The organism is Photobacterium phosphoreum (genome assembly GCF_002954725.1).
GTDB lineage: Bacteria > Pseudomonadota > Gammaproteobacteria > Enterobacterales > Vibrionaceae > Photobacterium > Photobacterium phosphoreum.
Window position 1 is genome coordinate 762,542 of record NZ_MSCQ01000001.1, and the last position, 57,671, is coordinate 820,212.

Consider the following 57,671-nt stretch of genomic DNA (forward strand, 5'->3'; position numbering starts at 1 on the left):
TGCGGATTGTTGGCGATCATCGGTAGCAAGTAGTAGTAATCGATAGTTTGTCATCGCAATAATAGCTTCAGCAAAATAGCGTTTTTCTAATGCTGTTAATGCTTGAATCGATTTGGTTAATTGTGGATTATTTTTAGTGACCTGCTCAAGTTGATTGCGAGTTTGTTGAAAAACACGGGTTTGTTTTTCAAATTCAGTACTGTAGGTTGTCATTGCTTGAGGATCTTGGCTGGTTAGATAATCCTTGAAGATCTTATCTGCTACCAATAGTTGTACGCTGACATTATTTGAAACTGAAACTAGGGGTAAGGCATCAGCAGTAATTGATTTTAATTGGTTATGAATACGACTAACACCATCAAGCATAAACATAATGGTGATGACAAATAATGAGACTAAGATAGCGAAGCCTAAGTACATACGGCGTATGACTGAGGGTTGAGATTTTTTTTTCATAATATCCCTAATGACATAAAAGCTGAGAATGATGCACTTAATGATCGCAATATCCTTTACAACGATGATATGTAGTGCGAAATCAATCATTAATAGTGTTTGATTTCATTGCTATAATTGATATTTATAATGTTACGTTAGTTTGATTCATCTATCGGCGCGAACTTCAAACTCTTGACTGTTTGAGAGGATGATTGGTGAATATTTTGACAGTTGTTGCAAAAATAACGGAAAAAGATGAAATGAAGCGTGAAAAAAGTGTTTAAAACGGTGTCCAATATTGCCCTCTACATCTTGGTAGCGCATACTCAACTCAGAATACATTTAAGCTGATTATTTAATGGAGTCAGGTATGGCTGAAGAAACTATTTTTAGTAAGATCATTCGCAAAGAAATTCCAGCAGACGTTTTATATCAAGATGAGCTAGTAACGGCATTCCGCGATATTAATCCTCGAGCACCAAGCCATATTCTTATTATTCCAAATAAATTGCTGCCAACGGTTAATGACGTTGAAGCTGAAGACGAATTAATGATGGGGCGTATGTTTACCGTTGCACGTAAACTTGCAACAAGTGAAGGCATTGCTGAAGATGGTTACCGTTTGATTGTTAATTGCAATCCTTTTGGTGGCCAAGAAGTTTATCATATTCATATGCACTTATTAGGCGGTCGCCCATTAGGTCCAATGATTGTGAGTTAATCGCGATAAATTCTTAGCATAAAATTGCAAGAGAATGTACTGATCATAAAAGCTTGAGCATGGCATCGCTAATCTATAAATAATGATTAGAGGTTAGTCACTCAAGCTTTTTTCATTCTCTTGAGTAAACTTATATATTAATACTGATAAGTAACCCTATTGAAACTTAGGAGGCTACAGCCTCGCTGTACACGAATGTAGCATGAAGTATATATCTGCGTTGTCGATATTGTTGGTCGCACTAGTTACAGGTTGTAGTGGCATGACAATATCAGGGATTAGTCTTGAGAAGGGGAATCACCATGTTGTCATCGGTAATACCGTATTAGCCAGTCAGCTTGAGTTTAGTCATTCACAGGCTGAACTGCGTAATGGCTATTTAGATGCATCAGTTGAGGTCATGAATAAAACTGACGCAGCGATATCATTGGATTATCACTTTTATTGGTATGATGTGAATGGGTTAGAAATAAATCAGCCTACGACAACATGGCGCACACTGACCATTAATCCGGGTCAAGTGCTGTTATTGCAGGCGCTGGCACCAAGCACTGCCGCCACGCAATATCGTATTGCCGTGCGTGATGCAAATAATTGTTCGATAATAAATAGATAATATTGAAAGGTAAGTAAGATGAAAAAGAGTGTAATGGCCTTGTTAGCAGCAGCAACATTATTAGGCGGTTGTGCCCAACCTATTAATTATGGTGGTGGATTTGGTGGAATAGAAAAGGCAGTCACTAATTTTGGTTCCAGTGATTTAGAAACATTAACTTCATCAATGGTTGATAACATGCTTTCATCTGCCGCTATTCGTTCTATAACAGCAACAGGTGACCCGATTGTTGTGGTTGATAGTCTTAAAAATCAAACGCGTAAGCATATCGATACCAGTGCTTTAACCGCGATGATCAGTGAGCAATTACAAGACTCTGGTAAATTCCATTTTGCTGATCCTGCGCGCGTTAAAGCTGTTCGCCAACAATTAAATTTCCATGAAGATGATCGTTTTGTTAATCAAAGTACGGCAATCCAATTTGGTAACATGGTTGGCGCACAATATATGCTTTATGGCCACGTATCAACTGTAATGAAATCAACATCAAATGGTAAGCAAGCCTATTATAAAGTTACAATGCGGTTAATGGATTTGAAGTCTGGTGTTATTGAATGGTCTGACCAAGATCAAGTGATGCAATCGACATCAACCAATAGCGTTGCTTGGCAATAGTGAAATAGTGAAGTATTAGTATCAGGTGAAGGATTGCAATATGGGTTGTTATGAAAAGTTTGATAGTAATCTTTTACGTTCCTTACCTGATACTGAACTTATCTCAGCATCAATGTTAACGGGTGGACTCACTAATCGTTGTTGGAAATTAGTATTATTTCACCCTTTAACTGATCAAACTAAACACTATGTGTGGCGGCCATTATCGGTTGCTGCTCAAGCATTTGGTATTGAACGTCAACATGAATATCAGCTACTCACGATGATATCTGATACTGGTTTAGCCCCTAAACCGTTACAGTTACTTGTGGATACCGACTCACAAACAGATCAAGTGATAGGGTTGTTAGTTGAATGGCTTACTGGCATGGAAGCGACAGTCGATTTTTCCAATACTGCATTGTGCCAACTACAAGCAAAAGTACACCAATTGCCTGTACCTAGTTGGCGGTTAGACATTCAACAGCGAGGGCTGCATTATTGGCAATATATAAATGCCGCACATAAAACACCGCAATTGACTTCAATTCATTATTTCTTTCAACATCAACCGATACCTACAGCGTTTGATGATTGTTGCTGTCACTTTGATCTTGGTCGTTATAACGTCATTGTGCCATTTCCAGTCAATGGCTTAACGGAAGATGCCAAAATTATCGATTGGGAATATGCAGCGGCCGGTGATCCTAGTTTAGATTTGGCGATGACAATTATTGCCAATGAGTTAAATCTTGAATTGGCTGTGAGTGATTATTGTGATCATCGCCAGTTGCTTGAAAAGGGAACACAGTTTAATAAAAGTGATTGGCTGCAAGCTGTTCGTGGTTGGCAACCGTGGTGTCAATATTTGGCATTATTATGGTATTACGTGGGGTATCAGGTTTGGCATCAGCCACAATATCTACGCGATGCTTTGCAATTACAGCAACAACTTATTGAATACATTAATTGAGTTGTTATGACTATTATTTGAGTGAATATGTTTTTGTAGACGGGATCATGTTTTTTGTTTTAATTTTGTTAAACACTACTTTGATTATGGATTTAACGTTGCTATGTCGGTATAGATAGTACGTAAAATTATGACTAGATAGTGAGGGATAACAATGATTATTTATTTACATGGTTTTGACTCTACAAGCCCTGGTAATCATGAAAAAGTATTGCAATTACAATTTATTGATTCAGACGTTCGTTTTCTAAATTATAGTACGCTGCACCCTAAGCATGATATGCAACACCTACTGAAAGAAGTACATAAGTTACTTGAAGCCAGTGATGATTCCCAACCTTTAATTTGTGGTGTTGGTCTAGGTGGTTATTGGGCTGAACGGATTGGATTCCTTTCTGGTATAAAACAGGTGATGTTGAACCCTAATTTACACCCAGAGAGCAATATGGAGGGTAAAATAGACCGTCCAGAGGAATATGAAGACATTCTGACAAAATGTGTAACAAATTTTCGTAAAAAAAATACAGGAAATTGCCTCTGTATCCTTTCAACTAATGATGAAGTGTTAGATAATCAGCAAACAAAAGATGCGCTAGATCAATTTTACGACATTGTGTGGGATGACAATGAATCACATAAGTTTGCAAAAATCTCGCAGCATCTACAAAAAATAAAAGCGTTTAAAGCGCAGTAATAACGGAACCATTACCTCCTACATATCACAGACGGGTTGTAGATCCGTCTGCCTACCTACGTGAACTTAGATATATAGATACTTTTTCGCCTAGCGGTCTTGATGCTTGATTATTTACAATAAGCAGACTGCTATGCAATTCAGTCTTTGTCAGTTTTTAAAAATCATAAAATAGAGAGGAAGCTATCTTGACACGTATTATCGTTGTGGGTGGTGGTGCTGGTGGTTTGGAATTAGCCACTAAATTGGGTCGTACATTAGGCCGTAAACGCCGCGCTGAAGTTACATTGGTTGATCGTCGCGCAAGCCATCTATGGAAACCATTACTACATGAAGTAGCAACAGGTTCGTTAGATGCGGGTGTTGATGCGATTAGTTATCGAGCACATGCGAAAAACCATTCATTTGACTTCCAAATGGGGTCATTGCAAGGTATTGATCGCGATGCAAAAACGATCACATTAGCGGCATTATACGACAAGCAAAATGAACTATTAGTACCAGCACGTTCATTAGAGTACGATATTTTAGTCTTAGCGATTGGTTCTACATCGAATGATTTTAATACTCAGGGTGTACGTGATAATTGTATTTTCCTTGATAGCCCAGAACAGGCTCACCGTTTCCGTAGTGAAATGAATAACCAGTTCATGAAGTTACATGCCAACAAAGACCAAAAAACAGTTGATATTGCTATTGTTGGTGCAGGTGCAACGGGGGTAGAGCTTTCTGCTGAGTTACATAACGCGGTTCAAGAGTTACATAACTACGGTTTTGGTGATCTTGATAGTTCACGTTTAAACATTAACTTAGTAGAAGCGGGCGAGCGTATTTTACCTGCATTGCCACCGCGTATCTCACAAGCCGCACATAATGAACTAACAAAACTTGGTGTTAATGTTCGTACCGCAACAATGGTAACGAAAGCCGATGAAACAGGCTTAACAACCAAAGATGGTGAACATATTCCAGCACAAATTATGGTATGGGCTGCAGGTATTAAAGCACCTGATTTCATGAAAGATATCGCTGGTCTTGAAACTAACCGTATTAATCAGTTAGTGGTTAAACCAACGTTACAGACAACCCGTGATGATAATATTTATGTGATTGGTGATTTAGCATCATGTGTGCAAGAGGATGGTTCATTCGTACCACCACGCGCCCAAGCTGCACACCAGATGGCAAGTCGCTGTTTTGGTAATATTGTAGCTAAATTGACTGATCGTGAGCAAAAGCCATATATTTATAGCGATCATGGTTCACTCGTGTCATTAAGCCGTTTCTCAACGGTTGGTAGCCTAATGGGTAACTTATCAAAAGGCTCGATGATGGTTGAAGGCCGTATTGCACGTATGGTCTACATTTCACTGTATCGTATGCATCAGATGGCACTACATGGAATGTTTAAAACTGGTTTGATTATGCTAGTTGGGCGAATTAACCGTGTGTTACGTCCAAGTCTGAAATTGCACTAATCGCAAATTAGAGCAATAAAAAACGCCAGTATTGATGTAATCTACTTTTAGTAGAGCACGATACTGGCGTTTTTATTTGTACTGATAATTTAATTAATCTTAAATAACTCAACATCAAAGATTAGTACTGAGCCAGGAGGAATGCTACCTGCGCCATTGTTTCCGTAAGCAAGATCAGCCGGGATAAAGAAACGTACTTTTTCGCCAACAACCATATGTTGTAAGCCTTCCGTCCAACCTTTAATCACTCGATTTAGTGGGAATGAAATTTTTTCACCACGATCAACTGAACTATCAAAAACAGTACCATTAAGTAATGTACCATGGTAATGAACAGTCACTGTATCTGTTGCTTTTGGATGTACAGTGCCTGTGCCAGGTTGCAGCACTAAGTATTGCAAACCAGAAGCGGTAGTTTGCACGCCTTCTTTTAGTTTGTTTGCAGCTAGAAATTCCTGACCAATTTTAATGTTTTCTTGTGCTGCTTGTTTGTTGTTGTAAGAGCGATAAAGAAAAAAAGCAACTACTGCGGCGATAACCACTGCGATAATAATTTTTGGCACGAGTGTGTCCTTACTGAATTAAGTTGATTTATCTTACCATTACTCGTAATAGCGAACAGCAATCTCTTAAAATTATTTGTCTTTTAAATGAGGTGGGGTGATTTATTAATGGTGACAGATTTTATCTTGATTTGTGTGTAAGTTATCACCATCAAGTGTAATTTTATTACGAGAGACAAGAAAAGTGAGCAGTGCATCTAATGATAGATCATTCAGTTTACAGGTATGAAAACGAACATTTTCTCCCCAATGTTGTTCGACATATGAGTGTAATGTTTTGATTGTGAAAGGTATTGATGTATCCGCAATAAGGTTTAATACATCGTGACCATGGCGACTTTCTGTTGTGTGCATAATAAGTAACTATTTTATTAGATAAAGAGTTATTGATAATAAACCAAGTTGGAACGTTAAATATTGATGTATACCAACGCTAGAATGGTTAGCCGTGATTAATATAAATCTTGTGGTACGAGTGAATACACATAGCCATTCATTGGATTATTTCGATAAAAAATGCGGTTTCGCGCTTCACATTCAAAAATGGCATTACAAGCAAGGGCGGTTTTCTGGCTAGCATAATTATCAATGTGGGTAATTATTTCTAATCGAGTAAGCCCTAACATTTGAAACGCAAATTGAATAATAGCGATATTCGCTTCAGTTGCCATGCCTTGGCGATGATAATTATGATTGATCCAATAGCCAAGATTAGCAGAATTAAATAATGGTGTAATCGCACTGAGAGAAACCGTACCCACAAACTCATCGTTGAATCGATCAAAAATAGCCAATTCATAGCTGTAGTCATGTTGCCAACTTAAACGGCTTGCTGCGATCCATTCGTGAGCTTGCTGTTGATCAAAATCAGTATCACACCATTCTAACCACGGCTGTAGATATTCATTTGATTGGGTAACAGCTTCAACAAAAGCGTCTAAATCTGCGGTCTTAAAAGGGCGTAAAATAAGCCGAGGAGTGGTAAGTTCAAAGTCAAGTTTCATGATTGTTTTAGCCTATGAAGTGATTGTGGTGATAGTGACGAGCAATAAAAAAACCCCAGATATTATGTCTGGGGAAAATCAGAGTTAAATCATATTTTCTCGAAATTGATTAAGCAGATCTTCAATAAATTTAATTCTTTTTTTACGATCTGTTTCTCCAGCTACGATTTTTAATTTCGTTGGGCCTTCCATCCTGAAATTCTGGGGTTGTGTTTGCAGTAAACCAACCAAGAAATGAGGGTTAATGGCGGCATCTTGTTTAAATTCAAGGTAACCCCCTTTCTCATTACTCTCAACTTTCTTAACCCCAATGATAGCTGCTTTTAGTTTCAGACTATTAACAGTAATTAGGTTGATAGCGGCATCAGGTAAAAGACCAAAACGGTCGATTAACTCAACTTTAATCTCATTCAGTTCATTATCATCTGTTGCGCTGGCGATACGCTTATACAGTGATAAACGGGTGTTAATATCAGGAATATAATCGTCGGGTAGCAACGCTGGAATACGCATTTCAACTTCAGCTTGTTGTTTGAGTAAGTCATCAAGTGTTGGCTCTTTACCTTCACGTAATGACTCTACTGCTTGTTCTAGCATCTCCATAAAGAGGCTAAAACCAACCGATTGAATTTGCCCACTTTGCTCATCACCGAGGAGTTCACCTGCACCACGAATTTCTAAATCATGGGTAGCAAGCGTGAAGCCAGCACCAAGATCTTCAAGTGACGCAATGGCTTCTAAGCGTTTAACCGCATCTTTGGTCATACGTTTTGGGTGTGGCGTTAGTAAATACGCATAGGCTTGGTGGTGGGAGCGACCGACACGGCCACGTAATTGGTGTAATTGCGCTAAGCCAAGGTTATCTGCACGATCCATGATGATGGTATTTGCGGTTGGCACATCAATACCTGTTTCAATAATAGTGGTACAGACCAGCACGTTAAAACGTTGATGGTAAAAATCACCCATGATCCGTTCAAGTTCACGTTCGCGCATTTGACCATGAGCAAAGGTTACGCGCGCTTCTGGGATTAACTTGGCTAAATCTTCTGTGGTTTGTTCAATACTATCGACTTCATTATGCAGGAAGTAAACTTGGCCACCGCGGCTGATTTCACGCAATATTGCTTCACGAATAATATTTTCATCACCTTGACGAACAAAGGTTTTGATTGCTAAGCGACGTGCGGGTGGGGTAGCTATAATCGATAAATCACGCATGCCACTCATTGCCATATTAAGGGTTCGAGGGATTGGCGTTGCGGTTAGCGTTAGAATATCAACATCAGCACGAATAGCTTTGATTTTTTCTTTTTGACGCACTCCGAAACGGTGTTCTTCATCTACCACCAATAATCCAAGATCTTGGTAGTTAACGCTACTATTGAGCAGTTTGTGAGTACCAATAAGAATATCGATCTTACCTTCTTCAACATCAGCTAAAATTTGTTTCTGTTCTTTGGCTGTTTTAAAGCGTGATAACACTTCCACGCGAACGGGTGTATTGGCAAAACGGTCACGGAAATTTTCGAAATGCTGTTGTGCCAATAATGTCGTTGGTACTAATATTGTTACTTGTTTATTGTTATCAACCGCAACAAAGGCAGCGCGCATTGCGACTTCTGTTTTACCAAAGCCGACATCACCACAAACAAGACGATCCATGGCTTTCGGTTGGCACATATCAGACAAGACCGCATTAATTGCTAATGCCTGATCATAGGTTTCTTCATACGGGAAACTGGTGCAGAAATCTGCATAACTTTCACGATCAAGTTTGAATTTAAAGCCCGGTTTTAGCTCACGCATGGCGTAAACTTCAAGTAACTCGGCAGCTACATCACGGACTTTTTCTGCAGCTTTTCGGCGCGCTTTAACCCATGCCTCACCGCCTAATTTATGAATAGGGGCACTATCTTCTGCGCCACCTGAGTAACGGCTGATAAGATGTAGCGAAGCAACAGGAACATAAAGTTTTGCCCCGCCTTGATATTCAAGGGTGACATATTCGGTTTTAATTCCGCCAGCTTCTAGGGTTTGCAAACCTTGGTAGCGTCCAATACCGTGGTCGATATGAACGACGGGCTGACCGACTTGTAATTCGGCCAGGTTGCGAATAATGGTATCGGCATTGATGGTGGTTTTTTTATCATTGCGGCGGCGCTGTTGAATACGTTCGCCAAGTAAATCGCTTTCACAAATAAAAGCGACCGCAGGTTTTTCAAGAATAAAACCATTTTCTGCAGCACCAATAACCAGACAATGCTTGGCTTTATCAGCCATTGCTGCGTCAAGGTTATCAAATACTATTGGACGCATTTTTATACGAGCTAATAAATCAAATAATGCTTCACGGCGACCTTCAGAGGCGACTGAGAATATGATCTTGCCTTTAAACTGCTCAGTGAAGTGACGTAATTCCGCGAACGGCTCTTTAAGTTGATGGTTAATAGTTATCGCTGGAATAGGCGTTAAAGCAGGGTTATAGCGACCCACTTTTTCAGCGTCAATAGCTTCGCGTTGTATTCTTACGCGAGGCAGTTGTTTAAAGCCAGTAAACATCTCATCTTTAGTGAGCCACAATTCTTTAGGTGCGAGTAATGGCCGCAATGGATCGACACGGCGCTGGTCATAACGGTGCTCAGCATCGTGTAAGAATGTGTCTACAGCAGGTTCTAAATCACCTAATGTCACTAATAGCGTATTGGTCGGTAAATAATCGAATAAAGTCTCGGTATGATCAAAAAACAGCGGTTGCCAATATTCGATACCGGTCGGCCAGATTTTTTTACTGACTTGTTGATAGATAGATTCAGGTTCGCGACGGGCTTCAAATCGTTCCCGCCATCGCATGCGGAAGTTTTCTATTGCTAGCTCATCGGTTGGGAACTCATGCGCAGGCAGTAAATCAATGGTGGTGATTTCTGCTGTTGAACGCTGATTTTCAGGATCAAATTGACGAATAGAGTCGACTTCATCATCAAAAAAATCAATACGGTATGGTGCATTACTGCCCATAGGGAACAGATCGACCAATGAGCCTCGGCTAGCATATTCACCGTGTTCCATCACTTGATCAACATGGCGATAACCTGATGCTTCTAACTGTAATCGCAGTTTTTCTAGCGAGATACGATCATCTTTTTTGACAATTAGCGCATGTTTATGGATAAATTCTTGAGGCGTTAATCGCTGTAGTAGGGTGCTAATAGGGACTAAAATAATGCCATTTTTTTGGGTCGGCATCTTATATAAACGCGCTAGACGTTCAGAGATAATATCTTGATGAGGCGAGAAATTATCATAAGGCAATGTTTCCCAATCTGGAAAAACATGGACGTCAAGATCACAGAATTGAGTAATTTCAGGCTGTAATTTTAGTGCTGTTTGAGTATCAGCGACAACGGCAAGTACAGGACCATTATGTTTGGCCGCTATTTCTGCTAATGACAATGCCAACGCAGAACCAGATAAATTACCGATGTAACGATTATCCCCAGATTTTTTTGGTAAGGGGATTGAGAGTAATGTTTTATTCGTCATTGTTATTATTCATGTTTCGTTGTTGGGCCCGCTGACGTAAAAGCTTTTGTTGGCAATGCAGTGCGGCACGGATTAATAAATCACGATCGTCTTCCAACAATCGCGTGTAATGTAACTCGATCAAAAAACGATCATCTAAAGCTGAGCAATTAACTACCTCAGCATAACAATAAATTGCGGCGGCAGGGTGATCTAAAAATAGTTTAACGATGACATTTTGCCTAACAGTAAAATCATGTGGGCTATAAAAGCTCAATTTACTGGCACCAAAGGTCTCGGTAATATAACGATAATTAGCATTATCTTGTTGAGATAGCACGTAAGATAATAGTAGGTTTATTTTACTATTTTGAGCACTAAGATAAGTCACTAAAGCTTTACTGTCTTCTTTACCAAATCCAGCTAATAGGCGCTCTGCATTTTCTTCAAGAGTGTTACATTCGCTTGCTATACGAAATAGTGGTGGTATTTCAGTGCTAAAAGTCTCGAAATTAGGGAGTGACTTACCATTAGGTAATGGTTCGACATTGATTGTTAGTCCTAAGTGAACTGAAAAATATTCCTCTTGTCTCATTACTTACTCACTGCCAGTTAATTGTTAGCGATGGTGTCACTATTTAGGTTATGTAACCAAGACTAAGATCGGTAACATTTGTTTCAATTATTACTTAGAGCGTACTTACGAGCAAGTGATCTCAGTTAAGCGGTTATCTTTTACCCACTGTTTTTACATTACATTTACCTTGCTAGATGGTAAACAGTGCCGTTAACGCGTATTCTTGAGCCATCAAATAAAGGAGTGGTTTTTTAAGCCTATGTTTCATCCTGTATCTTTTTTTATTGGCTTACGTTATTTACGTGGGCGTTCGGGTGACCGTTTTAGTCGCTTCGTTTCTTACATGTCAACGGCTGGCATCACGGTCGGCGTGATGGCATTAATTACCGTCATGTCGGTTATGAATGGTTTTGAACAACAACTCAAAGACCGAATTTTAGGTGTTTTACCGCAAGCTGTTGTAACCAGTGCTGATGGACGAGTACCTCTTTCAGAGCAAATACCAACAGTATTAAAGCAGTTACCGCATGTGACAAAAGTAACAGCGATCACACGCGGCGAAACAATTATTCAAAGTGCTAACTCCTTAGCGGCTGGAATGATGATTGGTATTGAACCTAACCAATATGATCCTATTGCTGATCATTTAATGGTCGGCTCACTGAAAGATCTTCAACCGGGTAGTTTTAATGTCATTATTGGTCAAGCGCTGGCGGTTGAATTAGATATTCAGCCGGGTGATAAAATTCGCTTAATGGTCACCAGTGCCAGTCAATTTACACCATTAGGACGCTTACCTAGTCAGCGTAATTTTACTGTGTCAGGTATTTACGATACTGGTTCAGATGTTGATAAACAGTTAGTGTTTACTAATATTTCAGACGCTGGTCGTTTGCTTCATTATAAACTGGATCAAATGTCAGGTTGGCGCTTGTATCTTGATGATCCCTTTGCAGTTACAGAGCTCGCGAAAATACCGTTACCTCATGATTGGAAATGGTCTGATTGGCGTGAACAACGTGGTGAGTTATTTCAAGCAGTTAAAATGGAAAAAAACATGATGGGACTAATGCTCGGTCTGATCATAGGTGTTGCTGCATTTAATATTATTTCAGCGTTGATTATGGTGGTAATGGAGAAGCAAGCGGAAGTGGCTATCCTAAAAACACAAGGGATGACCCATCGACAAGTGTTGACATTATTTATGGTTCAAGGTTCAAGCAGTGGTGTGATTGGTGCGTTATTAGGCGGTGTTTTTGGCGTGATAGTATCTCATTATATCAATCCAATTATGGCCTTCTTTGGTGTAAACCTTGCTGCAATTGGTGGGTCTTTACCTGTCGATTTTGAACCAATGCAAATTCTAGCTGTTATTGTTGGCGCTATTGTCTTGAGCTTATTAGCGACTATTTTTCCTTCTTATCGTGCGGCTGCTGTCCGTCCTGCTGAGGCTCTTCGTTATGAATAATCCATTATTATCTTGTCAGCAATTATGTAAAACCTATCAAGAAGGTCAGTTACAAACTGAAGTATTGAAACAGGTATCGATTGAGATCGCTGATCATGAATTAGTGGCGATTGTTGGCTCTTCAGGTTCAGGTAAAAGTACCTTATTACATATTCTTGGGGCGTTAGATGAGCCGACTGACGGTGAAGTATTTTTTAAAGGTCAGCGTTTAGATACGTTAAGTTCCAATAAACAAGCAAAAATCCGTAATCAAGATATTGGTTTTGTGTATCAATTTCACCATTTGCTGGCAGACTTTACGGCGACTGAAAATGTGGCAATGCCGTTATTGATTGGCGGTGTTGCTGTGAGTGAAGCGCGTACTCGTGCTCAAGATATGTTAGCAATGGTTGGATTGGATCACCGTTTTGAGCATCGTCCGTCAGAATTAAGTGGTGGTGAACGTCAACGGGTTGCTATTGCACGTGCGTTGGTAAATAACCCCGCGATTGTATTAGCTGATGAGCCAACGGGTAACTTAGATCATCAAACCGCTTTAGATATTTATGATCTGATGCGTAAGCTCAATGCAGAATCAGGCACCGCATTTTTAGTAGTGACCCACGATACTCAGTTAGCAGCAAAACTTGATCGTTGTATGCATATGCAAGATGGTATCTTAGCCGAGGTTAAGGAGAAGTAATGTTTCGTCCTTTATCCCTTTATATAGGTAGCCGTTTCAATCGTTCTAAAAAACGTAATCATATGGTGTCATTTATCTCTTTGTCATCGATGCTTGGGATTGCTGTTGGTGTAGCAGTGATCATTATCGGTTTATCGGCGATGAATGGTTTTGAACGTGAATTACAAACGCGGGTGCTTTCGGTTATTCCTCAAGGTGAACTCCAAGCAGTAGAACCGCCGTTGAATAATTGGAAGCCATTATTAAAAAAGGTAGAACAGCACCCTCATATTACTGCTGCTGCACCATATGTTGAATTTACGGCATTACTTGAAAGAGGTGCCAAACTTAAAGCTGTCGCTGTGCGTGGTGTCGATCCGAAAGAACAGCTTAAAGTCAGTGAGTTGCCGCGTTATGTTAAGAATAACGCATGGGCTACGTTTACGGCGGGTAAGCGAGAGGTTATTTTAGGGCAAGGTGTCGCGACTAAACTCAAATTGAAGGTCGGAGATTGGATCACCGCAATGATCCCCAATACTGATCCTCAAATGAAGTTACGCGCTCCCAAACGAATTCGATTACAAGTTGTTGGTTTACTTGCTTTAGGTGGACAAATTGATCACAGCTTAGCGATTGTACCGTTACAAGATGCACAACAATATTTAGATATGGGAGAGGGTGTTTCTGGTATCGAAATGAGTGTTGATAATGTCCTTGATGCGCAACAAATCGTAAAAGAAGTTGGCGATACATTGCCTGTGTATGTTTACCTAAAAAGTTGGACTCAAAAATACGGCTATTTATACCGTGATATTCAAATGGTACGTACCATTATGTATTTAGTTATGGTTTTAGTCATAGGTGTTGCTTGTTTTAATATTGTTTCTACATTGATGATGGCGGTGAAAGATCGCGCCGCAGATATTGCGATATTACGTACAATGGGGGCAACGGATCGACTGATTAAATCTATCTTTGTGTGGCATGGTGTATTATCGGGTGTACTAGGCAGTATTATTGGTTCGTTATTTGGTTCATTAATTGCGGTTAACTTAACTCATATTGTACGAGTGATAGAGAAAATTGTAGGACATCGATTCTTATCTGGTGATATTTATTTTGTCGACTTTCTACCAACACAATTAGCTTGGCATGATGTGGTTATTGTTACCACGACAGCGATTGTATTGAGTTTGATTGCGACATGGTATCCAGCAACACGAGCTAGTCGACTACAACCTGCGCGAGTATTAAGCGCTAAGTAATAACGAACAGTGTTTACACCCACAGCATTAATTGAAAAAACGGAGTTTAATGCTCCGTTTTTTTAATGTGTTTTTCTTTAGTAACTTGTTAAGTTAATGGTAGGAAGCCTGACTAGCATAGTAAGATATTGCTTTTTGATTAGGGATTAATAATAAGTTCAGTTTCAATGGATAAATAAACATAAAAAAAAGATCATTTATTGTATTTCTTTGGTCGTAAACCACACAAAACGACTATTAGTTAATCTTAAATGTGATATTTCTGGTGTTACTGATATTCATTTTTTTTATTTTTAAAATTTTAATTTCATCTTTGAATACTATGGATTTATAAAAAATCAAACGCAGGCCAGCATAAATGCAGCCTGATGTCTGTCAAAAAATATCAACGATAAGTAATTTAGTAGATAAATTACGAACACTGTTCTTTTTTTGTGAATTTATATTTTTTCATTTAACAGCGACATTTTTACATGATAATTTGTCGGCACTTAAATGCAAACATGTTGTCGTTATTGGGAAGGGATTTATCCTGCATCGATATGACTGTTATTTTATAATAGCTGGCTGTTTGCTAATAAATAAAACAATTAGGATTTAACATGAAAAAGAATGCACTAGGTTTATTAGTAGCTTTTGCTGTAATGGCTCCTGTTGCAGCACAAGCTGCTGTTCAACTTCCAGCTGGTACACAAGAAATTGGTGTTCAGGGTAACGCTAAACTAGGCAGCGGTTGGGATCTAAATTTAAACGGTTCTTACGGTAAATTTATTAAAGACAACTGGGAGCTAGGTGGTACAGCTTCTGTTGCAGCTAAAGACGAAAATGATGCAATCAGCGGTAAGCTAGGTGTATTCACTGAGTACAACTTTGTTAACTCTACTAACTGGGTTCCTTATGTTGGTGCAGCAACTGAGCTTGCAGCTCTAAACTACAACAACAAAGATGGTGCTGATTCTGACTTTGGTCAAAGTGGCGATTCTTGGGCACTAAACCTTAAATTAGCGGCTGGTGTTAAGTACTTCATCAACCCTAACGTTGCACTAAGTGCAGAAGTTAACTACAACATCGCAACTGACGATATTGAGTTCTCAGGTGGCAAAGCGAAAGACAGCCTAACAAACATCGTATTCGGTACTCGCTTCTACTTCTAAGTTTTAGCCCGTATACAGATAATAAAAAACCCGCTAAATTTAGCGGGTTTTTTTATAGCTATTGGTTTTGTAAATTAATGTTATAAACAGAGGCTAAGCGATATTATTTTTTTTAATACGTTTTAACAACCAGCTGCTGAAAAGACTAATAATTGCGATAGCTAATGTAATAAATGGCGCCACCATTAATATCATGGTCGTTATACGAGCGATATTTTCAGGTAGTAATGTTAATAAATACCCTAATCCTGTGAGTAATAAGATCCAAGCGGTAGCACTTAGCCAAGCAAAGCGAAAGAAATGTGCTTGGTTCTTAATTCGAAATCCCATCATTAACGGTAATAATGGACGTACAACAGGAATAAATCGCGCAGCAAACAATGCCACAATACCATGCCTAATAAGTAGTTTATCTACAGTTTGCATTCGTTGAGGCGGAACCATATCAACCCATCGTTTTACCTTCGGTAAGTGATCAAGCCAACGTCCTTGCAAATAAGCCAACCAACTACCAATTGCAGAAGCTATTATCAATAATAATACAATTAGCTTGAAATCAATGATCCCCATTGCACCTAATGTGCCAGCTAAAATAACAATACTGTCACAAGGTAGGGGGGCTGCGGGTAAAAATGCACTTTCTAGCCAAATAACAAAGGTGACACAAAAATAGATCATTACAATACTTTCAGGGTTTTGTAATGCTGCAAAATCTTGGTGCCATAGCGCTGAAAAAATAGATACAAATGAATCAAGCATCTATGTAGTCCTTGTAGTCAGAGTCATAATTAAAGTAAATGTCGCGGAAATTGAGTAACAGTAACTGCCGACGACTATGGGTAAAACGGTATTGAAAGTTAGCAAGAATAAGAAGTGAATACCGTTGATGTTTTGAATAATGACTTGTTACTTGGTGCACTGGTCTAGCGACATTGTTATCACAATATATAACTGGAACAAAATTCTTATTATCTATTTTTGATAACTGTCGTGTTGTTTGATTATTATTCGATAAAATAATGACATTATCGTGCCAATTCTCTTGATTGGTTGTAATGCTGAATGCTGGGATTTGATGAACAGGGGATTGAGACAGTGTAGATGACACCGCCGTACTTGTTGCACTTATTAGTAAAGCGTTTAGCAGTAAGCTAAATAGAGTAAGATAACTCATCAACAGTATCGCCTAAGTATCAAAAATACACTTTTACTCAAAATCATAATCAAAGGCAATGTTTTTATAACACTTTGTAATGGAAATGTTTTTTTAATTCTATCTTTTTATCAGTTAGTTTATGATTTATAAAGAAAAAGCTTCAGTAGTTAGCTGAAGCTTTAATCATTATTCTTAACGGATAATATTTATTTAAGAAGGGCTTTTTTCATTTGTGAACCAATGAAAATAAAGCTAACGCCTTCAAATATTAATGAAACCCCAACAAAGATCCCTAATAGTGACATCGAGAATTGAGGGTTATGCATTAGATTAAAGAAATAAACACCAATAATTGTTGATAATAAACCACTGAAAACAATCCAACGCCAGCCTGCAAGGTGCTCTCGACTGCTAAAACCAAACATCATTCGTGTAATACCATTAAATACCATTGTGGCGATCATAAGAACGGTAATGGTAACTAAGCCAATGAATGGTTGTCCTAGAATGAATAAACCGCCAAGAAGATAAAATAACGCACTAATGACATACCAAATTTTGGTTTTCCATTGTGGGATACTAAAGGTGTGGTACACCTGTACTAAACCAATAACTAAAAAGATCACACCAATAATTGTCGTGATGGTCATGCCAGCCGCAACCGGTAAACTAATGGCGAAAATACCTGCAAGTGCAACGATGACACCCACGATCACAAACCATTTCCACCCTTTTGTGAGTAAGTTCTTTACTGGATTTTCCATCATATATCCCTTTAATTAAATTATTAATTGTTAGTAAGTTATTGCTATTTAAGGCTGTATTTTATTTTTCAATAGTAGCCTGAACAATAATAATTACTAGGTATAAAGTGCAACTAATTAGCAATATAAGTTTTTAATGGTATTACTCGAGGAGAAAGGAAGGATAAATGTGCGTTGAATCCGTTAATAATGAAAAAAGAAGGTTTGTCAGTAAGAATAGATGTCAGTGAACTCTCAAAAAAAAAGATGTTAACAATAAAACTCCAGACGAATGGAGTTTTATTGTTATAACTAAGCAACTGTTAGCGAGTTTTAGGTATTCGAAATTTACGGCGGTTCCAACTGCGTACAACTGAATAACGCCACAGCCACCGAATACCGAAGTAACCGATTAAGGCACTTAAAACACTACAGATAAAGCAGCCTAATAAGAATGGGGGGCCGATTTGGCTCATTTGATTTAAGAGGAAGTCCCATGTTAATTCAAAATGAAAGCCAACATCAGGGCTATGTAATACCCAAGCGCCAAGTCTATAGGCACCGTAAAATAATACCGGCATAGTCACAGGGTTACTCACCCATACCAATGCGACTGAAAGTGGTAGATTTACGCCAAACATAATAGCTAGACCAGCAGCCATCAACATTTGACTTGGAAGTGGAACAAAAGCCATGAACAACCCAACCGCAAACGCACCAGAGGCAGATCGTCGGTTTAGGCACCATAAGTTGGGGTTATAAAGTAAATTCCCAAATATTTTTAACGCTTTTTGGCGTTTAATGACTTCATGACTAGGCAGAAATTTTTTAATGAAATGTCTTGGCATAATGATTTTTTTTCAAACTGGCTAAGGCCATATGGTTCAAATATTTATAGCGAGTATAAGCGGTTTTCTGTCGTTACATTTTTTCAATATATTGCCACCGTATTGGTATTCATTGTTAATAATAATACCTGGTGTCATTATATTCATTATGTATCGAAACGTTATTATTATTTGCTTTTCGCTCGCTATATTATGGGCTGTTTTTGATGCTAATCAATATATTAACGATATAGATAACATTCAAAAAAACAGAACTAATATTATCATAGATGTAAGCATTAGTACGCTTTTTAATGAAAATATACCCACAGAGAATTTTGAGGTAAGGGTGCTTAATCGGTCCTCACCAAATGTTGATTTTGTATTCCCGCTACGATTAATGGTTTTGTGGGAAGATGCACCACCATTGAAGCAAGGGCAAATATGGCGTTTACCGGTTAGATTAAGCCGTATTGTTGGACGCGTTAATCAAGCTGGATTTGATGTCGAACAATATGCGTTGAGTCGTAGTATCCATGGTCGCGCAATTGTATTAACGGGAAATAGTGTATTGCCCACACGTTTATCTTCTTCTATTTCATTACGCCAACAATGGCTAGATAAAATTACTCCGTTACTTAAAAATACCCGTAATCAAAGCTATTTAACGGCTCTAACGTTTGGTCTTAGAGATGGGCTTGAGGCTCAGGATTGGATTTATTTACGTGATAGTGGGTTAGCGCATTTATTAGCCATTTCAGGGTTACATATTGGGCTGGCGATGTTAGTGGGGTGGTGGTTGGGTTATCTCTTACGATTATGTTTACCACAAACACAATATTGGTTATGGCTACCGTTATTATGCGGGTTAGTATTTGCTTTTGGTTATGCATGGCTTGCTGGATTTGGTCTACCGACAATCCGTGCACTATTAATGTGCTTAATCGTTGGGGTATTACGCCTAAGTGCAATTTATTGGCTATCTTGGCAAGTTTTATTGGTAACTTTAGGCTTATGTTTGTTATGGGATCCTTTTGTAAGCTATAGCGCAGGATTTTGGTTATCTTTTGGTGCGGTTATTATTTTTTTAGTCATGATCATGGCAGAGAATTCATCAACTTTGGTTGCTTTACCTTGGTATCAGCGTTGCTATCAACGACTAAAATATTTATGTAAGGTGCAGGGGTACTTACTGTTACTTATGTTACCGATCCAATGGTGGTGGTTTGGCGGGGTATCTTTAGCTGCACCATTGACGAATGTCGTTGCTGTTCCTTGGATCAGTATGATTACGGTTCCTCTCGTGTTAATAGGGGTTATAACGCCATGGTGGCCTTGGTTATCGTCATGGTGTTGGCTTATTGCTGATTTTTCTCTAATACCTGTTTTGAAAATTGCAGCTTGGAGTCAAGGGGCATGGATGATGTTACCGGCTTCGATAACGCCATGGTTGGGATTAATCGCGATGATTACTGTGTCGTGGCAATTCTTGCCGTTAGTGTATTTTCGTTGGTTTTATACCAGTATCGTTTTTCTGCTCTTTAGTTGGCGTTGGGACGGCCATAAATCACCACAGTGGACGCTTTCTGTGTTGGATGTAGGCCATGGGCTAGCAATACTCATAGAAAAGCAGCAACGAATATTTATCTATGATACGGGTAATGCGTGGGATGAGAACAGTATTGCCAAATCGGTTATAACGCCGATATTAGCTTATAAGGGAATATCGACTATTGATGGGTTAGTGTTGAGTCATGCTGACAGTGATCATGCTGGTGGAAGTGATTACCTTTTATTGCGTTATCAGCCTTTAGACAAATACAGTAGCGATCAACGGGAAGGTTTTTCTGAATGTGTAATGGGACAAAGATGGCAATGGCAAGGTCTTGAGTTTTCAGTTAAATGGCCACCTAAATCAACGCAACGAGCCACTAATTCAGACTCCTGCGTGATTCGTATTCAAGCCATAAATGGCAAAGGGCCGAGTGTTTTATTAACAGGGGATATCGATGCCAAGTCAGAATTAGTTATGCTAACGCAAGCACAAGATTGGCAAGCGGATATTTTAGTGGTGCCACATCATGGTAGCCGTACTTCTTCGACACAAACCTTACTTGATGCGATACAGCCTTCGTTAGCAATGGTATCAATTGGCTATTTTAATCCTTGGGGGTTGCCGTCAGCAGTGATTAAAAAACGTTATCAAGCTAATAATATTGATTGGTTCAGTACCCAAGACAGTGGCCAATTAACAGTAACAATTAACGCTAATGGCTATAATGTAAAACAACAACGATATGATTATTCTCGGGCATGGTTTCGACCACAATGGTTAGCAACGCAATGAAACAATAGTTATTAACAGTATTAACTGTTGTTTTTATGAGCATAAAAAGCCCTTTAATAAAAAAGGATTGTGGACAAATTTGGTTGATAGCAATGTTAAGGGTAGAATAGAGGTAATGTATTTCATCAAAATTGGCATTCATGACGCAATTAACAGAAAAATCAACCAAAGATACTTATAAAAGACTGTGGCCTTATATCAAGATCTATAAAGCTGGCATTATTGTGGCTGTTATTGCGCTAATCATTAATGCGGCGGGTGATACTTTGATGCTGTCGATGATCAAACCGTTACTTGATAAAAGTTTTGGTGGCTTTGATAGTATGGATTCTGGCTTTCTAACCATGATGCCTATCTATCTTGTTGGCTTAATGATCATGCGTGGCGCCAGTGGTTTTGTATCAACCTATTGTTTATCATGGGTTTCTGGCAATGTTGTAATGAACCTTCGCCGGAAACTATTTCAACATTTCATGAGAATGCCGGTTGCGTTCTTTGATAAAGAAGCCTCTGGTGCATTATTATCGCGCATTACTTATGACTCAGAACAAGTGGCTTCTGCAACCAGCAGTGCATTAGTTAGTATTGTTCGTGAGGGAGCATCGATCATTGGCTTAATGGTATTGATGTTTTGGAATAGTTGGCAGTTATCGGCTATTTTGATTGTGATTGCGCCAGTGGTTGCGATCAGCATTAGCATTGTATCTAAGCGTTTTCGTAAAATCTCACGCAGTATGCAAGACGCCATGGGTTCTGTTACCTCTTCAGCTGAGCAAATGCTAAAAGGCCATAAAGTCGTATTAAGTTATGGTGGTCAGCAGGTTGAGAAAGAACGTTTTGATGATGTAAGTAACTTAATGCGTCGTCAAACCATGAAATTAGTGTCTGCACAGGCGATTGCTAATCCCATTATTCAGCTTATTGCCTCTTCTGCATTGGTTGTGGTGCTGATTCTTGCTAATACACCGTCATTACGTGATTCACTAACGCCGGGTACTTTTGCGGTGGTTTTTGGTGCGATGTTTGGTTTAATGCGTCCATTAAAATCATTAACCAGTGTTACCTCTCAATTCCAACGTGGTATGGCAGCGTGTCATACCTTGTTTGATTTGATGGATTTAGAAACTGAAAAAGATCATGGTAAGCATGAAGTTAAGCGCGTTAAAGGTGATGTATCCGTAAAGGATGTTACTTTCACTTACCCAACCAAAGACACGCCAGCTTTACGTAACGTTAGCTTTGAACTCCCTGCGGGTAAAACCGTTGCCCTTGTTGGTCGTTCTGGCTCAGGTAAAAGTACCATAGCTAACTTATTAACCCGTTTTTATGATATTGATTCTGGTGCTTTGCTTTTAGATGGTGTTGAGTTACAAGATTACACCTTATTCAATTTGCGCTCTCAGGTGGCAGTAGTATCGCAAAACGTGCATTTATTTAATGATACGATTGCGAATAATATTGCCTATGCGAGCGGTAGTGAATATACCCGTGCTGATATTGAGCGTGTAGCTGAACTTGCTTATGCGATGGACTTTATTAAGGATATGCAGCATGGGCTTGATACCATTATTGGTGAAAATGGTGTGAGTTTATCCGGCGGTCAACGTCAACGTCTTGCGATTGCACGTGCATTGCTACGTAATGCGCCAGTGTTAGTGCTTGATGAAGCAACGTCTGCTTTGGATACTGAATCAGAACGTGCGATTCAACAGGCACTGGATGAACTGCAAAAAGACCGCACTGTGTTAGTGATTGCTCACCGTTTATCTACTATTGAAAATGCCGATCAGATCTTAGTGGTCGATGATGGTGAAATTATTGAGCGTGGCACACATGGTGAATTAATTAGCCATAATGGTGCTTATGCGCAACTTCATCGCATTCAATTTGGTGATTAATTGTGGCTGCGTTGATTGAAGCTATGTGGTATCACACAGCCATTAAGGGTAAAGCTCGGATTGTCTATTTACTGTTGTGGCCATTATTATGGCCACTCAGTCAGTTGTTTGGCGCTATTAGCCGTCGTAAACGGCGGCAATACGTTGACGGTAAAAAAATAGCCTATCGAGCGCCTGTTCCTGTTGTTATTGTTGGTAATATTACTGCTGGTGGTAACGGTAAAACCCCCGTCGTGGTGTGGTTAGTCGAGCAGTTATTAGCACAAGGACTAAAACCCGGTGTTGTCTCGCGTGGTTATGGTGGTAAAGCGCCGTATTATCCTTATTTTGTTGAGAGTGATACCCGTACCGATATTGCCGGCGATGAGCCGGTATTAATTCGTCGCCGTACAGGGGTTCCGGTTGCGGTTGCACCCGTACGAAGTGAGGCGGTAAAGCTACTATTGAAACATGATGTTGATGTCATTATTACTGATGATGGTTTACAGCATTATGCACTTGAACGTGATATTGAATTAGTAGTGATTGACGGCCAACGTCGGTTTGGTAATCAGCAGTTACTACCATTAGGACCACTGCGAGAATCATGTCAGCGTTTAAATGAGGTTGATTTTCTGATTTGTAATGGTGGTCAGGCACAGATTAACGAAGCTGCGATGTATTTAGCACCGTCAGAACTAATTAATATTAAAACTGGCGCTCGTTGTACAGCAACGTCTTTAACATCAGTGGTAGCGATGGCTGGTATTGGTCATCCGCCACGATTTTTTGCGACATTAGATGCGTTAGGAGTAAAGCCTGTTGTATGTCAGCCTTTTGCTGATCATCAAGCATTTACTCAACAAACATTGTTAGAGTTAGCCCAACAAGGGCAACATTTAGTAATGACTGAAAAAGATGCAGTAAAGTGTTACTCATTTGCTGAGGATAATTGGTGGTATCTGCCTGTTGATGCAGTTATCTCTGAGCCACAAGCATCAGCTATTATTAAACGGATTATAGAGGTTAAGGAAAAGTATGGATCACCGTCTGCTTGAAATCGTTGCTTGCCCTGTATGTAAAGGCAAGTTGAGTTTCGATAAAGAAAATAATGAATTAGTGTGTAAGTTTGATCGTCTTGCTTATCCTATCGATGACGGTATTCCAGTTTTACTTGATTCAGAAGCGCGCACATTAAGCTCTGACGAGGTTAAGTAATGGCATTTACCGTTATTATTCCAGCACGTTATCAATCAACGCGTTTACCGGGTAAGCCGTTAGCTGACATAGCGGGTAAGCCAATGGTGCAATGGGTATATGAACAAGCGTGTAAGTCTGGTGCTGATCAAGTTATTGTGGCAACGGATGATCAACGTATTGTTGATGTAGTACAAGGCTTTGGTGGTGAAGTGTGTTTAACACGTACTGATCATCAATCAGGCACTGAGCGGTTAGCTGAAGTGGTGGCTAAATATCAACTTGCAGATGATCATATCGTGGTTAATGTTCAAGGTGATGAGCCACTGATTCCTGATACAATTATTCGCCAAGTTGCTGATAACATCGCTAACTTCAATGCGCCAATGGCAACATTAGCAGTAGAGATTGATCACCATGATGAAATCTTTAACCCTAATGCAGTAAAAGTTGTAACGGATAAAGACGGCTATGCATTGTATTTTAGCCGTGCCGCTATTCCTTGGGATCGGGATAACTTTGCTCAGCAACCGCGCATTGTACATCATAATCTACTGCGCCATATTGGGATTTATGCTTACCGCGCAGGGTTTATTAATACCTACATTAATTGGCAGCCAAGTCCACTCGAACAGATTGAATCATTAGAGCAACTTCGTGTGCTTTGGTATGGTGAGAAAATTCATGTGGATGTCGCGATCGATGCGCCTCCGGCAGGGGTTGATACACCAGAAGATTTGGAAAAAGTGCGCCAGTTAGTCTGCTAAAAAAGACAAGATTAGCCTAATAAAAAACCGAGTAGGATTTACTCGGTTTTTTTGTCTTCAAATTAACCTTTAAAGGTTGATTATTCAGCGATTTTTACGCGGATACGACTTTTATCAACCAACATTTCATGAAGTGCTTTCATAGCGCGAGTTGCTTGCTCATCATCAGCCATTTCAACAAATGCAAATCCTTTTGATTTACCTGTTTTTTCGTCTAAAACAAGGTTACAAGCGCTGATTTTGCCGAATTCTTCAAACATCTTATGAATTTGAACTTCAGTTGTGCTGCGAGAAAGGTTACGGATTAAAAGTTTCATGCATTAAATTCTTTATTAAGTAGTAAGCCGCTATTTTACCATGAAATACAGGAAAGCATGCTGAGATTAGAATGAAATAATAAGATAAAAATCATTCTCGAACAGTATGAGTTTCATAGTTATGCAAATAGAACGCGATTAAAAAAAGCCAACAGCCGAATCATCGGGCTGCTGGCTTTAAATAAATTAACCAAAACATGACATTGAGAAACCTATAAAGTCTCAGGTTTTACTTTTTCAGCCTGTTGATGTTCAATTTTTGGGTTTAATAATTTGCTAGTAATACGTTGCCATAATTGCCCTAAACGTTCATGTTCAACAATTTCCATTTGAGTGAGATAAGTTGAATCTGGAATGAGACTGCGCATTTGATTACTGGCTTTAAAGTTCGTTGGCGCAGCAATTGGCTGTAATCCAGCTTGATGGAAATAATACAATGCACGTGACATTTGGCTAGCCGATGTTACCAATATCATATTTTTATCTTTAACGACATCTGCGGCTTGGAATGCTTCTTCTTTGGTGTCTTTAGTCGATTCAAATAATAAAATATCACGCTTATCGACACCTAATGCTATCGCTAAGTGGGCCATTAAACGGGCATGACTAATACCATGAGATGCCATGCCACCGTAGCCAGATAAAATCAGCTTGGCACCAGGGTACATACGGAAGATACGAATTCCTTCAACTAAACGCGTAATAGCGGTTGGAGATAACTCTGAGGTTATTGGGAATGTTTTATCTATCACTTGGCCGCTGCCAAGTACCATTACGTAACTGATAGGTTTAGTGGTACTGACAAAAGCTGCATTTTCTTGCTCTAATGGGCGTAGTAATGATGTTGTTAATGGCTGGAAAGAACAGAGAAAGATGCCAATTAAAGAGATACTAACCAAAATAGAGGCTAATTTTTTTCGGCGTGTAAACCACAGTACACACAAACCAATAACGCCCACTAATAATAGAAACGGTAGTGGCATCAACAGTGCGGAGATGATTTTTTTTAGTATAAACATAATATGTCGTCCGAAATTTCAGCAGTTGAGCAATAAAACCGATCACAAGCCTTTATTCCTTTACTGCTTGTGAGAAAATAAGTCACATTCTAGAGTCGCTATCATAACGTAAATGAGCCATGAAAAAAGACCGAAATTTTGACGATTTGGCGAAAAAGTTCGCTGAAAACATTTATGGCACAGCGAAAGGCCAAATACGACAAACTGTTGTTTGGCAAGATATTGAATATATATTGGATCAATTGAATGGTGCCTCCTCGTTGCAAGTTTTGGATGCGGGTGGCGGCATTGGGCAAATATCTCAAAAAATAGCGGCTCTTGGACATCAAGTGACGTTATGTGATCTTTCTAGCGAAATGTTAATACTAGCAGAACAAGAAATTGCTAAAAATGGTTTAGTTGAGCAATATCGGTTAGTGCATTCACCCATTCAAGAAATTAGTGAGCACATTGAAGCACCCGTTGATTTGATTCTTTTTCATGCAGTTATGGAGTGGCTAGTTGATCCTATTACGACATTAATGGGTCTATTAGAAAACGTGAAGCCGGGGGGTGTTATCTCGGTCATGTTTTATAACTATAATGGATTACTGTTTAAAAACCTGATTTGTGGCAATTTAACCCACATTGAGCAAGGTATGCCGTATCGAAAGCGGTTTAAGTTACAACCTCAGCAAGGAATCAAACCTGATGAGGTATATCAGTGTCTAACTGAGGCTGGTTTTGACATAATGGGTAAAACCGGCGTACGCACATTCCACGATTACATGCATCATGATCGTATGGGTGATTACAGTTTCGAACAAGTTCTTGATATGGAGCAAAAGCTTTGTCGTCAGGAACCTTTTTTGTCATTAGGTCGTTATATTCACGTGTATGCGCGTAAGCCACACACGGGGTTAACGTCAGCATTGGTGACAAATTTAAATAATAGCAATAAGGACAAGGGATGAGTGAAGTTACCCAGACTGTTCCTGAGTTAGTAAATTGGGTCAAAAATAATGAGTTTGCCCTTAATTTACCACCAGAACGGCTGGCGTTCTTGTTAGCGATTGCGGTATTAAGTGGCGATCGCTTTGATGAAGAATTAGGGGAAGGTGAGTTGGTTGATGCATTTCGCATTGTGAGCGATATGTTCGGCCAAACCAAGGAAACCCTGGCATTTCGCGCCAATAACGCCATAAATGAATTGGTAAGACAGCGGTTAATTTCACGCTTTACCAGTGAGGTTACTGATGGCGCTAGCATTTATCGACTAAGTCCGTTAGCGCTTGGTATTACTGATTATTACGTACGACAACGTGAGTTTTCAACGCTAAAACTATCCATTCAATTAGCAATGGTCGCGGATGAAATCAATAAAGCAGCGACAGCAGCACAAGAAGGTGGCAATGAAAAGCATTGGCGTCAAAATGTGCATGCAATATTAAAATACTCAGTAGCTGAAATATTTGACCGTATTGATTTAAACCAACGTGCAATGGATGAGCAGCAACAGCAAGTGAAGCTCGATATTGCCGAGTTATTAAATCAAGATTGGCAAGCGGCTATTAGTAGCTGTGAAGCATTACTTGATGAAACATCATCAACCTTGCGTGAATTACAAGATACGTTGCAAGCCGCTGGTGATCAGCTTCAGAGTCAGTTACTCGCGATTCAAGAAGCTATCCAAGGACGTGATGATCTCGACTTCGTTGATGGCATGGTTTATATCCTGCAAATGAAGCTCGATCGTATTATTAGTTGGGGTCAACAAACGATTGATTTATGGATTGGCTATGATCGCCATGTACATAAATTTATTCGTACCGCGATTGATATGGATAAAAACCGCGCCTTTAGTCAGCGACTTCGTCAATCTGTTACGGATTATTTTGATGCGCCGTGGTTGCTGACGTTTGCTGATGCTGAACGTTTACTTGATATGCGTGATGAAACCTTAATATTACGTGATGATGAAGTAACGGGTATCGTTCCTGGTGAAATGGAATTTGAAGAGCTTGATTTGGTTAACGATCAATTGGCTGAGAAAGTCGGTTTGATGTTACAAGCACACAAAGCAACAGGTGCACCCATTAATCTGAGTGTATTACTTAAAGATTATTTGTCACAACATCCGTATGCACAACATTTTGATTTAGCGCGGATTGTGATTGATCAGGCAGTAAGGATGGGTTATTCCGAAGCTGACTTCAATGCCATTCAGCCTGATTGGGAAGCAATTAACGAATACGGAGCCAAGGTACAAGCCCATGTCATTGACAAATATTGAAGAATTTATGCCGGAGAAGTTGGCAAAAGCGATTGCTAACCCACTTTTCCCAACGCTAGATAACGCTTTGCGATCTGGTCGCCATGTTTCAAGTGAAGATTTAGATAATCATTCTTTCTTGATTGAGTTTGAGAAAGAATTAGCGATGTTTTACCGTCGTTACAACGCTGAATTAGTGCGAGCACCTGAAGGTTTCTTATACTTACGTCCGCGTTCAACCTCATTGATTGGTCGTTCGGTATTATCTGAAATCGATATGTTAGTAGGTAAAGTACTTTGTTTTCTTTATCTTAGTCCTGAGCGTTTAGCGCACGAAGGTATTTTTACTAACCAAGAGTTATTTGATGAGCTATTAGTATTAGCCGATGAACAAAAGCTCATGAAGTTGGTTACTAACCGCGCCTCAGGTTCTGATCTTGATCGTGAAAAGCTGTTTGATAAAGTAAAAACCTCATTACGCCGTCTACGTCGCCTTGGAATGCTGATCCCTATTGGTGAGAATGGTAAGTTCCGTATCAGTGAATCTGTGTTCCGTTTTGGCGCAGATGTACGTACAGGCGATGATGTGCGAGAAGCACAACTACGATTGATTCGTGACGGTGAAGCAGTGGTGCACCAGCAAGCGTCAAGTCAGTCAAGTTTGCTTGATGATATTGATACCAACAATCAAGAAGTGATTGAAATACAACAAAATGTAGAGCAATCGGAACCAGAGGGTAGTATTTAATGGAACGCGGCAAGTATCAATCGCTCACCATGATTAACTGGAACGGCTTTTTTGCACGTACCTTTGATATTGATAATCTGGTGACAACGCTTTCTGGCGGTAACGGTGCAGGTAAATCTACCACGATGGCAGCGTTTATCACGACATTGATCCCAGACCAAAGCTTACTTCACTTTCGTAATACCACTGAAGCGGGCAGTTCAAATGCTTCTCGTGACAAAGGCCTGCACGGTAAATTAAAGCCAGGTGCCTGTTATGCGGCACTTGATGTGGTTAACTCAAAGCAGCAACGGATTATTTTTGCGGTTAAATTACAGCAAGTTGCTGGTCGTGATAAGAAAGTGGATATTAAACCATTTTTGATTCAAGGTTTACCGTCACATATCAAACCTGCTGAAATTTTAGTTGAAACGATTTCTGAAAACCAAGCCCGTGTTCGTCAGCTTAATGATGTCAAAGATCTTGTTAGCCAGCACGAAGGGGTGCAGTTTAAAACATTTAACTCGGTAACTGATTACCATGTGCAAATGTTTGAAATGGGCGTATTACCAAAGAAATTACGCAATAGCCAAGATCGTTCAAAGTTCTACCGTTTAATTGAGGCCTCTTTATATGGCGGTATCTCAAGTGCGATCACCCGTTCACTACGTGACTATTTATTACCGCATAATTCTGGGGTAAAAAAAGCTTTCCAAGATATGGAAGCAGCGTTACGTGAAAACCGCATGACGTTAGAAGCGATCAAATTAACCCAAACGGATCGTGACTTATTTAAGCATTTGATTTCTGAAGCAACTAATTATGTTGCTGCCGATTACATGCGTCATGCTAACGAACGTCAGCAGAAGCTAGAGCAAACCCTGCGTTTACGTGGTGAGCTTATGGGCTCTCGCCAAACACTGATTGATCAGCAATCATTGTTAAATAACATGCATGCAGAGCTGGGTGAATTGACCGAGCAAGAAGGCGCGTTAGAGCAAGATCATCAAGCCGCATCGGATCACTTGCAGCTAGTGCAAACTGCGGTTCGCCAAGCTGAAAAAATCGAGCGTTATAAAGAAGATCTTGAAGAGCTTACCGAGCGTCTTGAAGAGCAGGTAATAGTGGTTGAAGAAGCGGCAGAGCAACTTGCTATTGCCGAAGAACAATCACAGCTAACGGAAGAAGAAGTTGATAGCTTAAAAACCCAGTTAGCGGATTATCAACAAGCATTAGATATGCAGCAAACCCGTGCATTGCAGTACCAACAAGCGGTACAAGCATTAGAAAAAGCCCGTGATTTGTCTGGTGATCATCAAATGCTACCAGACCAAGCGCCCCCGTTTCTTGTCCAACTTAAACAGCAGCAAGATACCCAAACAACGGCGTTATTAGCATTAAAACACAAACTGGATATGTCATCGGCAGCGGCGCAGCAGTTTGAAAAAGGCTTAGCGATTGTTACCACTATTGCAGGTGTGGTTGATCGTACTCAAGCGAGTGATAAAGCCCGTGAGCTGATTGAGCATGGTCGTCAACTTCGTTCGGTTTCTGAACGTGGTGATCAGCTTAAAGCGCAATATCGTGACTTAGAACGTAGTGTGCGAAGTCAACGTCAAGCGATTGAACTTGCTGAAACGTATGCTAAAAAGTTTGCGACTGCCATTGATGGTGAATTGGCATTAGCGGAAGAACAAGCACGTCATGAAGCCACATTAGAAAGCCTAGAGCAAGATCAAGCCAGCCTCGTTGAGCAGCGTAATAATATGCGCCATAACGAGCAAGGATTGGCGACTCGTATTACGGCACTTGAAGCATCAGCACCGACGTGGATTGCGGCTTCAGATGCACTTGAAACGCTTGCCGATCAAGCGAATGCGGAATTAAGCAGCAGCCAAGCGGTTATGGATGCAATGCAAGCAACACTTGATAATGAACGTCAAGTGTCAGCAAAGCGTGATCAATTAGCGCAACAGAAGCAAACCTTAGAGCATGATATTGAACACTTGGCACAACCGGGTGGTAGTGACAATTTAGGTTTGCGTGCGTTAGCTGAGACGCTTGGTGGTACGATGTTATCTGAGATTTATGATGACATTACCCTTGCTGATGCACCTTATTTTAGTGCGATGTATGGCCCATCTCGTCATGCAATTATCGTCCCTGATTTAAGTGGCATTAAAGAAAAGCTGATTGCCCTTGATGATTGCCCAGATGATTTGTACATCATTGAAGGTGATGCAGATTCATTTGATGATAGTGGCTTTGATGTTGATGAACTTGAAAATGCCGTGTGTGTGCATCTTAATGATCGTCAGTTACGTTATTCTCGTTTCCCGAAAGTACCATTATTTGGTCGAGCAGCACGTGAACAACGGTTAGAGTTTTTACGTGATGAACGTGATCAAGTGGTAGAAGATCATGCAAAAGCAGCGTTTGATTCGCAAAAACTACAGCGTTTGTACCAAAGCTTTAATAGCTTTGTTGCAACGCATATGGCGATTGCATTTAACGCCGATCCTGAAGTTGAACTGAAACAAGCACGTGATCAACGTAATCAGATCATGCGTCAGTTAGCTGAATCACAGGCGCAAGAGCAACAACAGCGAAGCCAATTAATCGCAGCACGTGAAGGTTTAACCTTACTGGGTAAATTAAATCCAGTGGTGATGTTGCTTGAAGATGAAACCTTAACAGAACGTTTTGCGGAAGTTGACCAACAATTATCGCAAATGGATGAAGCACGTAATTATCTTGATCGCTATGGTAAAGCATTAACTGAACTTGAAGGGTTAGTATCAGCACTTGATGCCGATCCTGAGCAGTTTGATGCGCTACAAACAAATTATGAAACTGCCGATCAAAAACTGCAACAACTGAAAACGTTAATTTTTGCGGTTGCAGATTTAGCTGAGCGTCGTCATTACTTTAGTTATGCTGATTCAGTTGAGCTATTGAACAAGAGTTCAGAGCTTAATGAACAACTAAAACTAAAATTAGCCACAGCAGAACAACAACGTAATACTGCCCGTGCAGGTTTGAAGCAATCACGTGCGCAAGCGAACCAATATAACCAGTTGATGGCATCACTGAAAAGTTCACATCAAGCCAAAAATGAAACTGTGCTTGAGTTTGAACGTGAGCTGCAAGAGTTAGGTGTTCGTGCGGATGTTGAAGCTGAAGAGCGAGCATTGGTGCGTCGTAATGAGCTTAATGAACGTTTACACAGTTCACGTAATCGTCGCAGTACGTTAGAAAAATCAACAACGTCAATTGAGCTTGAAATGAAAGGCTTGATGAAACGTTTACGTAAAGTGGGTAAAGATTACCAAGATTTCCGTAAGTTGGTTGTCAATGCCAAAGCGGGCTGGTGTGCGGTATTACGTCTTGCGCGTGAGAATGATGTTGAGCGTCGTTTACACCGTCGTGAAATGGCATACATGTCGGCTGACGAACTACGTTCATTATCAGATAAAGCGCTAGGTGCATTACGCCTTGCTGTTTCTGATAATGAAAACTTGCGTGATGCACTGCGAGCTTCAGAAGATGTCGCGCGTCCTGAGCGTAAGGTATTGTTCTATATTGCGGTATATCAACATCTACGCGAACGTATTCGTCACGATATTATTCGCACTGATGATCCCGTTGAAGCTATCGAAGAAATGGAAGCTGAGCTGGGTCGTTTAACCGAAGAACTCACCGCACGTGAACAACGCTTAGCAATCAGTTCCGACTCGGTAGCAAATATTATTCGTAAGACGATTCAGCGTGAGCAAAACCGTATTCGTATGCTGAACCAAGGCCTACAACACGTTGGTTTTGGACAGGTATCTGGTGTGCGCCTTAACGTTAAAGTCCGTGAAACGCATGAATCATTACTGCTTGGATTACTTGACCAAAAAGATCAGCATAATGATCTATTTGGTAATAATCGTCTGACGTTCTCGGAAGCGATAGCGAAGTTATTCCAACGGTTAAATCCACATATTGATATGGGTCAGCGTTCACCACAAATTTTAGGTGAAGAGCTACTTGATTACCGTAACTATTTAGAGCTCAACATTGAAGTAAACCGTGGTACTGATGGTTGGCTGCAAGCTGAATCAGGTGCGTTATCAACAGGTGAAGCGATTGGTACGGGTCAAGCGATTCTATTGATGGTTATACAAAGCTGGGAAGAAGAATCTCGCCGTTTACGCGGTAAAGATATTATTCCTTGTCGTTTATTATTCCTCGATGAAGCAGCTCGTTTAGATGGTAAATCTATCGCGACTTTATTTGAGTTATGTGAACGTTTAGATATGCAATTATTAATTGCAGCACCTGAAAATATTAGCCCTGAAAAAGGCACGACCTATAAATTGGTACGTAAAATATTCAAGGATCGTGAACATGTGCATGTGGTGGGTTTACGTGGTTTTGGTAATAAACCCAAAGTAGAAATGCCAGTACAAGCATTATTAGATATTGCACCAGTGTAAATAATAGTTATATCAATAAGTTCTATTTAGAATGCCCATAAAGCCAGCAGAGATGCTGGCTTTTTTATAATTGTAATTTGTGAATATTACTTATCATTGACTATAATTTCACCAATCCATTTGTCATTCGATTAATGGTACACCGCTATCATAATGATTACAGAGAGGTCATCTATGACTAATACTGAAATTACTGAGCAGGAAAGAGGTCGCTATGAATGGCGGACATTTCTATTCATTATTGTTTTACTGTTTCCTATTTTATCTGTCATGTTTGTGAGCGGATACGGCTTCTTTATTTGGGCGCTGCAAGTATTTTTCCTTGGCCCTCCTGGGCATGGTTAAGCACTCGTCAACATTCAATAAAAACGGGTAGGTAAATGATGAAGTCATCCTTAAAAAAAGTTTGGATAACACTATGGCGTCCAGCAGCAAAAATAAGTCTTGGCGTACTTACATTAGGCGGTTTTGTTGCTGGGGTTATATTTTGGGGAGGATTTAATACAGCCCTTGAAATGACAAATACGGAAAAATTTTGTATCAGTTGTCATTCTATGAGAGATACGGTTTATCCTGAATTGAAAGGCACAATTCACTGGGAAAATAATGCAGGGATAAGGGCAACATGTCCTGATTGTCATGTTCCTCATAATTGGAGTGATAAAATTGCTCGTAAGATGCAAGCCAGTAAAGAAGTGTTTGGTTCGATCGTCGGGACTATCGATACCCCTGAAAAATTTGAAGCCAAACGGTTAGAGCTTGCTCAACATGAATGGAAACGGTTTGCGGCTAATAAATCGCTTGAATGTAAAAGTTGTCATAGCTATGACAGTATGAAGTGGGATGAAATGTCACCTCGTGCGCAAGCCCAAATGAAGCAAGCTGCGGTTAAAGATCAAAGTTGTATTGACTGCCATAAAGGTATCGCACACCACCTACCTGCAGATATGGCATCATCGGGTGGTATTGTGTCTGAACTTGTAGCCGCATCTCAAAGTACTGATTATTCTAAAGGTGATACTTACTACAGCGTACAGTTTTTACCGTTATATGAAGATGAAGCTAAAACGAAAGACGGTGGTTCTTTAGAACCTGCATCTGCGGTAAAAGTGGTGGGTATCAAAGATGATATGTTGCAGATTGAACTGAACGGTTGGCGTAAAGTAAAAGGTTTTGGCCGAGTTATTAACCAAGATTTCGGAATGAACATTCCCTCTGCGGCATTAAGTAAAAATGCCGCGCAAAGTGCTGATATCGTCAAAGGATTTGAGCAAAAAGAAGACGATGTCACAGGACTGAAATGGCAGCAAGTGACAGCAACGCTATGGGTTGAAAAAAAGAACTTTGTTAGCGATATCAGTACCGTTTGGACTGCTGCGAAATCAGCATACAACACCAATTGTAGTGTGTGTCATACCCAGCCAGCAGAAAACCATTTTGATGCAAACACTTGGCCTGGCATGTTTAACGGTATGCTTGCATTTGTGAATTTCGATACTGATAGTGAAGCTATTGTGTTGAAATATTTACAAAATCATTCGTCAGACTTTTCTAAAGCTGAACATTAATCAAACTAAAGGTTGCTTAACATACTGCATGTTGAGCAACCTTTTTTCGTTTTCATTGTGAGGAATTTTTTATGTCACTGAGTAGACGTAAATTTCTGCAAGGCTTAGCAACGACAAGTGCGGCTTCTGTTATTGGCCCCGGATTACTTATACAAGTTGCGAGGGCATCTGAAGCTGCAACTACACCTTCAGAGCCACCAGGTATCTGGAAGGTATCGGGTTCTCACTGGGGTGCATTTAGAGCCCGTATTTATAATGGTCAAGTCGCTGAAATTAAACCTTTAGAATTTGATAAAAATCCCACTGATATGCTAAATGGGATCAAAGGCTTAATTTATAGTCCTTCACGAGTGCGCTATCCAATGGTGCGTTTAGATTGGCTCAAGAAAAATAAATACAGTGCTGAAACCCGTGGTAATAATCGTTTTGTTCGAGTGACATGGGATGAAGCTTTAGATTTGTTTTATCAAGAGTTACAACGAATCCAGAAAGACTATGGCCCGTGGGCATTACATGCTGGCCAAACGGGGTGGCGAGAAACAGGACAATTTCAAAGTTGTACTTCTCACATGCAGCGCGCTGTGGGTATGCATGGCAATTTCATTAAGAAAGTCGGTGATTACTCTACAGGCGCTGGCCAAACCATTTTGCCTTATGTCTTAGGCTCAACCGAAGTTTATGCGCAAGCAACTACGTGGTCGACAATACTGAAAGATTGTAAGACATTGATATGGTGGTCAAATGATCCGATTAAAAACAGTCAGGTTGGCTGGCAGTGTGAGACTCATGGTTCTTATGAGTATTATGCGCAATTAAAGCAGAAGGTCGCAGATGGTGGGATCCGTATGATCTCGGTCGATCCTGTAGTGTCAAAATCGCAAAAATATTTTAACTGTGAGCACCAATACGTCAATCCTCAAACTGACGTTCCTTTCATGCTTGCTATTGCGCATACATTGTATAAAGAAGATCTGTACGATAAACAATTTCTGGAAACTTACACTTTAGGCTTCAATGAATTCTTGCCTTACTTATTGGGTACAGGCAAAGATAAAATAGCCAAAACGCCAGAATGGGCAGAGCCGATTTGTGGCGTTAAAGCAGAGGCTATTCGAGAATTTGCTCGCGGATTAGTTAAAAACCGTACGATGATAATGTTTGGTTGGGCTGTACAGCGTCAACAACACGGTGAGCAGCCTTATTGGATGGGAGCAGTGCTGGCTTCGATGTTAGGCCAAATAGGCTTACCTGGTGGAGGGATTTCCTATTCTCACTTTTACAGTGGCGTTGGGTTACCTTTCAGTACTGCAGCTGGGCCGGGGGGATTTCCGCGTAATGTTGATGAAGGCCAACAGCCGATTTGGAATAATAACGATTTTAAAGGCTACAGTTCGACAATTCCGGTCGCAAGATGGATTGATGCGATCATGGAACCAGGTAAAAAAATTCAATATAACGGCGCTAATGTGGTGTTGCCTGATATTAAGATGATGGTCTTTAGTGGTTGTAATCCGTGGAATCATCATCAACAACGTAATCGTATGAAACAAGCATTTAGAAAGCTGCAAACCGTGGTTAATATTGATTATACATGGACACCAACCTGTCGTTTTTCCGATATTGTATTACCTGCTTGTACCCAATTTGAGCGTAGTGATTTAGATCAATATGGTACTTATTCAACTAGCGGTATTTTAGCGATGCATAAGCTAATTGATCCGCTTTATCAATCAAAAACAGACTTTCAGATATTTACTGAATTAACCGAACGCTTTGGGAAAAGTAAACAATATACTCGTGGTATGACGGAAATACAGTGGATAGAACAACTGTATAATGATTGCCGTAAAGCCAATAACGGTAAGCATGAAATGCCAGAGTTCAAACAGTTTTGGCAGCAAGGGTTAGTTGAGTTTCCAACTGATCAAACCTATGTCAGTCATGCGGCTTTTAGAGAAGATCCTGAAATTAATGGACTCGGAACGCCTTCTGGATTCATTGAAATTTATAGTCGTAAAATAGCCCGTTATAACTATGAGCATTGCCAAGGCCATCCGATGTGGTTTGAAAAAGAAGAGCGATCACATGGCGGACCTAAATCGGAAAAATTCCCATTTTGGCTGCAATCATGCCACCCCAATAAACGGTTACACTCGCAAATGTGTGATTCAGAAGATTTCCGTAATACTTATGCGGTAAAAGGGCATGAGCCAGTCTATATCAACCCACAAGATGCTAACAAAAAGGGCATTAAAGATGGTGATATTGTACGGGTATTTAATGATCGTGGACAGTTGTTAGCCGGTGCTGTGCTGTCCGATAATTATCCAACAGGTGTGGTTCGTATCGAAGAAGGAGCATGGTTCGGGCCGTTGAATAATGATATTGGTGCTATTGATACTTATGGCGATCCTAATACATTAACCATTGATATCCCTACCTCTGAGCTTGCTCAAGCAACCAGTGCTAATACTGTTGTGGTCGATTTTGAGAAGTTCACCGGTAAAGTACCACCAGTGACATCATTTAGTGGGCCACTTTATGTTAGTTAATTAGAAATACGCGATAGAATGTGATCCGGCATCAATAATAAAGAGTCATTACGGTGGCTCTTTATTCATTTCTTATACAATTAATAAAGGGTGTTAATTAAGAGAATATTAAATGGCAGATAATAAAGAATTTCCTGAAGGTGATGATTTTTCAGGCGTAAAAAAGCGTAATGTGTCAGCGTTTGGACAAGGAAATAATGTCTTGGCTGCTGCTGGTGGTGAGGCTGGTGTACAACAGTTGGTCGCTGATTTTTATCATTGTATTGATAGCGAACCAGAAGCGGCAACAATACGTGCAATGCATAGTGATGATCTTACTGAATCACAACAGAAGTTAACCATCTTCTTGATTGGGTGGATGGGTGGAGAAGATCGTTATATTGAACGTTATGGGCGAATCAATCTTGCTAGTGCTCATCGTCATCTTGATATTGGTTTAGCTGAGAAAAAAGCATGGCTAATGTGTATGCAAAAAGCGCTAGATGCTCAACCCGATTATGATGAATTATTAAAACGCTTTATTATGGTGCGCTTATCTTTTCCTGCCGAGATGTGTCGCAATCGTAATTAACCTAAAGAGAAACTAATAGTCAGTTGAGCCGACGTATTATTAGCGTATTTTAATCGATTCCAAACCGGAATGGATTGCTATCCAAGCTTTCACTATTCGATGATGAAAATCACCGTTATTATTCTGCTATCAATAGAATAATTAATAAAGTGATAGTAAATGGAATTAGGTGTAGATGTACTTGCGATTTTATTCTGTGTGGCGTTAGCTGCGGGATTTATTGATGCAATCGCTGGTGGTGGCGGTATGCTTACTGTACCTGCGCTATTGTCGGTGGGTATCCCTCCGGCTCAAGCATTAGCGACCAATAAATTGCAAAGCTCATTTGGCAGTTTTTCAGCCTCTTGGTATTTTGTCCGTAATGGATTTGTTAACTTAAAACAAATGAGGCTAGCGATTGCTTGTACATTTGCAGGTTCAGCTATCGGAGCGATATTAGTTCAACATATTGATGCCAGTGTGCTGACAAGCCTTATTCCTATCTTACTCGTTTGTATTTCACTGTATTTTTTATTCTCGCCTAATATTGGTGCTGGTGGTGGCACACCTAAGTTATCAGAAGCCGCATTTGCATTTTCTGTTGGTACGAGTATCGGTTTTTATGATGGTTTTTTTGGTCCTGGTACGGGCTCATTTTTTACGATTTGTTTTGTTGTTATCGCACAATTAGGCTTAGTTGAAGCAACAGCGCGGACTAAGATTTTAAATTTTACATCCAATATTGCAGCGTTAATATTATTTATTCTCGCGGGATTACCGATTTGGAAGGTGGGCTTAATTATGGCCGCTGGTGGTTTTATTGGCGCACGATTAGGCGCACATATTGTGATAAGTAAAGGGCAGCGTTTTATTCGACCAATGGTCGTGGTGATGTCGATGGGAATGGCCATTAAATTGCTATGGCAACAGCATCCGCAATGGTTTCAATTATGGTTTTAACCCGTGGCGATGCGGCATTTTTTGCACGATAAATAACATGTACCGGACGAGTAAGTTGGTCTAAAAAATCAAAATGATGACAATAAATAGGATCTATTTTTAAGGCGCTGATAATGGATTCTGGTACTAATGCTGGTGCGACGCCACCAAGAGCGAGTTGTGCTGCGGCGGTATAGGAATCCATTTCCATTAATGGTGTGATCCCTGCTTTTTGTAAAATAGCAGCTTGATAAAGATTAGATGGATTTTTAAGATCATTAACTAATAAATATTCAGGTGGCGATTGGAGCGCGGTTGCTGCAACAATACGAAAGCGTTCATCTAATAAATGTTGATAATGCAACCCATGATGTGGCGCTAAATAACCAGCACAACAGCCAATAGTTGCTTGTCCTGAACGTACATTCTCAATAATGACAGGGGTATGGTGAGTGGTGATCGTGAAGTTTTTATCTTTCTGAATATAATGACCAAATGCTTCCCCTAAATAACCAGCAACAAGAGTTTCAGAACAATCTATTTTAATGATGCTGTGATCTTCAATGGTCTGTTGCTCAAAAATTAACCCACGAAGTTCACTGAAACTTGGACCTACGTTCTCAATTAAAGCGAGTGCGTCTGGTGTGAGTTTGATTAAACGTCCTGATGGGGATATCAGTTTTTTACCAAGAGTAGATTCAAGTTTAGCAATACGTTTACTGACGGCTGATTGACTAATATAGAGCCGATTGCCTGCACGGCTCATGGTACCTTCTTGTGCTAAAACTAATAATGTTTCAATGCCTTCCAATAGCATGATCTATTCCTTCTTTGATCGTGTTAACAAATTACCTATCAAATATGTATTACTATAAGTGAATGTCTGTTTTTCATTGATAAATAAGGATATTACAATGATAAAATCACCACAATCATTACTCAATATGATTTATACTCTGGATTCACTTTGTCAACAGTTAAGTGTTTTAAATGACGCTCAGAGTAAAAATGCGACTTCACAAGTTATTACTCAATTAGCGCTATCAGAACAAGAGCAAATTATATTAATACGGCTAAAAGTGGCGACAATTAAACAAGCATTAGAAAGTTCGTTATCTGCTGTTGAGTTACATGATGAGGAAGCGATTAAGCAAGCCTTATTTATCGCAATGTATGAGTTAAACCAGCAGACAGTCCCATCTTCATTGATAAAATATCAAGTCGATCCTGTACTCGCAGGATAGTTTTAGCGAGAAGGCGGTAAAACCGACAATAATGTCGGTTTTTAACGGCTTTTTTATTCGCTTTCGGTGCTCTCTGAATTCGGTTTTTCTTGTTTGGTAATGCTACCAACTTCAAGGATAGGAGCAACATCAAGGTGCTCAGCGTTCATCATGGTTGAAATACGCTGTACTGAAGAAAGCAGTAGTGATTGTTCCCAATCTTCTAAGTCTTGATATTGGGAGATAAAGCTGTCTTGTAATGGCATTGGAGCTTTATCCAGTAGAACAAGTCCAGCTTCTGTAAGATGCGCATGCACTTTGCGTTTATCAAGCACACTACGTTGGCGAACAACCAAGCCGCGTTTTTCTAACCGATCAAGAATCGTCGTGGCTGTTGCTTGACTCATATTAGTGTTGTTAGACAGTTGACGAATAGTAATCTCGCCTGATCCACGAATTGCACGCATTAATACCAATTGTGGACCTGTGAGACCTGCACTTTTATTCAATTTTCTAGAATGTAGATCAATTGCCCGAATAATTTGTCTTAGAGCAATAAGTACTTCTTCGTGCCTATCCATCTAACTCTCCCAATTAAATTTGTCCGTAATAACCATATAAAATCATCATGATATATAGGGTATTTTCATGCTGAGAGTATACAAGAATTATTACCTTTTCATTGGTGTTTATCAGTATCTAATTAATTTTTTATAGATAAATGTAATTATACGCCATTAAATTTATGCCGAAGTGTTTCAAAAATGTATTTATTATGTATCATGCTTGAATAGAAATAATTATCAGTTACATTATCGTTTTGATGGTTATCTGGAACAGTCATGTATTTACAAGGATGATACTTAATGAAAAATCGCCTCCCTCATTACACTATTGCTGCTGCAATAGCATCATTGCCGTTGATGGCACAAGCAACCACGAAAGCAGAGGTTGTCACCCATTATGCTGATCTTGCTCATAGTGTTTACAGTGATGCGTTAGTAACAGCACAAACATTAGATAAAACCATTGCAGCAATGATTGCTAACCCTTCACCGCAAACATTAACAGCTGCTCGCGTCGCATGGAAAGCGGCACGAGTGCCTTATCAGCAGTCAGAAGTCTTTCGGTTTGGTAATGGCGTTGTTGATGATTGGGAGGGACAATTAAATGCTTGGCCATTAGATGAAGGCTTAATTGATTATGTTGCAGGTGATTATCAACATGAACTCGGTAATGATGGTGCTAAGGCAAATATTATTGCAAGCAAGAAGCTTCAAGTAGGTAACAAAGAAATTGATGTGACCAAGATTACACCGCAATTGATTGCCGGACTTAATGAACTTGGTGGGTCTGAAGCGAATGTTGCATCGGGTTATCATGCCATTGAGTTTTTGCTGTGGGGACAAGATTTACAAGGTACAGCTGCAGGAGATGGTGATCGTCAGTTTACTGATTTCGTTAAAGGTACGGCATGTACCCATGGCAATTGTGACCGTCGTGCAGATTACTTAGCGGCAAGTGCGCAATTATTGATCAATGATCTGCAATGGATGGAAAAACAATGGTCAGCCACTGAGGCTAATAATTACCGCGCTGAATTACTGGCAGAGCCTGCAGATAATGGCTTGCGTAAGATGTTATTTGGTATGGGTTCATTATCTTTAGGTGAATTAGCTGGTGAGCGAATGAAAGTGGCGCTAGAAGCAAACTCTCCAGAAGATGAACATGATTGTTTTTCTGATAATACTCATAACTCACATTATTATAACGAACAGGGTATTTATAACGTTTATACCGGCAGTTACCAACGTGTAAATGGTGATGTGCTACAAGGACCGAGTATTAATGATTTAGTGGCTAAAAAAGATGCTAAATCTGCCGCTGAAATTAAAGCACAATTTGAAACAGCACGAACGCAGGTTTATACCTTAGTAGAAGCTGCTGAAAACAACAATCAGCACTTTGATCAACTGATTGCAGCGGGCAATAAAGCGGGTAATACGTTAGTTAATCAGTCAATTTCAGCCTTAGTCCAACAAACAGTTGCGATTGAACAAGCGGCTAAAATCATTGGTGTCAGTAATTTAAATCCAGACACTGCTGATCATCAGTTTTGAGTTTGACGATTTGAGATAACTGTATACAACGTTACGTGTGTTGTGCACGTAACGTTATTCCCCTTACTGAATATGACGAGTGTGAGCAATGAAGTTTCTGCTAGCCTCTGCTGCTTTTTTTCTGGGTTTATGGTCGATATTGGTTAGCGCTAATAATAATCAACAGCCAACTACTAAGATCACATACTCACCCCAGCAATTACAACAATTAAAATCAGGCGGTAATACTACTACCGCTAAAACAGGAGCTAATGCTTTTTCATTACCCGCCACTAATCTACCGTTGTCAAAACGCTTGGATTTTAGTGTTGGTAACAGTTTTTTTCGTAATCCTTGGGTTCAAGCTCCTGCAACAACGGATGCTCGTGATGGATTAGGCCCATTATTTAATACAAATGGTTGTCAAAATTGCCATATTAAAGATGGACGAGGTCATCCTCCTGAAAACAATGACACTAATGCCGTATCAATGTTAGTGCGTTTAAGTGTGCCCGCTATCACTCCTCAACAAAAACAGCAATTGATCATGTCAGGCGTGATTGGAGAGCCAACTTATGGCGATCAATTGCAAGATTTTTCATTACCTGGAACCAAACCTGAAGGACAAATTGTACTTTCTTATAAAGAACATGCAGTAACATTTACTGATGGTGAAGTTGTTATGTTACGCACCCCAAAATTGAGTATTAATCAGCTTAATTATGGTGCAATGGCAACCGATGTGATGTTGTCAGCACGTATTGCGCCACCGATGATTGGCCTAGGGCTATTAGAACAAATTCCTGAATCAACATTGGTTGAGTTTGCACAATTACAGCAGCATCAAAACCAAGGTGTATCTGGAAAGTTAAACCGAGTCTGGGATGTGCGGCTGCAACAAACGGTTGTGGGGCGTTTTGGTTGGAAAGCCGGTCAGCCGAATTTAATGCAACAAAATGCGGCTGCCTTTAATGGCGATGTAGGTCTAACCAGTCGTTTGTTTTTACGAGAAAATTGCAGTGATAATCAGTCGGTATGTGCACAGATGCCAAATGGTGGTGAGCATGAAGCCAGTGATGATGTATTGCGGTTTGTGGAGTTTTATTCACGGCATTTAGCGGTTCCAGCACGGAGAAATATTGTTGATCCTGAGGTGATGAAAGGTGAGCAGTTGTTTAATTATGCAGGTTGTGATAGTTGCCATCGTAGTCAAATAAAAACCGCTAAAAACCTTGATTTACCTGCGCTTTCTGAGCAAATGATTAACCCTTATACCGATTTGTTATTACATGATATGGGAGAGGGTTTAGCAGATAACCGACCTGAATTTTTAGCCAGTGGTCAAGAGTGGCGCACCGCACCTTTATGGGGCCTTGGATATACCGAAGAAGTCAATGGTCATACTAACTTTTTACATGATGGTCGTGCACGTACGATCATAGAAGCAGTGTTATGGCATGGCGGGGAAGCGCAACACAGTCGTGATGTCGTTTTGACGTTTACACAACCACAACGGCAGCAACTGCTTGCCTTTTTGAATTCTCTATAGGAATAAAACCGTGAAGATAACGTATAAAAAGAGGATTGCACCGTTATTGCTGGTGGCGATGATGGTCAGTGGTTGTGATTCTCAAACACGATCAGATAGCTATATGACGGCAACAGCGGCACTTGATAATGTACATCAATTATCATTGTCAGCAGCAGAGTTATTTGCCCAACAAACACAACAATTACAGCAACAAACACAGCTATTATGTCGGCAATTTAGTGAACAGCAATTAACGTTAACTCGCCAGGTGTGGCAGCAAACCATGAAGACATGGATGGCGTTACAGGGGCGAGAAAAAGGCAGTGAAGCAGCATTAGCATTGAGCTGGGATATTCAATTTTGGCCAGATAAGAAAAATACCACAGGGTATAAATTACGCCAGTTGATTAAACAGAATAAGCAGTGGCAACCAAGTGAATTAGCGCAGCAAAGTGTTGCTGTTCAAGGATTGGGGGCTGTGGAGTGGTTTTTATATCAACAGCCTCAGTATTTGAAAAACGATAATGAGTGTCAATTAGCAGTGGCTATAACGACACATTTAGCCACAACTGGGCAGACATTGGCACTGGCATGGCTACAAAATCCATGGCAGTCATTATCGAACTCATTAGCGTTAGCGGAATATTTGGCTGCGATAAATAACCAGCTTGATTACACCATCAAAAAGTTGGTTAAACCGATGGGTAAACCAGGACACCCTAAACCTTATCAGGCAGAAGCGTGGCGTTCACAAACTTCATTAGCGAATCTAAAAGCAAGCATTGAATCTTTACAAGCGTTGTATTTAGCCAATGGTGCTGGATTAGATGCATTGCTGCGTGATCAAGGTTATCAAGCAACGGCGCAACGAATACAGCAACGATTTACATTACTGTTAGCTGATTGGCCGACATCATCAAGTATGGTGAGCTTATTAAAGACGAAACAAGGGTATCGTGAGTTAATTAATATTTTTAATGGTTTAGAATATATTCAACTTGCCCTTCACGATGATGTTGCACGCCAATTAGGTATTGTTATGGGGTTTAATGCTACTGATGGTGACTGATCTTACTCGGCGTAAGCTACTCAATTATGCATTATCTTCCACAGCATTATTACCGTTGACTGTGCTTTCTGGCTGCAATGATGTTCGTAAACTACATTCAGATCCGGCATTGATAGGGTGTTGCCGTACGTCAAAGGGACACTTTGCTGTAGCAGTGATTGATAATCATGGCGAGTTACTCCATCAATTCCCATTACCAGCGAGAGGGCATGGGATTGCATTACAACCTAGTGGTACATTAGCGGCTATTTTTTCCCGTCGGCCGGGGCAATATATCCAAATTGTTGATTATAAAACTGGCGCGATATGGAGCCTTCGTGCTGCTGATCCTCATCGTTATTTTTATGGGCATGGCGTGTTTTCTGCTGATGGGCGCTATCTATATGCCACAGAAGGTGAGGCATTGACAAGCCGTGGCATTATTGGTGTATATGAACTCAGTAACGGTTTACCTAAAGTGGCTGAGTTTAGTGGTGTCGGTATCGGACCACATCAAATGATCAGTGTTGATGAACATACCTTAGCCGTTGCTGTTGGCGGTATTCATACGCTTGGTCGAGTCCCACAAAATCTATCCTCGATGCAGTCTGCATTACTTTATATCGATAAACAAACCGGTGAGATTATCGATCACGCGGAATTAGCCAATAAACATTTAAGTATTCGCCATTTAGATGTTACCGCTGATGGTGCAGTTATTTGTGGTCAACAATACAAATCTCAAACAGATGTAATAGTGCCACTTATGGCGACGCATAGGCGTAATCAATCATTGCAACCTTTATTTGCTGAAGATGAACAATGGCAAAGATTTAATCACTATATATCCAGTGTCGTGACTTTAGATGATTATGTATTAGCAACATCACCACGCGGTAATTGCTATGGTATTTGGAATAGTAACAGCCGTGAGTTGCTTGAGATAAAGCCACTGGCAGATGTATCAGGTGCTGCTGTTACTAATAAGCAGTGGGTACTCAATTCAGGCAGTGGCAGTATTGCTTATGTCTCTGTTACTAGGCAATCAAAACGTAATCAAACGTCTATTATTTGGGATAATCATTGGTGCTCGATACCAGCCATTAAAATATAAAAACGTAAGGTAATGTGATTGGAACAATAATAGAGAAAATATTATAAGCGATCCTGTAATTATATATCTGTCGTTAAAAGAGCTAATTATCTTAAATGTTGACTAATAGTTGTACTTATAAGATTTTTTAATATTCTCTTATTCTACATTTAATCATCAAATGAATTTTCATTTGTGATGTTAAAAATGGGTGACGGAGGTATTTAATGCCAGTAGTTAAAGATGCTTTGTTAATTGTCATCGTGATATTTGTCAGCTTTTTTTGGCAAATATCTTGTGCTTATTCTCAGTCTATTGTTAATGATCATAAAGAGCGGTCTTTAGATAAGGGTAATAGTTCATTTTTGGCGATTGATCGGTCAAGAAATATGCTGAGTCATGCTCAAAAATGGATATCGGATGCCAATGCCAATATAACGCAGCTTAAATATCCCACAACGTTAGTCGAGCTATATTCGTCAATAGGATTCAGCCAATTTTGGGAAAACGACCGAACAATTCAGGATTTTATTAATCAATTACGTATCATTAGTTTATCTCAAACCAATAAAGAACTAACAGCAAGGTATCATTTACTTATTCAATTACAACCTCAACAAAACTGGCAACAATATGATGTTGTTGCAACAGATACTTTATTAATATATCTCAGTTTTATTGAGCAATTACAGGGTAAGGGAAAAATGTGGTTATTTGGTGAAAAGGTACCCTCACAATTACCGACCCCAAGCCAAGTTTCCATTGAAGATATTCTGATGAATTATGAAAATAATCAATTTAATCAATTCATTGTTAGCTTAAAACCGCAACTCTCTGGATATAATCAATTAGTTGCCTCAATTAATCGACTTGAATCTCATCCGACATTACGTTGGCCTGTGTTTTCATTTCATGGAAAAGTGGGCCCAGGAAGTAAGATTAAATACATGCCGAGCTTGATAACGGTACTTGAGCGTTTAGGGGATTTATCGCCGCTTGAGGCTAAGCATTATCAACAGCAATATAAGTCACTTTATACCGGCCGTCTTGTATTGGCAGTAAAACGCTTTCAATCTCGTCATGGTTTACAAAATGATGGCATTATTGGAACACAAACCCAGAAATGGCTGGCATTAAACGTTAAGCAGCGGGTACGGTTGTTAGCATTAAATGCACAGCGATTACGATTATGGTCGACACGTATTTATACGGGGATTGTGGTTAATATACCTAATTATTATATGAACTTATGGCTTGATGGACGTTGGGTAATGAACAGTAAAGTGATTGTGGGACGACCATCCCGACAAACACCAATCTTTAATTCAAAAGTTAATTCTGTGGTATTTAATCCATATTGGAATGTGCCTACTTCCATTACGAAAAGAGATATATTACCTAAGGTAAGGCGCAGTCGCAGTTATTTAAGACGACATAATTATGAAGTTATTCGTAGTTGGGGTAGTTCTGAAAAAATAAATATTAATTCAATTCCTTATAATTTATTAGCCTCCAGTAAATTCCCATACCGATTACGTCAAAAACCGGGTAAAAAAAATGCACTAGGTTTATATAAATTTAATATTCCTAACAATCAGGCTATTTACTTACATGACACATCATACCCAGTATTATTTAATAAGCATGAACGTGCACTGAGTTCTGGTTGTGTGCGTGTACTTGAGTCTAAGTCACTTGCGTTAGCATTATTGCAATATTCAGGGAAAAGCAAATCGCAATTTAAGTTGTATTCTAGGAGCAAAAAAACACGAACAATTAGACTTAATAAGAGTAAAAAAGTTCCAGTGGAAATTATTTATCAAACAGCGTGGATTAATGATGAAGGTGCAGTTAATTACCGGTTTGATATTTATGATTATGATAAAGATCCCCAAAATAGGAAGTCATTAATCTCTGCTTACAATAATAATTGAGTGTAAGTTAATGATATTTAAAAATAGGATGATTAAATTTATTATTATGTGACTTACACATTTGACTACTTTATTAACTGAATATAATGTCTTGCGGTATTGGTATGTTAATTGCTTTAGAAATAAAGATCATTATTTTCGGTTGTGTAAGTTATGTCAAATCTAGATATTAGTCGTCGTAAATTTTTAACAGTTAGTGGATTAGCGGTTGGGGCATGTATGTTACCCAATATATCTTTAGCAAGTCCTTTTCAAGCAACAACACCTCGGACAATGTTATTACGCAATTTGCATACGGGTGAAGAATTAGAAACTAAATATTTCAATGGTAAAACCTACGTAGGTAAGGAAGTTCGACGGTTAGATCATCTTTGTCGTGATTTCCGTCAAAATGAAATTGCTCGCATAGATCGTCGTTTGTATGATGCGATTGCACAAATTCAATCTTATCTTGGGCATGAAGGTTACGCACAACTCTTTTCTGGCTACCGCTCGTCTAAAACCAATAAAATGTTGGCAAAACGTAGTGGTGGCGTTGCAAAGAAAAGCTATCACATGAAAGCGCAAGCTATCGACTTTAATCTTGAAGGGGTTCCTTTAGCTAAAATCCGTAAAGCGGCATTAGATTTAAAAATAGGTGGTGTTGGTTACTATCCAAATAGCCAGTTTGTCCATATTGATACTGGGCCTGTACGTAATTGGAGAGGGTAGTTTATTCCAGCCCGAATCTGTATTTTTAATGATATTCATGGCATGCTTCCCTAAATAATGTCTCAGTTAGGAAGTATGAATGAGTCTTCAATACAAAATTGTGCCCGTTACGCCATTCGAGCAGAACTGCTCTATTATATGGTGTGATGAAACACGCCAAGCAGCGATTGTCGATCCTGGTGGCGATATTCAACAACTTCAACAAGTCGTTGAAGAGCTAGGTGTTAACGTTACTCAATTATTATTAACCCATGGACATTTAGATCATGTGGGTGGTACTGAGCCTCTTTCTCAGATTCTGGGTGTGCCTATTATTGGTCCACAACAGGCTGATGAATTTTGGCTGCAAGGATTACCTCGCCAAAGTGAAATGTTTGGCTTCCCAATGACAGAAGCATTTGCGCCGACTCAATGGCTAAACGATGGCGATGTGGTTAGCGTGGGTAATCAAGCTTTACAAGTATTCCATACTCCAGGTCATACTCCGGGGCATGTGATTTTTTATAGTGCAGATGCTAATGTGGCGTTTGTAGGAGATGTGTTATTCAAAGGGGGGATTGGTCGTACTGATTTTCCACAAGGTGATCATCCAACATTGGTAAACTCTATTAAGACAAAGTTGTGGCCTTTAGGTAATGAGGTTACATTTATTCCTGGGCATGGTCCATTATCGACGTTTGGCCATGAGCGTGTGACAAACCCATTTGTCGCCGATGAAATGCCGTTGTATTAATGGTTTTTATCGTTTGCTAACGCTGCGTTAGCATCATTACAGAATAGATTTACTGAAAACCACTGATACTATTTATGATCAGTGGTTTTTTTATATCTTTAATTTGGTAATAAATAATTTAGATGGCGAAAGCTTGCGTGAGGTTATTCTAAACGGTACTTTATACTCATTGGAACATATTTTGTTGTTTTTAGTGCTTATTAGGTATGTCTTATTATGATTACAATTGCTTTAGTTGATGATCACGTCATTGTTCGTTCTGGTTTTGCTCAATTATTATCATTAGAGTCAGACATGATGGTTATTAGTCAATTTAGCTCAGCACAAGAAGCGCGTAATGGATTAGCGAAACAGAGCGTTGATGTCTGTATTATTGATATATCAATGCCTGATGAGAGTGGATTGACGTTACTTGAAGATTTATCACGAAATATAGCATGTATTATGTTGAGTGTGCATGATACGGCAACAGTAGTGAATAAAGCATTAACGACGGGAGCAAAAGGATATCTCAGTAAACGTTGTAGTCCTGATGAGCTTACACAAGCGGTGAGAAAGGTTGCAAATGGTGAACGTTATTTGGCTTCTGATATAGAAACACAATTAGGCAGTATTGATCCTTACCAACAATCGGTAGCGTGCTTAACCAAACGTGAACGTCAGATAAGTGAAATGCTGGCGACGGGTTTAGATGTTAAAGCGGTTGCGGTTGAGTTGGGGTTGAGTCATAAAACAGTTCATGTGCATCGTGCTAATGCAATGGATAAATTGAATGTGAGTAATAATGTTGAGTTAGTGAAGTATTTTCCACAAGAAGTATTGTAATGCGACATTATTTACTTACGTCATTGGGGGGAGGTTTATTTTTTATTTGTAGCTGGTTTTGTTTGTGGGTAATCGCTTTTTATTTTTTAGGTGATCCTGTATTGGCCATTTTATTTTTCCCTTTTGCGCTACGATTAGGAATAACCTTACATACAGCAAACCGTTATTGGGTCATCATTTATGTTGCGGAATGGAGTTTAATTCTGCTACTTGCAAAAGTGCTTCATGATTTACCATGGTGGCCTATTTTAATTGCCAGTGCTTTATCATGGCCACTATTATGGTATATACGACGTTATTATTATGGCGATCAATGGCGACAGTTATTAGTCATGGCGGTGAGTATTATATCAACAGCTATTATTAATGTTGTTATCGTGGTCGGCTTTGGTTCTATTGCTCAAATACCAGTATCACCAGTTGGTATGATCTTTTTGATTAGCGTTACTGGCGGATTAATGTTGGTTCCAACTTGTTATTTATTATGGAGCTTTTTATTTAATCGCTCATGGATCCCACTAACAGTTGCCTTAATTTCTCGACCATTAGAATTACGTCATCGTGATTTATGTTTATATGCATTACTTTTTATTGCTAATATTTTATTGCAAATAAACTTGCCTGATGAATTAAGTCGTTTTGCTCCATTTTGTTTAGCAATACCTATTATTGTGTTTGCTTATCGACATGGATGGCAAGGCGCATTACTCGGGACATTATTAAATAGTGTTGCGTTAATTGCTGCACGAAGTGGTGTCAGTAATATGGAGATCACTGATTTACTGTTATCGTTATCAGCACAAAGTTTAACGGGTATTTTGTTAGGTCTTGGTATTCAACGCCAACGAGATCTTAACCGTAAGTTATTCTCTGAGTTAGGACGAAATCAGGCATTATCGCGCCAACTAATTGAAACAGAAGAGTCTGTTAGACGCGATGTTGCAAGAGAATTGCATGATGAAATAGGGCAAAATATTACTGCGATTAGAATGCAAGCCAGCATTTTAAAACGCGTTGAAACCACGCCGGTGACTCAGCAATGTGCTTCTACTATCGAACAGTTATCGCTTAATGTTTATGATACTGCCAAAGGCTTATTATCACGGTTGCGACCTAAAACCTTGGATGATCTTGGTTTAGCAAAAGCAGTTGAGCAAGTTGTTTGCGATTTAAAATTAGAAGATAAAGGTATTGATGTAGCAATGGCGTGGGGACATAAACAACAAGTGTTATGCGATACAACCAGTGTCACTTTATATCGAATTTGCCAAGAAGCCTTAAATAATATTGCTAAATATTCACAAGCGACAGAAGTGATTATTGAATTAGATATTGATCAAAAAATCAAATTACAAATTGAAGATAACGGCATTGGTTTTAAAGCTGAAGATGCATTTAAAGGTTTTGGTTTACGCGGTATTCGTGAGCGTGTCGAAGTGTTGGGTGGGCATTGTTCAATAGTGAGTTACCATCATGATGACAAATTTCAAAATAAAGGATTACGAAAACAAGAGACGGGCACAACATTGGTAATTATATTACCGATAGCATAATGACAACGATAAATTCATTTATATTCTCAGGTATCGCATGACCACATTATCAGATTCAACCGTTGATCAACGCTATAAATATTGGCGTTTGCATATTATGGTCAGCATGTATATTGGGTATGCAGGGTTTTATTTAACCCGTAAAAACTTTACGTATGCAATGCCTGCAATGATCGCTGATTTAGGCTGGGATAAGTCAGATATTGGCATGATGGGAACCTTATTCTATCTTACTTATGGTTGTTCAAAATTTATATCAGGGATGATATCTGATCGTGCAAATCCACGTTATTTTATGGGAATAGGGTTAATTGCAACCGGTATTATTAATATTTGTTTTGGTTTATCAAGTTCGATTCTGGCATTTACACTTTTGTGGGTAGCTAATGCATGGTTTCAAGGTTGGGGTTGGCCTGCGTGTTCTAAGTTGCTTACAACATGGTATTCACGCTCTGAACGCGGATTATGGTGGTCGTGTTGGAATACCGCTCATAATGTTGGAGGGGCGTTTATTCCATTATTAGTGGGCTTTTTAACTCTGCATTATGGATGGCGTTATGGGTTCTTTATTCCGGGTATCATCGCAATAGTGATTGGTATTGGTTTATGCTGGCGGTTACGAAATAAACCGACAGCGATGGGACTTCCTAGCGTTGGATTATGGCGTCATGACTATTTAGAAATTGCACAAGAAAATGAAGGCATTGGCCTTACACAACGGCAAATATTGTTTAAGTATGTATTTACCAATAAGTATTTATGGCTACTTGCGATGAGCTATATATTGGTTTATATCGTTCGAACGGCGATTAATGATTGGGGTAATCTTTATCTTACAGAGCAGCATCATTATAGTTTGTTATCGGCTAATGGAGCGTTGTCACTATTTGAAGTAGGTGGTTTTTTTGGTTCACTGGTTGGTGGGTGGGGATCGGATAAATTATTCGGGGGCAACCGTGGGCCGATGATTTTATTGTTTGCCATGGGGATATTTTTAGCTGTTGCTGCATTATGGGTAATGCCAGTGACAAGCTATATATTGCAATCTGGATGCTTTTTTGCAATTGGTTTTTTTATATTCGGACCCCAAATGTTAATTGGTATGGCTGCTGCTGAGTGCTCTCATAAAGACTCAGTAGGCGCTGCTACCGGTTTTGTGGGGTTATTTGCTTATATGGGCGCAGCGTTAGCTGGGTATCCTCTAGCGATTATTATGAATCATTACCATTGGACCGGATTTTTTGTTGTAATTTCAGTGGCTGCTGCATTGATTGGATTACTGTTATTGCCTTTTCTTAAAGTACAAACATCGGCTGTTATAGATTAGTTGCAACTTTAAGCTGCGGCTTTATAGCGGCGTAATAAACCGATAAAATCGGCAATGGGGCGATCAATAACATCGTCAGCAATAAAAAAATCAAACCCAAGTAATGCTCTATTATAACGCATTCGATTTGCAAGCATTGCTTGTAGTCCTCGAATTTGCTCGCCATTATCAGTAATATCCGTTGTTCAAGTAATATTCTTGAGGCGACACGTGGACAGATATTACGAATGAAAGCATCATAATTTTTCAAACGGATGCCTATCCAAGGTAGGGATGAATGCCAACCTTGAGAGCCAAGAGTAGCATGACCAATATGAGCTATATTGTGCCATGTTGTCGTCCATCCACCATAGCGACTATGGTATTGGCAATGCATAAAGGTCAATGTAAAACTGATACATGGCGTATTAATGACTTTTATCATCAGTAATAATACAACCGCCACTAAAACCACCATAATGCAGACGCTGATAGCGGATAATTGTGAGTTAAAATAACTGACAAAAGCGAGAGTGACAGTAATGATGCTGACAAATAATCCGATATAATGTTTTGTCGTTAATTTTTCCGCATGAATATGTAGTGTCTCCACAGCGGCCTCCTTTAACTATTATTGCTATAATAACCATGTCAATACCATTATAAAACACACTATAGGTATATATTCTTAAAAAGCATTTCCATGGAGATAACGATTTTTAGCCTTGTTTTTACTTATAATACGTCAAAATTGATGATTATTTGATGCTCAGTTGCGGGTGATCATATTTATTGATGGATAAATAATCGTTTGCTGGTAATTGCTAAATAACCTTGGTATAAAACGCGCTCACTTTTTCTCGCTGAAAATAGTGGTGATCGAAAGTAGTGTAACGGAGCAAATAAAACCATGAGAATTTCTCACAAACGTAATATCCAGCGTAAACTGCATAAACAGAAACCTCTTTTAACCAATACAACTTCTGCAGTTAATAATACTCTAAAAATTGAAACCGTGATTGAAACAGCAGAGATTGTAGATGTTGTCGCATCTAAGCCTATTGTTGCGTCTAAATCAGTAGTGGCATTAACCCCGAAACAGCAACAAGTTTTAGATATTGTCGTAAACCATACTGATGGATTAAATCCAAAAGGTATTGGTCTAGAAGCGGGTCAAGAAGAGGCTAAAGCGGCAGCTTGGGCCACCGGTGCGTTAAAAAAATTGACTGAAGAAAGGTTAGTTGAGCGCATCCAATTGGCAGGAAATAAAGTGTTATATAAAGCACTTTAAAATATGCCAATCCCGCTTCTCATTAAGAAGCGGGGATTTCTCTGTTATTAGTTCTCGCTCCCTCTGAAATGTTATTTTTATTCTTTCTAATGTCATTATTATTATCTTTAATACAGAAAAATGACGGTTGCTTTTTTACTCTGCTATAACTATTAATATGGAGAGTGATTCTCAAGGAGTGCGCAATATTCGGAGAAACTGATCTTATGACGATGATAAGTGCAAAGGAATTTTCTGGTTGGCTACTTGAACGATTTGCAGATGAGACACAGGGAGTATCCCTCAGTCGCGAAGATATTAATATGTTAACGGGGAGACAAAGCTTTTCTCTCGGCTATATTCACGATATACATTATGAAGTTATGCGGCATGGAATGGCATTTGTAACGGATACTACAAGAGAAATGTTTTATCTTGTTCCGATAACTGAACGGCCTTGGCGTAAGCAATTAGAGAAGCATTATGAACATGATCTTTATTGTAATGTATTACCATTGAATAAATCAGGTTAATATTATTGGTGTCACTATAGTCGATAAAAAAGAGGATAATTATCCTCTTTTTTATCATGGTTATTTATAATAGCTTATAAAACCGCAGCAATACCTTTACAGAGTGGCAGCATATTTGATTTTGTCATGCCAGCAACACTAATACGCCCCGAGCCAACAATATAGATAGCAAATTCATTTTTGAGACGGTTCACTTGATCTTTATTTAAGCCTGAAAATGAGAACATGCCGTTTTGACGTTCAATGAAGCTAAAGTCTGCATCCACACCGCATTGTTTTAATGTTGCCACAAAGAGTACGCGCATTTCTTGAATACGATCACGCATATCGGCAACTTCTTGTTCCCATTCTGCACGTAAAACAGCATCGTTTAGAATTTGAGTAACAATGGCAGCACCATGAGCGGGTGGATTTGAATAAATAACACGTGCAATTGATTTTACTTGGCTAAAAGAGATTATTGCTTGTTCTGCATTTTTAGCAACTAAAGTAAATGCACCTACACGCTCGTTGTACAGTCCAAAGTTTTTAGAGAATGAACTTGCAACAAGGAGTTCGGGTACTTGATCTGCAAAGATACGTAATCCTTGAGCATCTTCTTCAACACCACGAGCAAAGCCTTGGTAAGCAAAATCAAACATGGGTAATAAGCCTTTATCAAGGCAAAGTTTAGCCAGTGTTTGCCACTGAGTATTGGTTGGATCAATACCTGTAGGGTTATGACAACAACCATGAAGTAATACAACATCGCCTGATTTTGCTTGGTTTAGATCTACAATTGTTGCATCAAAATCAATATCTTTAGTTTGAGCGTTGTAGTAGCCATAAGTTTTTGTATCTAAACCTGCCGCACCAAATACACCATGGTGGTTAGCCCATGTAGGATTACTAATCCAAACGGTAACATCCCCTAACTGGCGTTTAATAAATTCAGCAGCAACGCGTAGAGCGCCTGTACCACCAGGTGCTTGTGCTGTTTGAATACGTTTCTCTGCAATAAGCGTAGAGTCTGCGCCAAAAAGAAGCTGTTGTACTGCTAGGCCATATTCAGGTGTTCCTGGAATACCAAGATAAGATTTGGTTGTTTCTTGTGCGAGTAAAATAGCTTCTGCTTTTTTTACCGTTGCTAGAATAGGTGTATTACCTGCTTCATTTTTATAAATACCCACACCGAGGTTAATTTTATGCGTTCTAGGATCAGCTTTAAAGTCATCTGTTAAACCGAGTATTGGATCAGCGGGTGCAGCTGTAATCTTTTCAAACATATTTTTCATCCATGGGTAAGTAAATAGTTATGTCTCTATTTATACCCTTAGTGATAGAAGTTTGACAAGAGAATGAAACAAAATTGTGAATATATATTTATATTTTCTATGCATTGTCATGATGACTATAGCCAATGGTATTAGATGCGTAATATTGCCTCATGAATACAGAGCTAAGCGATTGTAATTTGATTACGACCATTATTTTTTGAATAATAAAGTGCCTGATCTGCCGCTTTGTAAGCATCATTAAAATCTGTATTGGTGGTACTAATGCCACCGATAGACACTGTAATATCAAGATCTAATATAGGATATAAGGCAATAGCATCACATATTTGCTGTGCTTTTTTTGTGAGTTGATGACTCGTAATGTTGTTAAAAGAAAGCATAAATTCTTCTCCGCCCCAACGAATAGCAATATCATTTTTACGAATGCAATGATTAATACGTTTGGTTACGTCACGAATAACTTTATCACCCATTTCGTGGCCATAGGTATCATTGACTTTTTTGAAATGATCGATGTCAATAATCAATAAATTAAAGTCATGCTGATTGAGCAGTTTGTTTTCATAGTAATCACGGCGATAAAAATGAGTCATTTGGTCATAACGCAAAATGAAATTTTTATTGATGATGAGTTTCTTAAGTGATAGATATAAAAACATGAATAAAAGAGACGGTAAAAAGGTGATTTTAAAAAGGGTATAAAAATTAATACCCAAATGAATAGGATCAACTTCTGAACAAGGCAATAATTCACTTTTTTGATAAAGATTATTATTTCCCATACTAATAATCGTCATTTTGTTACGATTGAATGTATCTAATATATTTTTGAATATTGAGTTATTAAGGTCAATCGCTAATAAAGCATCTAATTTTTTATTGTTATATATCGGATAATAAACAGTACGAATAATCGCATTGGTTCCTTGCTCTTCATATATATCTGTTAACTTTATATTACAGCCATAAAAGGATTGATAAGTATCCTTTAGACCTTCGTTTTTAACAATCGAGTTAAGTACGATATGGTCATATATTTTCAAATAAACAGATCTAAGAGGATCAAAATGTGAATAGTGTGATGATGTTTCAAAAACAGCAATTGTCCAAATATGATTGTCAGTCAATTTATCTATTTGAGAACGTAATTTATTGATGCCTTTAGATAAGATCTTTGCTTCTACAGGAGAATTTACGATAACTGATACGTTATTAAATATATATTGTCCTTTTGTTAGATTGACTGTTCCTGTGTTATTATAAAAGGAACCAAATCGACGAGCACCAGAGTAAATACCTTCTAATGTTGTTACATATTGTTTTTGTAATTTATTAATATTAAAAATATTATACATGAGATATAAACTAGAACAGATTATAAAAAATACTGTAAAAAGCTTTAATTGGAGAACGTTTTTTTTAAAAAATCCATTTACAGTTATAATCATTATTATCCATGATATTAGGCTGTTGAAGATGACATTTTATA

General features: G+C 39.3%; 53 protein-coding genes and 1 pseudogene (1 of these 54 cut by a window edge). 37 read left to right on the top strand and 17 right to left on the bottom strand.

Annotated elements, in window-relative coordinates:
* Window positions 1-420 carry the 5' portion of a methyl-accepting chemotaxis protein gene (locus tag BTO21_RS03325; protein WP_082056766.1) on the bottom strand. 1,548 nt of this gene lie to the left of the window's left edge, so only the first 420 of its 1,968 coding nucleotides appear in the window; the start codon lies at window positions 418-420; its stop codon lies beyond the left edge, outside the window.
* A gap of 388 nt (window positions 421-808) precedes the next feature.
* Between BTO21_RS03325 and hinT the strand changes: the two genes are divergently transcribed.
* The 6 genes from hinT (at window position 809) to BTO21_RS03355 (ending at window position 5,514) form a co-directional block, all read left to right on the top strand.
* Window positions 809-1,159 carry a purine nucleoside phosphoramidase gene (hinT, locus tag BTO21_RS03330; RefSeq protein ID WP_045026549.1) on the top strand — a complete coding sequence of 117 codons (351 nt, stop codon included), beginning with the start codon at window positions 809-811 and terminating at the stop codon, window positions 1,157-1,159.
* A gap of 202 nt (window positions 1,160-1,361) precedes the next feature.
* On the top strand, window positions 1,362-1,775 hold the full coding sequence (locus BTO21_RS03335; RefSeq protein ID WP_045026547.1) for a YcfL family putative periplasmic lipoprotein: 414 nt from the start codon (window positions 1,362-1,364) through the stop codon (window positions 1,773-1,775).
* Between the two features lie 18 nt (window positions 1,776-1,793).
* Window positions 1,794-2,390, top strand: coding sequence for a penicillin-binding protein activator LpoB (gene lpoB / locus BTO21_RS03340; RefSeq protein WP_045026546.1), 597 nt, complete (start codon window positions 1,794-1,796; stop codon window positions 2,388-2,390).
* Between the two features lie 40 nt (window positions 2,391-2,430).
* A complete protein-coding gene (locus tag BTO21_RS03345; RefSeq protein ID WP_045026544.1) occupies window positions 2,431-3,342 on the top strand; it encodes a phosphotransferase in 912 nt (303 codons plus the stop codon).
* 154 nt (window positions 3,343-3,496) lie between these two features.
* Window positions 3,497-4,036 (top strand): alpha/beta hydrolase YcfP, encoded by a 540-nt coding sequence (gene ycfP, locus BTO21_RS03350; protein ID WP_045026542.1) that lies wholly within the window; start codon window positions 3,497-3,499, stop codon window positions 4,034-4,036.
* A gap of 188 nt (window positions 4,037-4,224) precedes the next feature.
* Window positions 4,225-5,514, top strand: coding sequence for an NAD(P)/FAD-dependent oxidoreductase (locus BTO21_RS03355; protein WP_045026541.1), 1,290 nt, complete (start codon window positions 4,225-4,227; stop codon window positions 5,512-5,514).
* Between the two features lie 89 nt (window positions 5,515-5,603).
* Here the strand turns inward: BTO21_RS03355 and BTO21_RS03360 are convergent, their stop codons facing one another.
* The 5 genes from BTO21_RS03360 to BTO21_RS03380 form a co-directional block, all read right to left on the bottom strand.
* On the bottom strand, window positions 5,604-6,077 hold the full coding sequence (locus BTO21_RS03360; RefSeq protein WP_045026539.1) for a BamJ family beta-barrel-assembly machinery protein: 474 nt from the start codon (window positions 6,075-6,077) through the stop codon (window positions 5,604-5,606).
* 105 nt (window positions 6,078-6,182) lie between these two features.
* Entirely contained in the window at window positions 6,183-6,431 is a 249-nt protein-coding gene (locus tag BTO21_RS03365) for a YecH family metal-binding protein (protein WP_045026538.1), read from the bottom strand.
* A gap of 98 nt (window positions 6,432-6,529) precedes the next feature.
* Entirely contained in the window at window positions 6,530-7,081 is a 552-nt protein-coding gene (locus BTO21_RS03370) for a GNAT family N-acetyltransferase (RefSeq protein WP_045026536.1), read from the bottom strand.
* A gap of 84 nt (window positions 7,082-7,165) precedes the next feature.
* Entirely contained in the window at window positions 7,166-10,624 is a 3,459-nt protein-coding gene (mfd, locus tag BTO21_RS03375) for a transcription-repair coupling factor (protein ID WP_045026535.1), read from the bottom strand.
* Window positions 10,614-11,198: a PilZ domain-containing protein gene (locus tag BTO21_RS03380; protein WP_045026533.1), complete on the bottom strand. Its 585-nt coding sequence runs from the start codon at window positions 11,196-11,198 to the stop codon at window positions 10,614-10,616. The genes mfd and BTO21_RS03380 overlap by 11 nt, the downstream gene beginning before the upstream one ends.
* A gap of 241 nt (window positions 11,199-11,439) precedes the next feature.
* On the opposite strand from BTO21_RS03380, the gene lolC reads away from it, so the two are divergent.
* The 4 genes from lolC (at window position 11,440) to BTO21_RS03400 (ending at window position 15,728) form a co-directional block, all read left to right on the top strand.
* Window positions 11,440-12,648: a lipoprotein-releasing ABC transporter permease subunit LolC gene (gene lolC, locus BTO21_RS03385; protein ID WP_045026532.1), complete on the top strand. Its 1,209-nt coding sequence runs from the start codon at window positions 11,440-11,442 to the stop codon at window positions 12,646-12,648.
* Window positions 12,641-13,330, top strand: coding sequence for a lipoprotein-releasing ABC transporter ATP-binding protein LolD (gene lolD, locus BTO21_RS03390; protein ID WP_045026530.1), 690 nt, complete (start codon window positions 12,641-12,643; stop codon window positions 13,328-13,330). Before lolC ends, lolD begins: the two co-directional genes overlap by 8 nt.
* The gene (lolE, locus tag BTO21_RS03395; protein WP_045026529.1) at window positions 13,330-14,574 is read left to right on the top strand and encodes a lipoprotein-releasing ABC transporter permease subunit LolE; all 1,245 of its coding nucleotides are present in this window, start codon (window positions 13,330-13,332) and stop codon (window positions 14,572-14,574) included. The genes lolD and lolE overlap by 1 nt, the downstream gene beginning before the upstream one ends.
* A 602-nt stretch (window positions 14,575-15,176) precedes the next feature.
* On the top strand, window positions 15,177-15,728 hold the full coding sequence (locus tag BTO21_RS03400; protein WP_045026527.1) for an outer membrane beta-barrel protein: 552 nt from the start codon (window positions 15,177-15,179) through the stop codon (window positions 15,726-15,728).
* A 93-nt stretch (window positions 15,729-15,821) separates the two neighbouring features.
* Here the strand turns inward: BTO21_RS03400 and BTO21_RS03405 are convergent, their stop codons facing one another.
* The 4 genes from BTO21_RS03405 to BTO21_RS03420 all read right to left on the bottom strand — a co-directional run bounded on the left by BTO21_RS03405 (window position 15,822) and on the right by BTO21_RS03420 (window position 18,475).
* Window positions 15,822-16,487, bottom strand: a complete 666-nt coding sequence (locus BTO21_RS03405) for a DedA family protein (protein WP_045026525.1) — start codon at window positions 16,485-16,487, stop codon at window positions 15,822-15,824.
* The gene (locus BTO21_RS03410; protein WP_065195739.1) at window positions 16,480-16,902 is read right to left on the bottom strand and encodes a hypothetical protein; all 423 of its coding nucleotides are present in this window, start codon (window positions 16,900-16,902) and stop codon (window positions 16,480-16,482) included. Before BTO21_RS03410 ends, BTO21_RS03405 begins: the two co-directional genes overlap by 8 nt.
* A 188-nt stretch (window positions 16,903-17,090) precedes the next feature.
* A complete protein-coding gene (locus tag BTO21_RS03415) occupies window positions 17,091-17,648 on the bottom strand; it encodes an HdeD family acid-resistance protein (RefSeq protein ID WP_045026523.1) in 558 nt (185 codons plus the stop codon).
* 302 nt (window positions 17,649-17,950) lie between these two features.
* Entirely contained in the window at window positions 17,951-18,475 is a 525-nt protein-coding gene (locus tag BTO21_RS03420; protein ID WP_045026522.1) for a DUF2062 domain-containing protein, read from the bottom strand.
* A 31-nt stretch (window positions 18,476-18,506) separates the two neighbouring features.
* On the opposite strand from BTO21_RS03420, the gene BTO21_RS03425 reads away from it, so the two are divergent.
* The 5 genes from BTO21_RS03425 to kdsB all read left to right on the top strand — a co-directional run bounded on the left by BTO21_RS03425 (window position 18,507) and on the right by kdsB (window position 24,642).
* Window positions 18,507-20,801 (top strand): DNA internalization-related competence protein ComEC/Rec2, encoded by a 2,295-nt coding sequence (locus BTO21_RS03425; RefSeq protein WP_045026520.1) that lies wholly within the window; start codon window positions 18,507-18,509, stop codon window positions 20,799-20,801.
* A gap of 140 nt (window positions 20,802-20,941) precedes the next feature.
* Window positions 20,942-22,699: a lipid A ABC transporter ATP-binding protein/permease MsbA gene (msbA, locus tag BTO21_RS03430; RefSeq protein WP_045026519.1), complete on the top strand. Its 1,758-nt coding sequence runs from the start codon at window positions 20,942-20,944 to the stop codon at window positions 22,697-22,699.
* Window positions 22,700-22,701: 2 nt separating this feature from the next.
* The gene (lpxK, locus tag BTO21_RS03435; RefSeq protein WP_045026517.1) at window positions 22,702-23,736 is read left to right on the top strand and encodes a tetraacyldisaccharide 4'-kinase; all 1,035 of its coding nucleotides are present in this window, start codon (window positions 22,702-22,704) and stop codon (window positions 23,734-23,736) included.
* Entirely contained in the window at window positions 23,717-23,896 is a 180-nt protein-coding gene (locus tag BTO21_RS03440; RefSeq protein ID WP_045026516.1) for a Trm112 family protein, read from the top strand. Before lpxK ends, BTO21_RS03440 begins: the two co-directional genes overlap by 20 nt.
* Window positions 23,896-24,642, top strand: a complete 747-nt coding sequence (gene kdsB / locus BTO21_RS03445; protein WP_045026514.1) for a 3-deoxy-manno-octulosonate cytidylyltransferase — start codon at window positions 23,896-23,898, stop codon at window positions 24,640-24,642. Before BTO21_RS03440 ends, kdsB begins: the two co-directional genes overlap by 1 nt.
* An 80-nt stretch (window positions 24,643-24,722) precedes the next feature.
* Here kdsB and BTO21_RS03450 read toward each other — a convergent pair whose 3' ends face one another.
* Window positions 24,723-24,959, bottom strand: coding sequence for an RNA recognition motif domain-containing protein (locus BTO21_RS03450; protein WP_045026513.1), 237 nt, complete (start codon window positions 24,957-24,959; stop codon window positions 24,723-24,725).
* A 212-nt stretch (window positions 24,960-25,171) separates the two neighbouring features.
* The gene (gene elyC / locus BTO21_RS03455) at window positions 25,172-25,978 is read right to left on the bottom strand and encodes an envelope biogenesis factor ElyC (RefSeq protein ID WP_065192777.1); all 807 of its coding nucleotides are present in this window, start codon (window positions 25,976-25,978) and stop codon (window positions 25,172-25,174) included.
* Between the two features lie 119 nt (window positions 25,979-26,097).
* Here elyC and cmoM point away from each other — a divergent pair, with 119 nt between their 5' ends.
* The 9 genes from cmoM to BTO21_RS03500 all read left to right on the top strand — a co-directional run bounded on the left by cmoM (window position 26,098) and on the right by BTO21_RS03500 (window position 39,067).
* Window positions 26,098-26,931: a tRNA uridine 5-oxyacetic acid(34) methyltransferase CmoM gene (gene cmoM, locus BTO21_RS03460; protein WP_045026509.1), complete on the top strand. Its 834-nt coding sequence runs from the start codon at window positions 26,098-26,100 to the stop codon at window positions 26,929-26,931.
* The gene (mukF, locus tag BTO21_RS03465) at window positions 26,928-28,250 is read left to right on the top strand and encodes a chromosome partition protein MukF (RefSeq protein ID WP_045026508.1); all 1,323 of its coding nucleotides are present in this window, start codon (window positions 26,928-26,930) and stop codon (window positions 28,248-28,250) included. Before cmoM ends, mukF begins: the two co-directional genes overlap by 4 nt.
* Window positions 28,231-28,977, top strand: a complete 747-nt coding sequence (gene mukE, locus BTO21_RS03470) for a chromosome partition protein MukE (protein WP_045026506.1) — start codon at window positions 28,231-28,233, stop codon at window positions 28,975-28,977. Before mukF ends, mukE begins: the two co-directional genes overlap by 20 nt.
* Window positions 28,977-33,437, top strand: coding sequence for a chromosome partition protein MukB (gene mukB / locus BTO21_RS03475; protein ID WP_045026505.1), 4,461 nt, complete (start codon window positions 28,977-28,979; stop codon window positions 33,435-33,437). The genes mukE and mukB overlap by 1 nt, the downstream gene beginning before the upstream one ends.
* 174 nt (window positions 33,438-33,611) lie before the next feature.
* The gene (locus BTO21_RS03480; protein WP_045026503.1) at window positions 33,612-33,782 is read left to right on the top strand and encodes a periplasmic nitrate reductase, NapE protein; all 171 of its coding nucleotides are present in this window, start codon (window positions 33,612-33,614) and stop codon (window positions 33,780-33,782) included.
* 38 nt (window positions 33,783-33,820) lie between these two features.
* Window positions 33,821-35,005, top strand: a complete 1,185-nt coding sequence (gene torC, locus BTO21_RS03485; protein WP_045026502.1) for a pentaheme c-type cytochrome TorC — start codon at window positions 33,821-33,823, stop codon at window positions 35,003-35,005.
* Between the two features lie 71 nt (window positions 35,006-35,076).
* On the top strand, window positions 35,077-37,557 hold the full coding sequence (torA, locus tag BTO21_RS03490) for a trimethylamine-N-oxide reductase TorA (protein ID WP_045026500.1): 2,481 nt from the start codon (window positions 35,077-35,079) through the stop codon (window positions 37,555-37,557).
* A 112-nt stretch (window positions 37,558-37,669) separates the two neighbouring features.
* Window positions 37,670-38,128 (top strand): group II truncated hemoglobin, encoded by a 459-nt coding sequence (locus tag BTO21_RS03495; RefSeq protein ID WP_045026499.1) that lies wholly within the window; start codon window positions 37,670-37,672, stop codon window positions 38,126-38,128.
* A 159-nt stretch (window positions 38,129-38,287) separates the two neighbouring features.
* Entirely contained in the window at window positions 38,288-39,067 is a 780-nt protein-coding gene (locus BTO21_RS03500) for a TSUP family transporter (RefSeq protein ID WP_045026497.1), read from the top strand.
* Here the strand turns inward: BTO21_RS03500 and BTO21_RS03505 are convergent.
* Window positions 39,018-39,863, bottom strand: coding sequence for a LysR family transcriptional regulator (locus BTO21_RS03505; protein ID WP_045026496.1), 846 nt, complete (start codon window positions 39,861-39,863; stop codon window positions 39,018-39,020). The genes BTO21_RS03500 and BTO21_RS03505 overlap by 50 nt on opposite strands.
* 97 nt (window positions 39,864-39,960) lie before the next feature.
* On the opposite strand from BTO21_RS03505, the gene BTO21_RS03510 reads away from it, so the two are divergent.
* Window positions 39,961-40,290 (top strand): hypothetical protein, encoded by a 330-nt coding sequence (locus tag BTO21_RS03510; protein ID WP_045026494.1) that lies wholly within the window; start codon window positions 39,961-39,963, stop codon window positions 40,288-40,290.
* Between the two features lie 53 nt (window positions 40,291-40,343).
* Here BTO21_RS03510 and BTO21_RS03515 read toward each other — a convergent pair whose 3' ends face one another.
* Window positions 40,344-40,850 carry a MarR family winged helix-turn-helix transcriptional regulator gene (locus BTO21_RS03515; RefSeq protein WP_045026492.1) on the bottom strand — a complete coding sequence of 169 codons (507 nt, stop codon included), beginning with the start codon at window positions 40,848-40,850 and terminating at the stop codon, window positions 40,344-40,346.
* A 285-nt stretch (window positions 40,851-41,135) separates the two neighbouring features.
* Here BTO21_RS03515 and BTO21_RS03520 point away from each other — a divergent pair, with 285 nt between their 5' ends.
* From BTO21_RS03520 to uhpC, 10 genes are all read left to right on the top strand, one after another.
* Entirely contained in the window at window positions 41,136-42,389 is a 1,254-nt protein-coding gene (locus BTO21_RS03520) for an imelysin family protein (protein ID WP_045026491.1), read from the top strand.
* 88 nt (window positions 42,390-42,477) lie between these two features.
* Complete coding sequence (locus tag BTO21_RS03525; protein WP_082056759.1) at window positions 42,478-43,917, top strand: di-heme oxidoreductase family protein; 1,440 nt, start codon at window positions 42,478-42,480, stop codon at window positions 43,915-43,917.
* Window positions 43,918-43,927: 10 nt separating this feature from the next.
* A complete protein-coding gene (locus BTO21_RS03530; RefSeq protein ID WP_052672579.1) occupies window positions 43,928-44,968 on the top strand; it encodes an imelysin family protein in 1,041 nt (346 codons plus the stop codon).
* Window positions 44,958-46,061 carry a DUF1513 domain-containing protein gene (locus tag BTO21_RS03535; RefSeq protein ID WP_045026853.1) on the top strand — a complete coding sequence of 368 codons (1,104 nt, stop codon included), beginning with the start codon at window positions 44,958-44,960 and terminating at the stop codon, window positions 46,059-46,061. Before BTO21_RS03530 ends, BTO21_RS03535 begins: the two co-directional genes overlap by 11 nt.
* A gap of 206 nt (window positions 46,062-46,267) precedes the next feature.
* On the top strand, window positions 46,268-47,974 hold the full coding sequence (locus BTO21_RS03540; RefSeq protein ID WP_105026684.1) for a L,D-transpeptidase family protein: 1,707 nt from the start codon (window positions 46,268-46,270) through the stop codon (window positions 47,972-47,974).
* A gap of 153 nt (window positions 47,975-48,127) precedes the next feature.
* Window positions 48,128-48,685: a peptidoglycan L,D-endopeptidase MepK gene (gene mepK, locus BTO21_RS03545; RefSeq protein WP_045026487.1), complete on the top strand. Its 558-nt coding sequence runs from the start codon at window positions 48,128-48,130 to the stop codon at window positions 48,683-48,685.
* 79 nt (window positions 48,686-48,764) lie between these two features.
* Window positions 48,765-49,418, top strand: a complete 654-nt coding sequence (locus tag BTO21_RS03550) for an MBL fold metallo-hydrolase (RefSeq protein ID WP_045026486.1) — start codon at window positions 48,765-48,767, stop codon at window positions 49,416-49,418.
* Between the two features lie 216 nt (window positions 49,419-49,634).
* A complete protein-coding gene (gene uhpA / locus BTO21_RS03555) occupies window positions 49,635-50,243 on the top strand; it encodes a response regulator transcription factor UhpA (RefSeq protein WP_045026484.1) in 609 nt (202 codons plus the stop codon).
* Window positions 50,243-51,796 (top strand): signal transduction histidine-protein kinase/phosphatase UhpB, encoded by a 1,554-nt coding sequence (uhpB, locus tag BTO21_RS03560; protein WP_045026483.1) that lies wholly within the window; start codon window positions 50,243-50,245, stop codon window positions 51,794-51,796. Before uhpA ends, uhpB begins: the two co-directional genes overlap by 1 nt.
* A gap of 37 nt (window positions 51,797-51,833) precedes the next feature.
* On the top strand, window positions 51,834-53,123 hold the full coding sequence (gene uhpC, locus BTO21_RS03565) for an MFS transporter family glucose-6-phosphate receptor UhpC (RefSeq protein ID WP_045026481.1): 1,290 nt from the start codon (window positions 51,834-51,836) through the stop codon (window positions 53,121-53,123).
* Between the two features lie 8 nt (window positions 53,124-53,131).
* Here the strand turns inward: uhpC and BTO21_RS20400 are convergent.
* Window positions 53,132-53,580: pseudogene (locus BTO21_RS20400) on the bottom strand (DUF2982 domain-containing protein).
* Window positions 53,581-54,012: 432 nt separating this feature from the next.
* On the opposite strand from BTO21_RS20400, the gene BTO21_RS03575 reads away from it, so the two are divergent.
* Window positions 54,013-54,393: a hypothetical protein gene (locus BTO21_RS03575; RefSeq protein ID WP_045026479.1), complete on the top strand. Its 381-nt coding sequence runs from the start codon at window positions 54,013-54,015 to the stop codon at window positions 54,391-54,393.
* 206 nt (window positions 54,394-54,599) lie between these two features.
* The gene (locus BTO21_RS03580) at window positions 54,600-54,905 is read left to right on the top strand and encodes a hypothetical protein (protein WP_045026850.1); all 306 of its coding nucleotides are present in this window, start codon (window positions 54,600-54,602) and stop codon (window positions 54,903-54,905) included.
* A 74-nt stretch (window positions 54,906-54,979) separates the two neighbouring features.
* On the opposite strand, the gene BTO21_RS03585 is transcribed toward BTO21_RS03580, so the two are convergent.
* Together BTO21_RS03585 and BTO21_RS03590 are read right to left on the bottom strand one after the other, a co-directional pair.
* A complete protein-coding gene (locus BTO21_RS03585) occupies window positions 54,980-56,170 on the bottom strand; it encodes an amino acid aminotransferase (RefSeq protein WP_045026478.1) in 1,191 nt (396 codons plus the stop codon).
* A gap of 173 nt (window positions 56,171-56,343) precedes the next feature.
* Entirely contained in the window at window positions 56,344-57,630 is a 1,287-nt protein-coding gene (locus tag BTO21_RS03590; RefSeq protein ID WP_105026686.1) for a GGDEF domain-containing protein, read from the bottom strand.
* Window positions 57,631-57,671: the final 41 nt, after the last annotated feature.

What these genes read in the sequence shown, in the direction of transcription:
- BTO21_RS03495 (WP_045026499.1), top strand. Translation starts at nt 37,670, where the DNA reads ATGGCAGATAATAAAGAATTTCCTGAAGGTGATGATTTTTCAGGCGTA.
- BTO21_RS03520 (WP_045026491.1), top strand. Translation starts at nt 41,136, where the DNA reads ATGAAAAATCGCCTCCCTCATTACACTATTGCTGCTGCAATAGCATCA.
- BTO21_RS03410 (WP_065195739.1), bottom strand. Translation starts at nt 16,902, where the DNA reads ATGAGTTATCTTACTCTATTTAGCTTACTGCTAAACGCTTTACTAATA.
- torC (WP_045026502.1), top strand. Translation starts at nt 33,821, where the DNA reads ATGAAGTCATCCTTAAAAAAAGTTTGGATAACACTATGGCGTCCAGCA.
- lolC (WP_045026532.1), top strand. Translation starts at nt 11,440, where the DNA reads ATGTTTCATCCTGTATCTTTTTTTATTGGCTTACGTTATTTACGTGGG.
- cmoM (WP_045026509.1), top strand. Translation starts at nt 26,098, where the DNA reads ATGAAAAAAGACCGAAATTTTGACGATTTGGCGAAAAAGTTCGCTGAA.
- BTO21_RS03405 (WP_045026525.1), bottom strand. Translation starts at nt 16,487, where the DNA reads ATGCTTGATTCATTTGTATCTATTTTTTCAGCGCTATGGCACCAAGAT.
- BTO21_RS03590 (WP_105026686.1), bottom strand. Translation starts at nt 57,630, where the DNA reads ATGATTATAACTGTAAATGGATTTTTTAAAAAAAACGTTCTCCAATTA.
- BTO21_RS03450 (WP_045026513.1), bottom strand. Translation starts at nt 24,959, where the DNA reads ATGAAACTTTTAATCCGTAACCTTTCTCGCAGCACAACTGAAGTTCAA.
- mepK (WP_045026487.1), top strand. Translation starts at nt 48,128, where the DNA reads ATGTCAAATCTAGATATTAGTCGTCGTAAATTTTTAACAGTTAGTGGA.
- lolE (WP_045026529.1), top strand. Translation starts at nt 13,330, where the DNA reads ATGTTTCGTCCTTTATCCCTTTATATAGGTAGCCGTTTCAATCGTTCT.
- BTO21_RS03535 (WP_045026853.1), top strand. Translation starts at nt 44,958, where the DNA reads ATGGTGACTGATCTTACTCGGCGTAAGCTACTCAATTATGCATTATCT.
- BTO21_RS03525 (WP_082056759.1), top strand. Translation starts at nt 42,478, where the DNA reads ATGAAGTTTCTGCTAGCCTCTGCTGCTTTTTTTCTGGGTTTATGGTCG.
- BTO21_RS03500 (WP_045026497.1), top strand. Translation starts at nt 38,288, where the DNA reads ATGGAATTAGGTGTAGATGTACTTGCGATTTTATTCTGTGTGGCGTTA.
- BTO21_RS03415 (WP_045026523.1), bottom strand. Translation starts at nt 17,648, where the DNA reads ATGGAAAATCCAGTAAAGAACTTACTCACAAAAGGGTGGAAATGGTTT.
- BTO21_RS03335 (WP_045026547.1), top strand. Translation starts at nt 1,362, where the DNA reads ATGAAGTATATATCTGCGTTGTCGATATTGTTGGTCGCACTAGTTACA.
- BTO21_RS03510 (WP_045026494.1), top strand. Translation starts at nt 39,961, where the DNA reads ATGATAAAATCACCACAATCATTACTCAATATGATTTATACTCTGGAT.
- elyC (WP_065192777.1), bottom strand. Translation starts at nt 25,978, where the DNA reads ATGTTTATACTAAAAAAAATCATCTCCGCACTGTTGATGCCACTACCG.
- BTO21_RS03575 (WP_045026479.1), top strand. Translation starts at nt 54,013, where the DNA reads ATGAGAATTTCTCACAAACGTAATATCCAGCGTAAACTGCATAAACAG.
- kdsB (WP_045026514.1), top strand. Translation starts at nt 23,896, where the DNA reads ATGGCATTTACCGTTATTATTCCAGCACGTTATCAATCAACGCGTTTA.
- BTO21_RS03580 (WP_045026850.1), top strand. Translation starts at nt 54,600, where the DNA reads ATGACGATGATAAGTGCAAAGGAATTTTCTGGTTGGCTACTTGAACGA.
- lpoB (WP_045026546.1), top strand. Translation starts at nt 1,794, where the DNA reads ATGAAAAAGAGTGTAATGGCCTTGTTAGCAGCAGCAACATTATTAGGC.
- BTO21_RS03370 (WP_045026536.1), bottom strand. Translation starts at nt 7,081, where the DNA reads ATGAAACTTGACTTTGAACTTACCACTCCTCGGCTTATTTTACGCCCT.
- hinT (WP_045026549.1), top strand. Translation starts at nt 809, where the DNA reads ATGGCTGAAGAAACTATTTTTAGTAAGATCATTCGCAAAGAAATTCCA.
- BTO21_RS03400 (WP_045026527.1), top strand. Translation starts at nt 15,177, where the DNA reads ATGAAAAAGAATGCACTAGGTTTATTAGTAGCTTTTGCTGTAATGGCT.
- lolD (WP_045026530.1), top strand. Translation starts at nt 12,641, where the DNA reads ATGAATAATCCATTATTATCTTGTCAGCAATTATGTAAAACCTATCAA.
- mukE (WP_045026506.1), top strand. Translation starts at nt 28,231, where the DNA reads ATGTCATTGACAAATATTGAAGAATTTATGCCGGAGAAGTTGGCAAAA.
- mukF (WP_045026508.1), top strand. Translation starts at nt 26,928, where the DNA reads ATGAGTGAAGTTACCCAGACTGTTCCTGAGTTAGTAAATTGGGTCAAA.
- BTO21_RS03345 (WP_045026544.1), top strand. Translation starts at nt 2,431, where the DNA reads ATGGGTTGTTATGAAAAGTTTGATAGTAATCTTTTACGTTCCTTACCT.
- BTO21_RS03515 (WP_045026492.1), bottom strand. Translation starts at nt 40,850, where the DNA reads ATGGATAGGCACGAAGAAGTACTTATTGCTCTAAGACAAATTATTCGG.
- BTO21_RS03380 (WP_045026533.1), bottom strand. Translation starts at nt 11,198, where the DNA reads ATGAGACAAGAGGAATATTTTTCAGTTCACTTAGGACTAACAATCAAT.
- uhpC (WP_045026481.1), top strand. Translation starts at nt 51,834, where the DNA reads ATGACCACATTATCAGATTCAACCGTTGATCAACGCTATAAATATTGG.
- BTO21_RS03365 (WP_045026538.1), bottom strand. Translation starts at nt 6,431, where the DNA reads ATGCACACAACAGAAAGTCGCCATGGTCACGATGTATTAAACCTTATT.
- BTO21_RS03505 (WP_045026496.1), bottom strand. Translation starts at nt 39,863, where the DNA reads ATGCTATTGGAAGGCATTGAAACATTATTAGTTTTAGCACAAGAAGGT.
- mfd (WP_045026535.1), bottom strand. Translation starts at nt 10,624, where the DNA reads ATGACGAATAAAACATTACTCTCAATCCCCTTACCAAAAAAATCTGGG.
- uhpB (WP_045026483.1), top strand. Translation starts at nt 50,243, where the DNA reads ATGCGACATTATTTACTTACGTCATTGGGGGGAGGTTTATTTTTTATT.
- BTO21_RS03550 (WP_045026486.1), top strand. Translation starts at nt 48,765, where the DNA reads ATGAGTCTTCAATACAAAATTGTGCCCGTTACGCCATTCGAGCAGAAC.
- BTO21_RS03425 (WP_045026520.1), top strand. Translation starts at nt 18,507, where the DNA reads ATGGTTCAAATATTTATAGCGAGTATAAGCGGTTTTCTGTCGTTACAT.
- mukB (WP_045026505.1), top strand. Translation starts at nt 28,977, where the DNA reads ATGGAACGCGGCAAGTATCAATCGCTCACCATGATTAACTGGAACGGC.
- BTO21_RS03480 (WP_045026503.1), top strand. Translation starts at nt 33,612, where the DNA reads ATGACTAATACTGAAATTACTGAGCAGGAAAGAGGTCGCTATGAATGG.
- BTO21_RS03585 (WP_045026478.1), bottom strand. Translation starts at nt 56,170, where the DNA reads ATGTTTGAAAAGATTACAGCTGCACCCGCTGATCCAATACTCGGTTTA.
- ycfP (WP_045026542.1), top strand. Translation starts at nt 3,497, where the DNA reads ATGATTATTTATTTACATGGTTTTGACTCTACAAGCCCTGGTAATCAT.
- torA (WP_045026500.1), top strand. Translation starts at nt 35,077, where the DNA reads ATGTCACTGAGTAGACGTAAATTTCTGCAAGGCTTAGCAACGACAAGT.
- BTO21_RS03440 (WP_045026516.1), top strand. Translation starts at nt 23,717, where the DNA reads ATGGATCACCGTCTGCTTGAAATCGTTGCTTGCCCTGTATGTAAAGGC.
- msbA (WP_045026519.1), top strand. Translation starts at nt 20,942, where the DNA reads ATGACGCAATTAACAGAAAAATCAACCAAAGATACTTATAAAAGACTG.
- uhpA (WP_045026484.1), top strand. Translation starts at nt 49,635, where the DNA reads ATGATTACAATTGCTTTAGTTGATGATCACGTCATTGTTCGTTCTGGT.
- BTO21_RS03540 (WP_105026684.1), top strand. Translation starts at nt 46,268, where the DNA reads ATGCCAGTAGTTAAAGATGCTTTGTTAATTGTCATCGTGATATTTGTC.
- BTO21_RS03420 (WP_045026522.1), bottom strand. Translation starts at nt 18,475, where the DNA reads ATGCCAAGACATTTCATTAAAAAATTTCTGCCTAGTCATGAAGTCATT.